This is a genomic window from Streptomyces sp. NPDC005266, from assembly GCF_040607655.1.
Classification (GTDB): Bacteria; Actinomycetota; Actinomycetes; order Streptomycetales; family Streptomycetaceae; genus Streptomyces.
This window is the reverse complement of sequence record NZ_JBEXHC010000033.1, coordinates 1-40,907: the sequence shown is the minus strand read 5'-3', so window position 1 is coordinate 40,907 and position 40,907 is coordinate 1. Positions and strand designations below refer to the sequence as shown.

Sequence of the window (40,907 nt, the reverse complement as noted above, 5' to 3'; positions counted from 1 at the left end):
GTGGAACCCTAGGAAGTCCCATTATCCCAGTTCAGAGGGCATCCGCGTCTTCATGTCCAAGCCATGAACCGGCTGTTGCCCGGTGGATTCAGGCTGAGCCGGTCTTCACCAAGGAGGAGTTCGACAAGAAGAGGGACTCGGCCTTCGACAGGGCTCTGAACATCCTGCGGAACTACGGCCGCACCACGAGCTGACGCAGGAGCGGCAGGACTGGGAGTCAACCCGCTGGAGATCACGGAATGTCACTACCACGCCCAGCACCACCGACGACTCGCGACAGTTGAATACGCGAGCCCACCAGTAACACCCGTGTTCCTCGCGGAGCGCGGGGACGGGGACGAAGCGCGGGGTGTGGTACTTCGCGGCGGTCTCCCCGCTCCGCGTGCGGCAGGCGCTCCCGCAGTGTCGGGGGCGCTGCTTTGGGAGGACTGGTGGCCTTCACCAGCAGTCCACGGCGGCCAAGCCTGTCACGTCATCTTGTAAAGTGACGGCCATGGCATGCCGAATCAGTGAACTGGTCATCGACGCCGCGGACCCCGACCGGCTGGCCGCATTCTGGAGCGATGTCCTCGGCTACGTCGAGCTCGATCGGGAGGGCGACGGAAGCATCGAGATCGGCCCGCCCGACGCCGGTTTCGGCGGCCCGCAGCCCACCCTCGTCTTCAGCCCGACCAGTGACCCCCGGACGGGAAAGCTCCGGCTGCACATCGATGTCAACGCCACCGACCGCGACCAGGATGCTGAGCTGGAACGACTGCTCGCTCTCGGCGCAAGGCCCGTGGACATCGGCCAGACCGGCACCGAAAGCTGGCATGCCCTGGCCGACCCCGAGGGCAACGAGTTCTGCCTCCTGCGCACCCGGCTCAAGCCCCTGTGACAATTGCGTCCTTCGTGCGAGGCCTTGTACGCGGCTTCGGCGGGCACCGCCTGGGGCTGCTCTTCCCTGGGGCCCTCCCAGGCGCGCCCGCTGGGGGACGCGCTTGGCGGGGTGGGGGTGCCCCCGGTCCAAGCGCATGCAGAGGCCGCCCGCTGGGACTGCACACGCCATGAGACAGCCCCACTGTTCCTAACCGCGCAGTATCGGCAAAGGCCGGCCGAGGGCAGGAAACCGCCCCAGATTGAAGCTTCCCCTTGTGACTGGACACCTGAGACTGGGAGATGAGGTTCCATAGGAAGTATTGACAGGTGGGTAGTCAGTACTCGAAGCGGTATTCGGAGGAGTTCAAGCGGGACGCGATCGTGTTGGCCCGGTCCTCCGACAAGACGATCACGTAGGTCGCGCGGGATCTGGGGGTGAGTGCGGAGAGTCTGCGCGGCTGGGTCAAGCGTGACCGGATCGACCGCGGCGGGGGCACGTCGGGGAGCTGACCAGTGCCGAGCGCGAGGAGCTCAAGCGGCTGCGCAGGCAGAACGCCGGGCAGCAGAAGACGATCGAGGTCCTGAAAAAAGCGGCGGTCTCCTTCGCCAAGGACCGCGACCGGTGAGTGAGGTCTACCGGTTCATCGCTGCGGAGAAAGTTGTCTGCCCGGTGACCCTGTTGTGCCGCGTCCTGGGCGTGGCCCGCTCTTCCTTCTACGCCTGGCTGGAGGCCGAGCAAGCCCGGCAGGCACGCGAACGCGCGGATGGGGTCCTGGCCCACGAGATCACCGTGATCCACCTGGCGCCGAAGGGTGCCTACGGTGTCCCACGTGTGCACGCCGGACTGCGGCGGCTGGGACGGGCGGACAACCGCGAGCGGGTGGAGCGGGTGATGCGTGCGCGGGGGATCGTCGGCGTCACACGTCGAAGACGCCGGTCGCTGACCCGCCCGTCGGGTAGCTGGGGACCATTGCCGTCGTCGTAGACGCCACCGCCCGGTAGTAGGCCGCTCACCGCGAACGATCGGGATCAGCCTGCGCAATACGGCCTCGCATTGGACCCATGCAGGGCCTTCACCTCGGTCCGCAGTCGCGCCCGGAGCCTCGCACAGGCCGCAGTACTCGGTTTGATGATCAGCTTTCCGCCCGTGCGGCGGACGGTGAAACAGAGGAAGTCGAACCCCTCATCGAGGTGGACGACCTGGGTCTTCTTGGCCCGAAGTTCAGCCGATCGATACCTCCTTCACGTGGCTGTCCTTATTTACCTGGAGCGACTTCGTGTCGCACGCTGAGCGCCTCAGTTGGCGCATTGGCGCGGCAGTTGGCGAGCGCCGAGGCACCAAGATTCACACGCCCGTCTTATACAAACGTATTGTACGAGCGTATAGATGTCGTTTACGGTGAACCCATGAACGCCGACATCGCCAAGCGCTCCGCGCTCACCATCGACGACCGCGCCCTCTCCTACGTGGACTTCGGCGGCCCGGGTCGCCCGCTGATCGCCCTGCACGGACACATGTCCGAGGGCATGTCGTACGCCGATCTCGCCGGCCGCCTCGCCCCGGACTGGCGGCTCATAGCCCCCGATCAGCGCGGCCACGGCGCCTCCGATCGGGCGGCCGAGTACAGCCGGGAGGGCTACCTCGCCGACCTGAAAGCCCTCATGGGCCACCTGGGCCTGGACCGAGCGGTCCTCCTCGGCCACTCGCTCGGCGCGATCAATGCCTACCAGTTCGCCGCCCGTCACCCCGAGCGCGTGACCGCGCTGATTAACGCCGAGGGTTGCGCCGAGCTCGGCCTGGACGGCAGCAATCCGCTGGCATTCGTCCTCAACCTGCCGGACGGCACAGCTCCCAGCCGGGAGGCGTTCGTGGCGCAGCTCGGCCCGTTCGCCCCGCACTTCGAGTCCGCCGTCCGCGAGCGGCCGGACGGCACCTGGGGCCTGCACTTCCACCCCCAGGACATCTACGACTCCGAGGCCGAGGTGCACGGCGACCACTGGGCCGACTGGACCGGCTCTGCCTGCCCGGCGCTGCTGGTGCGCGGCGCCAAGGGCGGTGTGTTGTCGGCGGAGCAGGCTGAACAGATGGTCGCCCGGCGGCCCGGCACCCGCCTCGTCGAGCTGGAGACGGACCACTTCGTGTACGCCAACGACCCGGCTGGCTTCGCGGCCGCGATCCGCGGCTTCCTCGCCGCGGTCTAACGCTGGCCCGCGGCCGTCCCAGCCGTCCAGGTCACCAGTGTGACTGAGCGCTTCAGTCGGCGAATCCCGCCGACTGAAGCGCTCAGTCACAAAAGGCCGTCGGGGAGGGCCGTGGCAGCAGGGGCTTACGGACCGTGCCACTGGCCGGGGAACTGACCGCGTCACTGATCAGCCGAGGCGCAGCCCGCTACGGTCTGGCGTCCTCCGACGTGCTGCGGCTGTGGATGTGCCGCAACTCCCCACCCCGGAACGCCGGCGGCGGCGTGCGAGCCGCTGCGGAGGTCGCGCTCAACGAAGCCGGGCGAAGTGTGCTCGCCGAGCTGTGCGGGGTTGAAGCTGAGGTGCTGGCGCGCGCTCTGCCGGCCTTCGCCGTGGATGATCCCAAGATCAGCGCCGGCCGGGAGGCTGCCGTGGCGCAGGCCCGGTGGCGGGCGCGGTGGCGGGGCCGGCGGGCGCGGTGGCGGGGCCGGCGGCGTTCGGCTGCCGGTTGTGCGCCGCGCGGCGCACCGGGCAGGCGGTGCGGTACGTGCCGCGATGGCGGCGAGTGTGTGTCGGGCATGGGCGCTGGCTGCTGGACGCGGACGCCGACCAGCCGCTGGAACACCTCGATCTGCTCCGTCTGCCGGAGGTGGTGGCCGCGCGGCGGCGATGGCCTCGGTGGCGCGGCGTGCGGTGCGGGCCGGGGTCGAGCCGGAGCAGGCGTTCACCGTGGCGCAGGCGGTGGCGGCCCGGTAGTGGGAGCAGGCCCTGTACTGGGAGCAGGAGCAGGTACGGCCACAAGGCTTCCGGGGCGGTGGTTTTACCGGTCCCGTTGGGTCCGCGCAGCAGCAGCCGGCCCAATACGGCCGGCAGTTCCAGGTCGCCGTAGCGCCACACGTTCGACAGTCCGGATCAGACGAGGCGCCAGCGGCCGCCGAAGCGGTTGGTGTTGCCCGACGGTGCGGGCGTCGGCGGCAAGGCGAAGTCCAGGTCGAGAACGTCACTCATGCAGGAGGTTCCTCCAGGTTCGTGTGGGCGTTGGCTGCACTGAACAGGCTTTGCTGCGAGGGGGGTTGCGGGGGCTGGCGGTGCCTTCCTCTGCCCAGCGGCCGGTGATGGGGGCGAACCACCACATGACGCCGGGACGAGGGCGACACGGCCTTGCGGAACGCGGCTCGAGGTCTTGGTTGTGCGGCTCCGGTCAGCAGGCGCCGGCCACCAGTTCCTGGTGGACGCCGAGCGAGCAGAGGCTGTGTGTCACTCCGGTGGCTGGTACTGGTCAGCGAGACCCATGCCGCCCACGAGTTCCTGCATGAGCAACTCGAACATAGGCTCCTGGTCGACAAAGAGCGGAGGGAAGCGTGGAAGAGGGTTTTCGCTCGGCCAGGCGGATGCGGGAAGATTGCTTGTGTGAGTCCTGCCCAGCTTGTGATGCCGACCGCCGCTCCGTCATTCAGCAACGTGCGCCTCCGAGCCTTCGAGGAGCGCGATGTGGGTATGCTCATGGACCTGTCGACCGATGCATACGTGCCAAGGACCGGCTCGCTACCTGGCAACGCCAGCCGCCAGGAGGTCCTCGCATACATCGAGCGGCAGATCAGCCATCTCCGAACCGGGACTGGCTACTCCTTCTGCGTGGCGGACAAGGACACCGACGAGGCGCTCGGGACGGCCGGTCTGTACCTCGCACCCATCGCCGCAGGCCGGGCTACAGCGGGGTACTCCGTCGCGCCTCGCTACCGGGGGCGCAAGGTCGCGGGTCACGCGCTCATCGCGCTGACGCGGTTTGCCTGGTCCATACCGGAGCTATATCGAATCGAGCTCTACATAGAGCCATGGAATGTGGCTTCCGTGCACACGGCTGAACTCGCAGGATTTGAGCGCGAGGGGCTGCTTCGAAGCCATCAGGAGATTGGCGGCAAGCGCGTGGACATGCTGGTGTATGCCGCGATCAGACCGACAACCTTGACCGAATGACAGAGCTAGCGCAGGGCTCTCGTTCATGAGCGCGTTTCACGTGTCGAGCCGTGCGCAACGACTCATGAAACATGATCGCCGCGGGTGGAGTGACGGAGGGCTCCGTGTTTCATAAGTGACCACGTATGAAACCGCACCCCGGGCGGCGTTGATGCCGGATGCCGCTACGCGGGGTCAGGAGGTCCGGGTGTGGTGGTCCAGCAAGCGGGTGAGCAACTGCACGAGCTGGTCGCGTTCGGCCGGACTCAGCGGCGCGAGCAGTTCGTCGTGGAGGTCGTCCAGGACCTTGTCGAGGCGGGGTAGGCGACGGCGGCCTCGGGCGGAGATCGTGATGATGTTGCGGCGCCGGTCGTCGGGATCCGGCGCCCGTTCAACGAGGTCGCGCTCGGCCAGTTCGTTGAGCACGCCGACCATGTCGCTGCGGTAGATGCCGGTGCGCCGGCTCAGCGTCGCTTGGCTGCCCGGCCCGTACTCCTGCAGTGAGGCGAGCACGGCGTAGTGCCACTTGCGGGCGTCGACCCGGGCCAGCCCCTCGTTGATCAGCCGGTCCGACCGCGCGGTCAGCTGCGACAGCTGTCGGCTCGCCTGTCGACGCAGCCTGTCGGGCGTCTTGCGCGCGCCGTCGTCGGGCATGTCCGCGGCTTCGGCTCTGGTCATGGCACCCATCCTACTCGTTGCGTTAGTTCGACTAACGATGTACGGTCACTCACACCGAAAACGTTAGTGCAATAAACGTTAATTCGGTGAACTCCGAGGAAGGACGATCCGCTATTCCCACCAAGATGTTGCAGATTCCCACCACGGACGGCCAGGCCGACGCGTTCGCCGCCTTCCCCGACCACGGCGAGCGGCACCCAGGGGTGCTGATGTACACGGACGGCTTCGGCATCCGGCCCGTGCTGCGGGAGATGGCCCGCGAACTGGCCGGGCACGGGTACTACGTGCTCGTTCCCAACCTCTTCTACCGGCACGGCCCGGCTCCAGTGATCGAGCTTCCCGAGCACATTGGAGAAGAGGTCCGGCCCGCGGTCTTCGCCCAGCTGATGCCCTTGATCGAGGCGCACACCCCCGAACGTGTCCTGAGCGACGCCGACGCCTACCTCAAGTTCCTCACCACCCAGCCCGAGGTCGGTGCCGGACCGGTCGCGGTGACCGGCTACTGCATAGGCGGCCTCCTGGCGATGCGCACCGCCGCGGCCCACCCCGGCCAGGTGGCCGCCGTCGCCGGATTCCACGGTCCCGTGAGCGCCGACGGGCCCGACAGCCTGCGCCGCCTCCTCTCCAAGCTCACCGCCCAGGTCCACCTCGGCCACGCCGAAACCGACATGACGCCCGAGGCCCTCGGCGAGCTCAACCAGGCCCTGGACGCCGCGGGTGTCGACTACACCTCCGAGATCTACCCCGGCACCATCCACGGCTTCACCATGTCCGACACCGACGCCTTCAACCCCGCCGCATTGCAGCTTCACTGGGACCGCCTGCTCCCCCTCCTCGGCCGCACCCTGGCCAACGGCTGAGGCTCCGGCCCGGAAACCCAACCCGAAGTGCACGGCTCCGCAGCCCGTGGCTCGCACGCCGGCCGCAACGCGGACGCGGCGGCCGGGACCTGGTGATCGTGGTCATGCGCCGCAATCGCGTGTACCTGGTGACAGCTTCCTTAACGACGAGCCAGCACCGCGCCGGCCGCACCCTGCGCAAGGTCAGTGGCGGCGATGGACCAGCAGTCGAACTGTTTAGCGGGCATGAAGAAGTCTTCCTGTGAGACGGGGTCAGGCGGCCTGGCCGTAGCCGTCCGGCGGACCGTCGCCGCGCAGCGGGGCGTCAGATCGATCCGCGGTGGCGAGCAACGCCCGCCACTGAGTAGGGGTCAGGATAGTTCGAAGGGACCGTTTCCCCGGCCGCGCCAGCGTAGTTTTCGGCACGTGCCGGTCAGCGCCGGGCGGACGGGGGGATCGGTGTTTCCCATGCGCGCGCCGCGCTTCGTCTTCGCCGGTGCGTACCTGCCCGCAGCGCGCGCTCCCATGCTCCCCAGGATCGACCGGAGTGACGCAGCATCTGACGTTCGATCCGCTCGAGGAGGTGCCCTCGCAACTCATCGAAGTTGCGTGATTCGTGCCGACTCTGACGGGAGGCAGGTGCAGGCCAAGTCCCGGCGGGGCGGAGCACTCTGGGTACGGTCGCCGCGCTGACCGTGTGCCCGAGGCGACGCGGCTCGCCGTGGGCGCGCCGGAATCGTGAGCGGGAGTTCTGGGCCGAGTCGGATGATGAGGTCGCGGAGGTCTTCCGGTAGGGCGCGGGCGTCCGCGGGGGCCGCGGCTGCGTCCACTTCCTGGACCAGGCGTCGAGGGGTTTCGTTGCCTCGTCGGCCAACCGCCCTCGCCCCTGTCTGCCACCTCATCGACACCATGATCGAGGCTGAGCACCGTCCCGAAGACATCTGGGCGCGACTCATGGACGAGCGCGAGAGATCGATCTCCTACGGCATTACCAGGCGCTAGATCCAAGACCGCACCCGGCCCCGCCCACACCGAATCGGCTGACACCTCCTCGATCGAGGTGTCCCAGAAACCGGGGACTTGGTGGACTGATGGCATGACGCCACTGCCGCACCGAGTCATCCGAGCTCTCGACCAGTTCAATGCCGCCCACCCCTGGGACCACAACGCCCATTACCACCAGTGGATCCTGCGGCAACTTCCCAAACGCTTCGACAGTGCCCTGGACATCGGCTCCGGCAGCGGCGACCTGGTCCGGCTCTTGGCCACACGCGCCAACGACGTCCAGGGAATCGACCCCGACCCGATGATCATCTCCCGGGCGCAGAGGCTGACTCCTGCGGCAACCCCAGTCACCTTCACGGTCGCAGACGCGCTGACCGGGATCCCTGCCGGTCCCTACAACGTCATCACCTGCGTCGCCGCCATCCACCATCTGCCCTTCACCGAAGCTCTCACCGTCTTCCGCCAGCACCTGGCCCCCGGAGGAACCCTGGTGGTCGTCGGCCTTTCCCGGACACAGACTGCCGGAGACCATCTGCTCGGCGCCGCCGCCAGCCCGCTGAATGCCGCCACGGGCTGGCTCAAGAACAAGGGCCGTAGGGCACCCCGGCCGGCCTCGATGACCGCCCTGACCCAACCAGCGGACATGAGTTTTTCCGGCATCGTCAGTGAGGCCCATGCCGCCCTGCCCGGCGCACGGCTGCGCCGTCGACTGTTCTGGCGCTACACGCTCGTATGGCATCGCCATTGAGCGGGCCCCCAAGATCGCCCTGCCTGCCGAACAGAGCGAGTCGGGTGTCTCGCTCAATCCAGTCCTCGCAGCTCATCGGACATGTCGTCGACTGACTTCATCGGGAAAAGACACAAACCGACGAACAAGCGCTGTCACTGAGCATGAACGAAGCCGGTGGCGGTGACGGTGAAACGGCCGCCGTCCGAGTGCAACGCCAGCCGGAGCACCCCGTCGCGGCCTCCCTGGCAGCGGGTGGGGGTGAACCTTCCAGGAAGCGCAGGCTCGCCGCGAGCGGGAACGGGCCGCGGGGAGTGAGGACGACGGCGCTCACGGTCAGCCTCCGTGCACGGTGAGGCGGTAGCCCTCGGGGCCGGTGAAGGAGAACGTCGGCCCGAACGGACTGTCCTGCAGGGGGCTGACGTCTGGGGTGCCCGCCGTCACCAGCTGCTCGCGCAGCGCGCTGGCGTCCGTCGTGCGCAGCCACAGCGCCACGCCCAGGCCGGGGCGCGCGGCGCCGTCCAGGTCGGTGCCCGGGAGCGGCTCACGGACGGCGAACGGGACCGGGCTGGTGGTGAAGACGACCGCGCCGGGCGGCGAGGCGGGGGCCCGGCGCAGCCCGAGGTGCTCCTCGAAGAAGGCGGCCGCGGCGGGCACGTCTTTCACCTGCAGAGCGATGAAATCGGGTCCTTCGACGGTGGCGGGCATGGTTCCTCCAGGACTTGGGATGCCAAGAGTTCGATGTCAGGACTTTGACATCTGCGACTGTAGGCACCGGTTCTCGCGCATGTCAAAATGCTGACATGGAAGACCGTGCGCCCGTGCCCTCACCCCACCCAGCCAAGGACGTCACCGAGCACGTGGGATACCGCCTCAAACGCGCCTCAGCCGCCCTGCGCAGCGCCATGGACAAGGCCCTGCGCGAGCACGACCTCACCGTCCCGCAGTACTCCTGCCTCGAACTCCTCGACGAGCAGCCCGGCCTGTCAAACGCAGACCTGGCCCGCGGCACCTTCGTCACCCGGCAATCGGCCAACGTCGTCCTGCGCGGCCTCAAAGACGCCGGCCTCATCACCCGGCCGGACACCACCGACCAGGGCCGCGCCCTGCCCGTCCACCTCACCCCCGCCGGAGAGCAACGCCTGCAGGCGGCCCGCAGCGCCGTCTACGCCATCGAAGAACGCATGATCAAAACTGTCCCCTCACGGCGTCTCGCGTCCCTCCTCGCCGACCTCGACACCATGGCCGAGGCACTCGACGAGTGACCGCCGTTTCTGCGGTGGATCAGCAGCTGTGACGTGGCCGGCCGGGAGGCATCCCAGGGCGCTCCCGGAGACCGTCGCGGGCCCGGCGGCGCCCCCTGCGGCTGCTGCTGGGTCCGCAGATCAGTCGACCGGCAGGTCAGCGGGCCCGGGCGGCTGCTTCCGCCTCGGAGTCGGTGATACCGAGGTTGGCGTTGTCCCCGTTGACCTGCAGGAACACCGCGCGGGCGTCCTCGCTGACCGTCCATCCCTTGTCCAGGAACGCGACGGGGTCGAACTCCGCCGCGACTGACTCGATGCGGGCGAGCACGGCGGCGGGGCTGTCGAAGACGTACCAGGGCTCGGGGGCGCCCGCGATCGAGCGCGCGGCGCAGAAGATCCGCCGCCAGGAGCAGGGCCACCAGTACGCCGAAGCACAGTGCATCGCGCTCGGAGCACCGGTGCCGAAGACCGGCTGCAACCCGGCCGTCTGGCTCCGGGACGCCCTGGCCGCGGTCGGCGCCCGCAACGTACGGCACCGCGGAGCCCACCGCTTCTGCGGACAGTTTTTATGTGTTGCCGCCTGCTGGCGACGCTACCAGAGCGACGAGTGCGTGGATGAGAAGCGCGCGTCCAGGAGGCCTGCCGCTCGGGGAAGTTTCGCGGGCACTGAGCCGCAAGTAGGGACGTGGGTACAGAAGCGTGCAGCCGTGGCCGCCAACATGCACGAGTTCGTTAGGCGTCAGCGAGGAGGGGGTCGTACGGGGTGTTCGTGCGCTGGCCTGACATGAAGGAGATGAAGTCGCCCACGAATGCGCTCTGGCCATAGCTGCCGTTGGTGGCGGTGAGGTCGCGGTGGAAGGCGGTGCGGAAGAGGGTTCGGTACTCGTCGGCGTCGATGGTTCCGCTGCCGTCCTTGTCGGTGGCGTCGAAGAGGACCTCCGCGACACGGATGAGCGCGGGTCCGGCGAGGGTGGGGACGGCGGTGGCGTACTCGTCGGCGCTGACGCGGCCGTCGCCGTCGCTGTCGAGGGCGGCCTGGAGCTCACGCCACCAAGCGGCGAAGGCGTCGTAGAGCCGGGTCTCCTCGGGTTCGTCCAGGTCGAGGCGTGTGGAGAGTTCGCGTGCCATGGCGGCGAGGTCTGGCCAGTCGAGGTGGCCATCGCCGGTCTGGTCCAGCACCTGACGGAAGAACTCCTCCGCCGAGCGTCGGCTTTCCCCTGTGCCCGCCGAAGCTGCCGGGTCCGGAGTGGGGTCGGCGTCGCCGCTCAGTGGTGTAAGGAGGCGGAGCAGGGCCGATGCACGCTTCATGCGGGCGAGGAGGGTGGTCACGGTCCGGGCGCGGGGGTCGTCGCTGCCAGGTGAAAGGGAGAGGACTTCGATGACGCTTTCGGCGTTGATCCAGCCCTCGGGCAGGAAGCGGGCGAGTCCGGCGGCGAGGTAGGCGCCCTGCAAGAGGGTGGGAGCGCCGGGCATCTCGGGCAGGCCGGCCCGGCGCCGGTACGGCTCGGGGAGCGAGGCGACGGTGATAGCGCCGAGCAGGGGACCGGCGACAGCCCGGCCGGCCGCCCACAGCGTCGGCGCGCCCTCGAGCAGCGCCGGGGCGGGCAGGTGGTCGAAGAGCCGGTAGAGGATGACACGGGCCGCCTCGGTGTTCTCCAGCTCGTTCTCGACGACCCGGTCGAAGTACCGCCAGAAGTCGTTCAGGTCCTCGGGAAGTTCCCCAGCGTCGCCGTCGAGCGCGGCGAGGAATGTGCGGTACTCGGCGTACATCCGCTCCATCGTGTCCTGGTCGAGCGGCTGGCCGCTCAGCCGACACATGGTGACGGCGCTCTCGAAGAGGGTGGCGACCACCCAGGCCCGGGTTGCCCGGTCCATCGCGTCGTAGGCGCGACCGCGGGAGTCGGAGCCGCTCATGCGGGCGTGCAGCCGGTTGAGTCGCGCGGCCTCCCGTTCGCGTGCCACCGGGTCGGCGCCGAACATGCGCCGCATACTGAGGAAGGTGTTGCGCAGCCGGCGCCAGGGGTGGGCGACGAAGGTGGAGTTGTCGACGAGAGCGGCGCCGATCTGCGGGTGAGCAGCCTCCAGCACGGTGGCGCGGATCATGGCCAGCGCCCAGCGCGGATCGTCGAAGAAGGCGCTGAACTGCGATCCCGGGGCGAACAGGGGCGTCTCGTCGGCCGTTCCCGTGGTTCCTGTGGTCATGATGGGTCTCCGTTCGTCCGGGGCGGCACGCCGCCGAAGCGGCGGTCGCGGCGCCGGTAGGTGTGCAGGCAGGCGAGGAAGTCGGGGGCCCGGAAGTCCGGCCAGAGCACCTCGGGGAAGACCCACTCGGCGTAGGCGACCTGCCAGAGCATGAAGTTGGAGATGCGCTGCTCGCCGGAGGTGCGGATGACGAGGTCAACGTCGGGAGTGTCGGGGAACGGCAGGTGGTCCGCGAAGAGCCGCTCGGTCACCTCGTCGGCGGGCATCCCGCTGCGGATCAGCGACCTGGTGGCCTCGACGATGTCTCGGCGCCCGCCGTGGTCGAAGGCGACGGTCAGCGTCATCCCCCGGTTGTCGGCGGTCAGCGCCGCCAGATCGTCGAAGGTCTGAGCCAGTTCCCGGGGGATGCGCGGGTCTGCGGCCCCGAGGAAGCGGCAGCGGACGCCGCGGGCGAGCAGCAGCGGCGCGTGCTTGCGCACGACCCGGCGGACCAGGCGCATCAGGTAGTCGACCTCGGTGCCGGGACGGTTCCAGTTCTCGGTGGAGAAGGCATACAGGCTGAGCCACTCGACGCCGGCGGCCCGGGCCGCCTCGACGATGTCGATGACGGTGGTCTCCGCGGCCCGATGGCCCGCCGTGCGGGGGAGCGAACGCCGCTGCGCCCAGCGGCCGTTGCCGTCCATTACGCAGGCTACGTGCCGCGGCACCGCACGCGCCGGCCCCTCGTCCTGCCGTTGCTCGTCGCCGTACTGTCGCCCGCCCGGCCGGCCCTCCGTTGCCGCGCGTGGACGCTGGACGCCGTGGTCCGTCACACGCAGCCCCGTCTCGCCTCGAGCGGCACGGTCGGCCCTACCGCGCTCGGTCACGCCCACCCCGTATCGCCCATACCCACGCCCCACCGGAGCTTTCCCTCCCAGGAGTCTGACGGCGTGAAAGGGTCCTGACGGGCCAAACGGGTGGCAGCCACCCTTGGCTCATATGCCCGATTCCCTCGTTTCGGCATCGGTAGCTTTCTCCGGTGACCCCGATCGACAACCTCATCCGCCTCCGCCGCCCCGGCGAGCCACCCTCGCCCCGTGGACTGGGCGTGAGCCGAAGCGCCCTCGGCGTACCGCGATCTGGTTGTCGGTGCGGCTGATGTTCGCGCATGTGGGATGGCAACGGGAGTGGTCCGGGATGCTCCTGCCGCCGTCGCGCGCCCGATCGTGGGCCAGGGTGCACAGCGCGGTGAACGCGTCGTGGTTGCAGGTCAGGAAGGCTTTCGGGTCCTCGTAAGCCGGGAGGCGAGGGTTGGCGACCATCGCGCGCAGCTCGCGTTTGCCGAGGTAGGTCCCGGCGTAGCGGTCGGAGAACTCGGCGGCCGCGGCGCGGTAGTGGTCGGCGGCCGGGCCGCTGGCCGTCTCGCCGGCGGCGATGCGCTCGCCAGCCTCGGTGAGCGTCTCGGCCAGGGCCAGGCCCTTCTCCTGGTCCAAGACTTCGAGCATGTCGGCCTTGGAGCGGCCTAATGGTGGAGTCGGGTATTGGAACTCCCCGAATGCATCGGCCAAGGATACCGCCAGATCCCACAGGTAGCGCGTCCGTCACCATCCGGTCGGCGGTGCTCAGATGAAGGCACAGACTGCCCGACTGCCTGCGCGGCGAACCCGCGCGCAGACCCCCGTCAAGCGGCAGTCGACGCGCGGGTTGGAGCGCGACCGCATACAAGAATCCGCGAACCTGCGCGCTTCCGACCGGGCGGCTCAGAGGATTCGCCGCCAGGAGCAGGGGCATGAGTAGGTCGAGGCCAGCTGATCGCCGTGGGGGCTCCTGTTCCTCGCGCCGACAGCGACCCGAGGATCTGGCTGTGGCAGGCCAGCTGGATCTGGTCCAGCTTTGGGTCTTGGCGTGGATGAACGATGAATCCGGCACGAGTACCGGCACCCCGGTTCGACGGCGTCGGGGGCCGATACAGCGAGGCCCTGGGGGTTAGATGTCGGGTTCGGAGACGTAGGTGAATGATCCGGCGGGGGTGCCGCCGGGGCCGGTGACGGTGACGTCGACGGTGCCTTCGGTGCCGCTGGGCGGGGACGTGGTGGTCAGGGTGGTGTCGGAGATGACGGCGAAGGACGCCTGAATGCCGTTGAAGGTGACGTGGTCGGTGTGGGCCAGGCCGGCGCCGGTGATGGTCACCTCAGTGCCGCCGGTGGTCGGTCCCGTGCTGGGGCTGACGCCGGTGACGGCCGACGGGCTGAGGTAGGTGTAGGCCAGGCCGTCGGTGCTTCCGCCGGGGGTGGTCACGGTGACGGTGACGCCGCCCGGCGCCGGGGACTCGGCGGCCCTGACGGTGACCTGGGTATCGGAGACGGTCTGGATGACGGCCCGGGTGGAGCCGAAGTACACGTCGATGGCTCCGGCGAGGTTGCGGCCGGTGATGACGATCTCCTGGTCGCTGCCCGAGACGGGGCCCGCGGCGGGGCTGATGCCGGTGAGGGCGGGGAACGGGCTGTAGTAGAAGTATCCGAGGGTGCCGGTGCCGCCCGGGGTGGTGACCGTCACGGGGGCGGCACCGGATCCGGCGGGGGTGGTGACGGTCAGCGATGTATCGGTATTGGCGGTGATGATGGCCGGGGCGGCAGCGAAGTGCACGGCGGTGGCGTTGGCCAGGTGGTGACCGGTGAGCGTCACGGTGGTCCGGCCTCCCGTGGAGCCCTGGTCCGGAATCACGGTCGTCGCCACGACACTGACGGTGCCCGCAGCCGCGTCGGTCACGTAGGCGCGTGTCCCGTCGGGGAAGAACGCGATGCAGGTCGGGCCGTCTCCCGCTCCCACGGCGATGTTCTCGACGACGGCGTTGGTGGCGGGGTCGATCACGCTCACTGTGCCCGGACCGGCGTTCGGCACGTACACATGGGAGCCGTCCGGGCTCAGTGCCGGGAAACGCGGCTGGGCACTGACGCCGATGGTGGCAGTGACGGTATTGGTAGCGGTGTCGATCACGCTCACCGTGGAGTCGTTGACGTTCGTGACGTAGACGTGGGCCCCATCGGGAGTGATCGCCAGCAGGATGGGGGTGGTGCCGACGCCGATCGTGGCGGTGACGGTGTTCGAGGCCGTGTCGATCACGCTGACCTGGTTCGAGGCGAGACACGCGACGTAGGCGCGCGTCCCGTCCGGGGTAATGGCTACGCCGGTCGGCCCGTCCCCCACGGTGACGGTGCCGGTGGCGGTGTTCGTGGCGGTGTCGATCACACTCACCGTGTTCGTGGTCTGCCGCGTCACATAGGCGCGGGTGCCATCCGGAGTGAGCGCCACCACCGTCGCTCCCGCCCCCACGGCGATGTCCTCGACGATGGCGTTCGTCGCGGTGTCGATCACACTGACGAGACCGTCGTCGAAGACGGTCAGATACGCCCGGGCGCCGTCCGGGCTGATCGCCACAATGACGGGTCCCGCCCCCGTGGGGATGGCGGCGGTCACGGTGTCGGTGGCGGTGTCGATCACACTCACCGTGTTCGAGCCCCGGTTGGCCACATACGCGCGGGCCCCGCCGGGCGTGAGAGCGATCCCCTGGGGTGTGTCAGCCACGGGAATGACGGCCCCTGCTACAAACGAGGCATGGAACCCGAAGCCACGCGCCTGGACAGGCAGCGGCGGTATCGATGCGAAAGCGAACATGACACCCCTGAGGCGGGCGGGGCGATGTTGCCCCGCACACGGAAATGTCTGTTCTGCCGCATGGGCTGACAGCGAGCAGGCGCCCGGAACAGATGCGGACCGGACCGGCTGAGTACATAACGCCGAATGCGAAATTCCCTACCCGTAGAGGCATTTAACACGTACTCCACATGTCAGATTCTCCGATAGTCGCTTTATTGCGATCGGCTCGGTGCTTGCCGCATCAAAAAGCGGCCCCGGGTGGCTGGGCGCATCCGGGACCACGTGGGGAAGAGCCCTGACGCACGCAGGGGGCGTTCACGCCCCTGCGTGCGCCGGTGGCGGCCGGCAGCGGACCCTCGTTGCGCGCGGATCCACTTCTCATCGATGCCTGCGTCTTCGTTGGGGTAAGTCTGGAGCCAGGCCCTGAGCTGCATACGACCCACGGATGCAGCATCGTCGGGGTTGGGTGCTTCAATCTGGTGACCCACGGGGTCATTCTTGGGAGTGCAACTGACGTGTCGCATATGGGCTGCTTGCGCAGCCGCTTCAGCTCCTCGCGCTCCGCGCTGGTCAGCTCGCCCGACGTGCCCCGCCGCGGTCCATCCGGTCACGCTTCACCCACCCGCGCAGACTCTCCGGGCTCACCCCCAGATCCCGCGCGACCTGTGTGATCGTCTTGTCGGAGGAGCGGGCCAACGCGATCGCGTCCCGCTTGAACTCCTCCGAAGGCCGCTTCGAGTACTGACCACCCACCTGGGACTACTTCCTCTGGAACCTCATGTCCCAGTCACCAGGTGTCCAGTTACCAGGGGAAACTTCAATCTCCCACTCCCCCGGCGGCAGGGGCGCGGCCGCGTCCCACGCGTCCGCCGTCCGGCTCAGTGAGCCGGGCGGCACCTCATCGGGTGAACTCTTTGGCCTCTGAAGGGCAGCCAGTCGACCAGGCCGGCAAAGGGGCTCCTGGACAGCAGCGATAGCGAAGCGCAAATGGGGTACGGGTGATCCCATGCCTGCCACGTTCAGTTCCACGAGAACCCGCGCCGCACTCCGCGCATCGGCGCGTATCTCCATCGAGTTGCTGCTGGTCCTCGGGATGGCTGCGGTGGCCCTGTGGCTTCTGGGCCGGATGTGGTCGGTCGTCTGGCCGCTCATAGTCGGCCTGCTCCTTACCACGCTTACCTGGCCCCTGACCCGTTTTCTGCGTCGGCACGGGTGGCCTCCCGCCTTGGCCGCTTCGGCCGTGACCGTGCTGTTCCTCTTGGTCGCTACGGGCATCGTGGCGCTGATCGCGGTCCCGGTGGCGTCCCAGTCCGGCGAACTGACCGACGGCGTGGACGAAGGCATCCACAAGGTGCGTGAGTGGGCCGCCGGGCCGCCGCTGAACATCGGCGATGACCAGATCGCAGAAGCCTCCGACGCTGCGGTCACCCGCATACAACATAGTGCCGGCAGCATGGTCACCACTGTCGTCACGGGGGTGAACACAGTGGTCGACGGCATGGTCACTACCGTCCTGGCGCTCTTCCTGATGTTCTTCTTCCTCAAAGACGGCCCGCGGTTCTTGCCGTGGCTCGCTCGCCAACTGCCTGGTCGGCTCGCCACCGACATCCCGATCGTGGCCGCGCGCGGTTGGGACACCCTGGGCGCGTTCGTGCGTTCCCAGGCGTTGGTCGGCCTGCTCGACGCCGTCTTCATCGGCCTCGGCTTGTGGGTTTTGGGGGTACCACTGGTTCTCCCGCTGGCGGTGCTGACCTTTGTATCCGCGTTCGTGCCGATCGTGGGTGCCCTGTTCGCTGGTTTGGTCGCGGTGCTCATCGCGTTGGTGTCCAACGGCCTGACGGACGCGCTGATCGTGCTGGCGATCATCGTCGTGGTACAGCAGCTCGAGGGCAACGTGTTCCAGCCCATGATCCAAAGCCGCGGGCTCGGCCTGCACGCGGCAGTAGTCCTGCTGGCGGTGACGTTGGGCGGCAGCCTGGCCGGCATCGTGGGCAGTCTGCTCGCCGTACCGGTTGCCGCGCTGATCGCGGTGGTCTGGAACTACCTGCGCGAGCAGCTCAGCGACCCGCCCCAGGAGCCGGAAACCGACGAGCAGCACACCGGCGCCGCTGCTGCCCCGTCGTAGCAAGGGCGCCCCGGTCACGACGCGGCAGAGCGAAATGCCGTAGCCGTCGTTGATCCCTGAGTGTTTCAGGTCCTGCTTGCCCCGGTCGACCGGTGAGCGTCCGGCCGCTTCGCCGCCGGAGACCTTGCTGACGGCGTCCTGCGCGGCCATCCGGGCAAGGACGAGCCCGACGACGCGGTGTCGGGTGTGCAGCGCGTGTCGGATCACCGGGTGAGCAGCTTTCCCATGAGCCGACCGAGTGCCACCGGGGCCCCTCGCGCCGGGGCATCGCTATCGCCGGATACTTGTGCGGCGCCTCATGAGCGCGCTGCCGGCTGCGACTCCCGCCAGTAGAACAGCGCCGAATTCTTCTCTGGCAGGCCCGAAGCCGGCATCGACCCCGCCCCTGGGATAGCGGCGGCTGACCTTGTACGTATCTGTGATCCTGATACTCGGTGGGCACTTCACAGTGACGGTGTCGCGGTCGGGTCCGGCTCCTTCCGGGATCCGGAAGGAGCCGGTGAGCACACCGGCACGGTCGCCTTCGAAGAGGTGGAATAGCCCTCCCGCTGCGGACTCGCCCTTGCCGTAGGTGACGTCCGGGCCACAGGCGGTGGTACTCACTGTGACCGTGGAACCCGGGGAGACGTGTCCCGGGCGGATGTGGATGTCCGAGTCATCGGCAGCGACAGCGGCCGGGCCCTGCAGCGCGAAGGCACCGAGAACCAGGCCGATGCCTGCACCAGCGTGTAGGTAACGCATGAGATTCCTCCAAGGGAGCAGTGTCCGGCCTGATCGCACGGCACCTGAGGTGCTTCGCTCATGAGACAACCGACAGTTCCTCACCACCGCAACACGACGCGTCCGCACATGTGTCACCCGCACGGCGTAGCCATTGCTCCATATGAGCGTTCCTGGCCCTTCGACACATCCGCGAACAGACCATGCGCCTCCCACCTCGACCACATGGTCGGCGAGGTGTGCTCCACCGAAGGCTGACGGGCCACGCGCCGGATGCGCCGCCGCACGATCGGGTGATCTGGCCAGCGCGCAACGGACGCGGAAGCCGGCCACGGCGCCTGGTTGCCTGGTACCGGCGACGCCGATATGAGCCGATCGGTACGTGGCGGTGGGGCGTCACCAACTACGACAGGGCCGACCTCACAAACCTTTCGCTGTAACGTTCGCCGCCAACGGTGGCTCGCCCGAGTGCGACCAGGACCACGTCGTCGTCGAGGGCGCGAGGCTCGTGACGCATTCGGTGAGTTGCTGGAGCGGACATCATCCATCAGAGCCCCGCCCTGGGCGGCTGAGCCGTTGGTACGGGGTGACGCGGCCGCGACCGTGGGCTGTGGCGGCGTCGTCGCCTTCGTCGGCGAGCCCCTCGTCGCGATGCGCGCCGGATCCGTCTTCGCCCTGGGGTGTGATCGCATCACTCGGCGCCCTGGCGCGCTCCGCCATGTGCCGTGTCGCACTCCTCCGGTGGGCGCTGGCCGTTGACACGAGCGTGTCGAACAGACGCTGCTGTGCCGGGTCCTTGTGTGCGGTGTCTTCGGGATGCCACTGAACGGCCGCGAACCAGCCCGTGCCCCCGGGCCTTTCGAGGGCTTCGGCGGTGCCGTCTGCGGCGGTCGCGGTGATGTGCAGTCCCTCGCCCAGGCGGTCGACGTGCTGGTGGTGGTAGCAGGACGCCTCCAGCTTCTCGATGCGCGTGGTGCACGCGACGAGTGAGTCCGGAGCGAGGGCGATGGGGTGGACGAGGTGCCGGTGTTCGCGGTGCGGGCCGCCCATGTCCTGGTGGAGGGTGCCGCCGAGGGCGACGTTGACGACCTGCAGGCCGCGGCAGATGGCGAGCAGGGGGAGCCCCGATTCCAGTGCCTGGTGGGCGACCTCGAGATCGAAGCCGTCCTGCTCTTCGTCGACGTCGTAGACGCCCTCGTGGATGTTGGTGGCGCCGTAGCGGTGCGGAGCGAGGTCGCCGCCGCCGGGAAGCAGGACGCCGTCGAAGCGGGTGAGCCGGGTGGACACCTCGCCGGGATCGGCGGTGCCGTCAGGGGCGTGGGGGTGGATGGTCACGGGTTCACCGCCGGCCCGCCACACCGCCTCGATCAGGGCGCGGGCGTTGACCTCGGCGGCGTACCGCAGCGCCGAGGTGGTGGCGCAGAAGCGGGCGGGGATGGCGATGAGGGGTCTCACAGCCGGATCCAGACCGTCTTCAGATCGGTGTACTTCTCCAGGGCGTGGGCCGACTTGTCGCGGCCGTTGCCCGACTGCTTCATGCCGCCGAAGGGAACCGTGAGGTCGCCTTCCTCGTAGCAGTTGACCCAGACCGTGCCGGCCTTCAGGGCGCGGGAGATCTGGTGTGCGGTGGAGAGGTCGGAGGTCCACAGGCCGGCGGCGAGGCCGTACTCGGTGGCATTGGCGAGCCGTACCGCCTCGTCGAGGTCGTCGAAGGTGAGCACGGACAGGACTGGGCCGAAGATCTCCTCGCGGGCCAGTCGGGCCGACGGGTCCACCCGGTCGAAGACGGTGGGTTCCAGGTAGCTTCCGCCGTTTCCGGGCAGCGCGCGACCGCCCCCGACGCGCAGCCGGGCGCCCTCGCCGGCGCCCTCGCCGATGTGGTCCAGTACGCGCCCCAGGTGGGCTTCTCCGACGAGAGGGCCCATGTCCGTGGCCGGGTCGAGCGGGTCGCCTACGCGCAGGGCGCGGGCGCGTTCCACCACGGCTTCGGTGATCTGCTCGGCGATGGAGGAGTGGACCAGGAGCCGGGAGGGTGCGGTGCACATCTCGCCCTGGTTGAAGAAGATGCCCCAGGCCGCGGTGGCGGCGGCCTTCTCCAGGTCGGGGGCGTCGGGAAGGATGATGTTGGGTGACTTGCCGCCCAGCTCCAGCCAGACCCGCTTGAGGTTGGAGTCGGCGGCGTAGCGCAGGAAGTGGCGGCCCACGGCGGTGGAGCCGGTGAAGGCGAGCACATCCACGTCCGGGTGGAGGCCGATCGCCCGGCCGGCCACCGGACCGTCGCCGGCGACGACGTTCAGGACGCCCGGCGGCAGCCCCGCCTCGGTCGCCAGCCGTCCCAGCAGCAGGGCGGACAGCGGAGAGGATTCGGACGGCTTGAGGACGACCGTGCAACCGGCGGCGAGCGCCGGGGCGACCTTCCAACTCGCCAGGGTCAGCGGGAAGTTCCAGGGCACGACCGCTCCGACTACGCCCGTCGGCTCCCGGGTGACCAGGGCGAGCGCGTCGGGGGCGGTATGCGGCGACTCGTCGGTGAGCTTGTCGGTCAGTTGCCCGTACCAGCGGAAAGTGGTGATGGCGGCGCGCAGCTCGATGTCGTACGCGTCCGTGATCGGCTTGCCCATCTCCAGGCTGACCGTCAGGGCGAGCCTCTCCCGTTGTTCTTCGAGCAGTCGCGCGATCCGCAGCAGCGCCCGGCCCCGCTGGGCGGGCGCCAGGCGTGGCCAGGGCCCGGAGTCGAAGGCCTGGCGGGCGGCGGCCACCGCGGCGTCGACCTCGGCCTGCTGTGCGTCGGCGACCCGGGTGAGGACCTGGCCGTCGCGGGGTGAGACCACCGCGAACGAGGCGCCGTCGCCGCTCTCGGCGCGGCCGCCGATATGGTGCTGGGTGGGCAGGTCGAGGTGGGCGGCCCGGTTCAGCAGTTCCCCATGGGTGACGTCGAACATGTGCCCCTCCGTGTGCTTCTAGCGGGCCCCTGAGGTGCCGGACTCCAGCAGCCGGCCGCCGTCCCAGACCACGCCGACCTGGCGGTAGTACGCGGCGATCGGCTCGCGGATCTCCAGCCGGGCCAGCTCCTCGGTGGGCGCGTCGAACAGCTCGAGCTCGGCGTCGCCGACCCACGGCTGCCCGCCCTCGAAGGAGGCGGCGCCGGACTCGATCAGCTCGTCGAGGGCGAGGCCCTTGCCGTTCTCGATCGAGGGCAGCCAGCGGTGGTGGGCCATGGGGTGGCCGTTGACGAAGCCGTTGGTCTCGGAGGGCTCGCGCAGGGTGACCACGGCCTGGGCGAGGCGCCGGTCGGCCGCGGCCAGGGTCGCGCCGAATCGGGCGCCGGCCTCGATGCGCGGGGCGGGCCCGTACGGGTGGGGGCGGGTTTGGTGGATGGAGCCGAGCTTCTTCGGATAGCCCTGATGCAGTCCGCGGGCGATAGCGAAGTCCTTGTCGACCCAGATGTGGACGCAGCGGGAGTATGTCCGGCCCCGGTACATGCAGCGGACGACCGCGAAGGCCTCCTTGTACTGGGAGAGCACCGGGTCCAGCAGTTCCCGTCCGCCGGCCGCGCAGGACTGCCAGTCGGCCCAGATCAGCGCGACCGCTCCCGGATCCTCGTCGGCCGGCTCCAGCGGCTCGGGCAGGAGTTCGCGCACGCGCGCCGGGTCGGTGCGGTACTCGATGGTGAGCAGGTCGCCGGAGTAGCGCCACGGCGGGGAGGGGATGAGGGATGAGGCGCCGGTGGCGGTCTTGGGGTGGAAGTAGCCTTGGACGCTGGTCATGTCGTCACGCTCCTGATGCGGATGAGCCAAGGGGGCCAGGGCGACCGTCACGCGCGAGCTGCTCCAGACGCTCATGGAGACGGTCGACGTAGCTTTCGGACTCCGGCTTCATCAGCACGCTGCGCAGGATGCGGGCACCGTCGGTGTCCCGGGTGAGCTTCGGGTGGAGGGCCGTCAGGCGATCGGCGCTGACGCGGAGCGTGCTCAGGAAGACGGGGTCGCTGTCCGTCATTCCCTCTCGCAGGATCCGGTGGCTGGCCGCGTCGATCTGCGACAACGTGGCGGCCTCGGTCACCGGGAAGTAGCTGACGATGTCCAGTTCCGGGGCATGGTACAGCTCCAGGTGGTCCGAACGCTCGATCAGTTCGGCCCAGCGAAGTGCCGCGCGCCGGCCTGCCGCGAGCGACTGTCCCAGCCCCTCAGGTGTGGGCGGGAGCAGTTGGAAGGTGAGCCACAGGGCGGCGGCCGCCGCGCCCGGGCGGGAGCACTCCAGGCTGATCTCGCCGAGGTGCAGTTTTTCGGAGGTGAAGTAGGTGTACGGCGAGTCGTGCAGATAGAACCGGCCGACCGAGGGATCACGGAACAGGACGGCGCCGCAGCCGTAGGGCTGGAGGCCGTGTTTGTGCGGGTCCACGACGATGGAGTCGGCCTGGGCGATGGCCCGCCACGGTTCCTCGGGCAGGCCCTCGGGGCCCTCCGCGCCGGCCAGCAGGGTGAAGAACCCGCCGTAGGCGGCGTCGACGTGAATGCGGACACCGTAGCGCTCGCGCAGTGCCAGCGCCTCGTGGACCGGTTCGACGGCGCCGAGCCCGGTTGTGCCGGCGGTGAGCACGACGGTGCCGACGCGGCCGGTCCGCAGGAGTCTCTCCAGCGCGTCGAGGTCGATTCGGCCGAGGTCGTCGACCGGGACCGGATGGCCTTCCACGCCCAGGACGCCGCACATCCGCCCGTGGGTGTAGTGGGCCTCGGTGCTGTAGGCGATGCCTTTGCCGGGGTGCAGTTCGCGTGCCACGAAGAGCGCCTCGAGATTGGCGATGGTGCCGCTGGTGGTGAGGTGCCCGAGGTGGGTGTCGTAGCCGAACATCGTGGCGAGCTGCTGGACGGCTTCCCGCTCCATCTCTGCGGTGGCCGGGCCGCCGTCCAGAGCGTGGTTGTTGGGGTTGATCAGCATCGCGGTGAGGTAGCCCACGACTGCCGCCGGATGAGGCGGCTTGAGCATCTGGCCCGCGTAACGGGGGTGGAAGAAGGGATAGTTGTCCTTGAGCCGCTCGGTGAAGACCTCGAACGCGGTGGCGAACCGGGCGTCGTCGACTGCCAGCGCCGGATGGGCCTGGTAGGGGCCGAAGGTTTTCGCCCAGTCGGCGTTCGCCGCCACGGCCGTGGCGAGCCAGGCACTCAGATCCATGTGGTCCACTCCTTTGGTCACGACGAAGCTTCGGTTCGGGGCCGCTCGGGCGGGCGTATGCCTCGGAATTCCCAGTCGCCGCCCAGGGCGGTGGACAGGACTTCCTCCGACGCGGTGGGCTGCGCGCCGACGTCGGTGCGGATCGGGGCCGGGCCGGTGACGATGTGGTTGGTGAGCCGGCCCAGGCCCTCGACCTCCACTTCGACGACGTCGCCGGGCTGTACGGGGCGGGAGTTGGCCGGAGTGCCGGAGAGCAGGACGTCGCCGGGACACAGGGTGATGGTGCGGGCGATGTCGGCGACGAGGTAGTGCATGTCCCATTCCATCTCGTCGGTGGAACCGTCCTGTACCACCTGGCCGTTGACGTAGGTGCGCAGATATTTGCCGTGGAAGTCCCAGTCGGTGACCAGTCCCGGGCCCAGCGGGCACAGGGTGTCCGAGCCCTTGACGCGGAGCATCGACCCGGCGTCGGTGTCGCGGAAGTCGTGCAGGCCGTAGTCGTTGGCGACCGTGTAGCCGGCGATGTACTCCCCAGCCTGGTGGGGCGCGATGTTCCGCGTGGTTTTCCCGATGACGATGGCGACCTCGCCCTCGTAGTTGAGCCACTTGCAGCCCTCGGGGCGGACGATGGCGCCCTTGTGGGAGTTGAGGGCCGAGGTCGGCTTGTGGAAGTAGGTGGGGGCCGGGGTGAGCTGGATCTGGAACTCGGCGACGCGGCTGAGGTGGTTGAGGTGGACCGCGATCACCTTGGAAGGGACCACGGGGGGCAGGTGCTGCGCCTCCTCGATCGTGACGCGGCGGCCGTCGCCGGTGACGAGTTCGTCGCCCTCACGGACGGTCTCCACGACGGCGCCGTCGAGGAGGATGCGGCGGTATTCGGGCACGTCGGGTCTCCTCAGACGGGGCTGTGCGGGGTGCGCGCGGTGGTGGGCAAGGGCGAGCCGGTGCCGGTCCAGCCGTCGGCCGGGCGGTCGAACCAGAGGTGGGCTTGGCCGGTGCCGACCGAGTTCTCGTACGCGCCGTACTGGCGGGCCGGGGCGATGCAGGCCCGCTCGCCGAGGGCCCCGGCCATCATCAGGTAGTGGAAGAACTTCGCCTCGGGCTGGTACTTCCAGAACTCGTCCATGGTGTCGAGGACCTTGTCGTGGCGGCCCTCCTTGAACCAGGCGATGCGTTCCTCGTCGGCCGCCCTCGCCTGGGGGGTGAAGATGTGGCGCGGGTCGCTGGACTCGTGGTCGCGGAGCTCTCGCAGCGGCCAGAAGGTGTGCGAGAGGGCGCCGGAGGCGATCAGGAGAACGCGGCGGCCGGGTGTGGCGGCGATGCCGTCGGCGAGCGCCCGGCCCAGCCGGAGGTGGTCCTCCATGTCGCCGGTCTGGCAGACCCCGATCGTCACCCAGCGCTTGTCGGGCAGGCCCTCGCCCAGGAACTTCCACAGGTTGATGGTGGCGTAGTAGATCGGCAGGTAGGCGTCGTCGATCGCGGTGATGTAAGTGCCGTGTTTGTCGGCGAAGTGTGCGATGGCGTGGGCGAGTTCGGGGTCCCCGGGGAAGTCGTACGGCATCCGGCACATGCCTCGCGGCAGCTCCTCGGAGGTGAACAGACCCGCACGCCGCGGCTGGGCCGTCACGACGAATTCGACCGTGGTGGCCCAGTGCGAGTCCAGGATGACGACGGTGTCGTAGCCGTCGTGCTCGAACACATCCTCGCGGAGCTGCCTGAGGCCGGTGACAAGGGTGATCTCCTTGCCGTCGTTCAGCTCGCGCCGGGTCTCCTCCGGGAGCACGATGGTGGGGACATGGGCAAGCAGACCCGCCCCGACGATCTCACCCATGGTCGTTGAACCCCCTCGGGGCGGTCACGCTGTTCTTCAGGTCGCAGTAGAAGTCGAAGCTCCAGGTGCCGCCCTCCCGGCCGACACCGGAGAGGCGGGAGCCGCCGAAGGGCGCCCGCAGGTCGCGTACGAAGAAGCAGTTGACCCAGACCGTGCCCGCCACCAGCTGCGCGGTGACGCGTTCGGCACGCTGGTGGTCGCCGGTGGCGACGGTAGCCGCCAGCCCGAAACGCGTGTCGTTGGCGAGGCGGATCGCCTCCGCCTCGTCTGCGAAGGTCTGCAGGGTCAGGACCGGGCCGAAGACCTCCTCCTGTACGACCTCCGAGTCCTGGGCGACGTCGGTGAGGAGGGTGGGCCGGTAGTACAGACCGCCGAGTTGGGGGTGGGAGCCGCCGCCGAAGACCGCGCGGGCGCCGGCCGCGATCGCCCGCCGCACGAAGCCGTCGATCCTCTCCGTCTGGCGGGGGTGGATGGTGGGCCCGAGGTCGGTGGTCTCCTCGCGCGGATCGCCCTGCTTCAACCGGGATGCCTTCGCCACGAAGCGGTGGGTGAACTCGTCCGCGATCGACTCCTCGACGAGGATGCGGGTGGCGGCCAGACACACCTGCCCGGCGTTGTCGAACTGCTCCACGGCGAGGTCGACGGCCAGCTCCAGATCCGCGTCCGCGAAGACCAACAGCGGCGATTTGCCGCCCAGTTCCAGGCTCAGTGGGGTCAGGTTCTGTGCGGCCGAGGCGGCGATGCGCCGGGCGGTTGGCACCGAGCCGGTGAAACTGATCCGGCGTACGTCCGGGTGTGAGGTGAGGTCGTCGCCGATCTCGGCCCCGTAGCCCTGGACGACGTTGAGGACACCGGCCGGCAGTCCCGCCTCGGCCGCGATGTCCGCGAGCAGCGAGGCGGTCAGCGGGGACCACTCCGCGGGCTTGAGAATCACCGTGTCACCGGCGGCCAGGGCCGGGGCGACCTTCCACGTGGCCAGCATCAGCGGGGCGTTCCACGGGGTGATCAGCACGCAGGGGCCCGCAGGGTCCCAGCTCACGTGGTTGGTGTGGCCGGGGCCCGCGGCGGAGCCGCCGGCATACGTCGTGAAGTCCTCGTGGCCCAGGGTCAGCAGCCAGTCCGCGAAGAAGCGGAAGTTGTGGGCGGCGCGCGGTATCACACCCCGGCGGTGCGAGCGCAAAAGCGCGCCATTGTCGGTGGTCTCGACGATCGCCAGCTCTTCGAGGCGCTTTTCCACGCCGTCGGCGATGGCGTGCAGGATACGGGCGCGCTCGGCCCGGGGGGTGGCGGCCCAGCCGGGGAAGGCGGCCTTCGCGGCGGCCACGGCGGCCTTGGCCTCGGCGGGGCCGCCGCGGGCGATCTGGGCGAGGGTGCGGCCGTCGATCGGCGAGACATCGGGGAAGGTGTAGGTGGACGCCACGCGCCGGCCGCCGATCCAGTGTCGGGTGTCGACGGCGACGTCGGCGATCCGTGCCTCGGTCACAGGTGTGTCCGGCCGTTGGGGCATGTCCCGGTCCTCCATGTTGTTTGACCCCAAACAAGCTAACCGCGCCGCGAGGTCGGGTCAAGGCCGCTGTGGCGGCCGGGAAGTTGTTGTTCGGGTCCGAACGTATCCTCGTTCGGCTGTGCGCGCCAAGCCTGATGCGCCGCGGCAGGCCGGGGGCGGCGGGGCGAGAGGCGCGGCCTCGTGCGTCACCCTCTCGAAGGAGGAAACCTCGCGGGCGCCGCCCCCGGGCGCGGTCACTGGCGGGAGCGGCGGCCCGAACGTCGCGGGGCGAGGTCCCTCCCGTCGAGCAGTTCCCGCCGGCGCTCTTCGCCGTACTCCTCCAACTGGGCGACGATGGCGCGCAGCCCGTCGGCGAGTTGCAGGCACTCCGCGGCGCTGAGCGGGGTGGCGACGAACGCTTCTTCGGCGTTGAACGCGGGGAAGAGGCGCTCCATGAGTTTCTCGCCCTCGGGGGTCAGCGAGAGCAGGACTCGCCGGCCGTCGTCGGGGTGGGGTGAGCGGGCCACGAGGTGGCGTGACTCGAGAGTGCGCGCGATCCCGGTCAGGGTTCCCTTGGAAATACCCGCCTCCTCCGCGACCGACCAGGTCTCGGCCTCGCCCCAGATCCACAGCACCCACAGCACGACGAAGCCGGTCCAGGTCAGGTCGTGCGGCCGCAGCACGGAGTTCTCCAGGTGCTGGCGGACGGCCGCGGCGGCGCGGTGGATGTTGGCGACGGCGGCCATCTGTTCGCGCTGCAACTGGAAGCCGCCGAGTCGTTCCTGGACGGCCTGTTCGGTCTCGGTGATGGATCGGCGGAGCCCGGGCACGGTGGCGTCCTCCTCGGCTTCGGGCGGCATCAGCCGCCGGGTATTCGTTCGCGGTCAAATGTAGCCGCGGGCGCCCCGGGGGGCGGGCGACGCCCGCGCCGAGGCAGTATCGCGACAGCCCCTTGTGGACGTCCCGGCCACCTCGTATCGTTTGGCATCAAATTATTCTAACCTCCGGTGGCTTCCCCGTCTCAGACGCCATGGGCATCCCGGGGGTCGATGCAGGACAGAGCAGAAACTCCGGCCCACTTCCAGGGAGCGACCATTGAGCGCCGAGACAGCCGACCGGGTCCGCGAGAAGATCGAGGCGCTCGGCGCCGAGGGCATCGACGTCGTACGGGTCGCCTATCCCGACATGATGGGCTCCGACCGCAGCCGGGACATCCTGCTGCACCACTTGCCCCACGCGGCCGGCCACGGACTCGCCTTCAGCCGGGCTGTGTATCACACGGGCGCACTGGGCGATCACTCGCACATCTCGGGCGGTCTCGAAGCCGGTATGCCGGACATCCTCGTACGTCCCGATCTGGCTACTCTCGTCACGCTGCCCTGGGAACCGGGCGTGGCCTGGTGCATCGGCGATGTCCGGGACCCGGCCACCGGAGCGCCCGTGCCCGAATCGCCACGGGACCTGCTGCGTCAGATCACCGGCCGGCTGCACGACGGAGACCTGACCGCGGTCGTGGGCCCGGAGCTGGAGTACGTCCTGCTCGACCCGGACCCGGCCTCGCCCGTCGGCTGGCGACGCTACGCCCCGGCCCCGGGCCACGTCTATACGACCGGCCGCAAGGGCGACCCGGACGGCCACCTCCTGCGGACCGTGCGAGCGCTGCACGCCCTCGGGCTCGACGTCAGCGGGGGCAACCGGGAGTTCGACAGCGGCCAGTTCGAGATCAACCTCAGCCACTCCGAGGCACTGGATGCCGCGGACCGCGCCTTTCGCTTCAAGGCCGCGATCAAGGAACTCGCCCGCGCGGAGGGCAGGCTGGCGACGTTCATGGCCAAACCGTTCAACGACGGAGGAGGCTCGGGGTTCCACATCCATCTGTCCCTCATCGACGCGGACGGCCGCAACATCTTCGACGCGCCCCAGGACGCCCACGGACTGTCCGCCTCGGCACGCCACGCCCTGGCGGGAGTGCTCGCCCACGCCCCCGCGCTCTCCGCGCTCCTCAACCCCACCGTCAACTCGTACAAGCGCTTCGGCCCGGACACGACGGCTCCCTGGCTGATCAACTGGGGCCTGGACAATCGCAACGCCTTGGTGCGCATCCCCCCCGAGCGCGGCGGCGCCTCCCGGCTGGAAGCGCGCCTCGGGGATGCCACCGCCAACCCCTACCTCGCCATCGCCGGTCTGCTCGCCGCCGCCCACCTGGGCATCGCCGCCGCCGACGAGCCCCCGGCGCCGATGACCGGTCAAGGCGACGACATGGGCACCGCCGCCAAGCTGCCGACCGACCTCGGCCAGGCACTCGACGCCCTTGAAGCCGACGACCAGCTCACCGATGTGCTCGGCAAGCCCTTCGTCGACGCCTTCCTCACCTTCAAGCGCGACGAGCTGGCCAGGTTCCAGCGGTACGTCACCGACTGGGAGTTCCGCGAGTACGCCCAGCTCATCTGAGATCGGGCCGTACACCATCCCAGCGATTTCGAAGGAGTCCCGCGCGTGGCCCTTCCTACGTCGACCGACAGCGGCGGTACCGACGTGCCGGGCGGCGCGCGGTGAGCGGTGAGGGATCCGCCCCCGCCCGGCGGAGGAGCGTCCCCGACCGAGGGGCCGACTCCAGCAGGGTCAGTTCACCGTGTAGGGGGCGTCCGCGAGCTCGGCCGCGTGAAGCAGCGCGGTCCTGAGGTTCGGCCAGTAGTCCGTGTCCATGCACGAGTGCACGGGCAGGAAGCCGTTGCAGGTTGTGTTGGTCATGGAGCCCACCTCTATGGTGAAGCTGGGGATGCCCAGCTCACCGTACGACCAGTCGTCGAGGCCGCCCGATGCCGCGTACATGAGCTCGCTGACCTTGCCGTACCGATAACCGGTGTCGTCCGCGAGATGCTTGGCGACGGCGCGCAACGCGGCGTCGTTCGGCGCCAGGTCCTTGGTGTATGCCCAGGGGAAGAGCACCGTGCGCACGTCGCTGTGCAGACCGATGAACATGCCGCGTGAGTCCGGGGACGCGACGTCGGTCAGCTCCGGGCCACGCGTGTCCGGGTAGAGCTTGCGGAGCAGGTTGTGTATCGCGACGGTCTCCGGCTCGGAATCGGCGGAGGGGCCCATGTAGGCGGGGCTGCACGGATCGCTGGAGGAGCCGCCGCTGTTCCAGGCGACACCGTTGTTACGGTTGAGGTCGACACCGCTCTGACCCTCGTCGGTCGGCGGGGTGGGGCAGGCGGTCGCCTCGTGGGAGCTGTCGGCGTTCTTGCGCTGCAGCTGTGGCGCGTCGCCACCGGACTGCACGATGTCGACACCGTCCGGATTCGCCACCGGGATCACCCAGAACTCGGTGTTCTTCATCAGCTTGGTGACGGTCTTGTCGCTGCCGTAGTTGTCGACCAGCTCGTCGATCCAGCGGTAGGCGATATCACCGGTGGCGATCTCGCGGGCGTGCAGCTGGCCCATCAGCAAGAACCGCTTCTTCGGCGCCTTCGGGGAAAGCGAACAGTCCTTCTTGCTGGTGATGGCGGTGATGCAGATAGCCTTGAGGTCGTAGCCGTTGGCGACCCCGTTGAGCTTGCGCCACGACCTGCCGTAGTTGATCACCTTGGCCAGCCGGGGATTCTTGTGGGCGACCTGGCGCATGTGCGTGTACTGGCCGGAGATGGTGGGGTAGCCGCCGTAGTAGGTGTCGCCGGAGGCGGTGGGGGTCTTCCACGTGACCTCAGGCAATGCGCGAGCGACCTTCGGCTTGAAGCCCAGATGTGTGAGCCGGCTGCGCTCGTTGTCGCTGGCGAGGACCTTCACGGATGTGGTGCTGCCGCCGTGCAGCACATCGAACCCCTGGTTCTCGAGGAGTTCGGCGTCATGGGCGGCGCTGGTCCTGGCCGGGACGTCCAGTTCGTAGAGGTGCGTCGTCGTGGTGGTGTCGGCCACCGAGGCGGTGAAGTCGGCCGAGTTGAGCGAGGCGATGACGAGGACGCCGGCGAGTGCGGCCGCGGCGGTCGCGCCGTGGACGGCCGTGCGTGATCGGATGCGCAAGGTGCCTCCTGGGGGCGTTGGGGCATACGCCATGGCTCTGAAGCCAGGGAAAGACGTGACACCCCGGACCTCAGAATGTTTGGTGCCAAACGTTATGAAGGGTGCGTCGCGGGGTCAATGAAGTCGCCTTATGGGCTTCCTGTGAATTGCCGTACGAGGGCTACTGGACCGGCCTGCGCCTGTGAATCCCCCGGTTCGCCTTGCCGTGCGCCAAGGGCCATGGAACGTTGGACGGACCAGCGGGCCGGCGAGCAGCTGGCACGGCACGGTTACCCGGTCCAGCACATCGCGGCCCAGGTCGGTGCCGAGCATCTGGACGCCGATCTGTTCCTGGCGATGGACCGCGGCCACGAGAAGGCGCTGCGCCGGCTGGTCGACGATCCGTCCCGGGTCCGGCTGCTGCGGTCCTTCGACCCGGAAGCGACCGGTGACCTGGAGGTGCCCGACCCGTACTACGGCGGCCCGGAGGGATTCGACGAGGTGCTGGCCATGATCGAAGCCGCGGTGCCCGGCCTGCTCGCCTGGGTGAGCGAGCGCCAAGGGGCCGCATGACCGCCCGTCCGGCCGCCGGAGGCGGCGAGGGCCCCGGTGCCGCTGCGGCGCGCCTCACCGGCCGCCCGGTGAGCGGTGAGCGTCCGCGGTCGGGAACGCTTGCCGAAGTCGTCCTCGACGGCGGGCAGGTGGTGATGGTCAAGCGTGGGGATGACCCCGGCGCGGTGCGGGCCGAGGCGGCTGGGCTGCGCTGGCTGGCCGGCACCGGCACGGTCCGCGTCCCCGCGGTGCATGGCCACGACCGGCACTGGCTGGTGACCGACCAGGTCCCGGCCGGCCGGCCGAGCGCCCGGGCGGCGGTCCGCTTCGGCCGCCAGTTGGCCGCTCTCCACGCCGTCGGCGCGCCCGCGTTCGGCGCCCCGCCGCCAGGCGGCCCCGAGGAGGCGTACATCGGGCTCGCGCCCATGCGCAATGCCCCCGGCACCGACTGGCCCAGCTGGTACGCCGAGCACCGGGTCCTGCCCTATCTGCGCCGCGCGGTCGACGACGGCACGGTACGGTCCGCCGAGGCGAGCGTGATCGTACGCGTCTGCGAGCGGCTGCCCGAACTGGCAGGCCCTGCCGAGGGGCCCGCCCGGCTGCACGGCGACCTGTGGAACGGCAACCTGCTCTGGGGCGCCGACGGGCAGGCCTGGCTGATCGACCCGGCCGCGCACGGCGGACACCGGGAGACCGACCTGGCGATGCTCCACCTGTTCGGTTGCCCCCACCTGGACCGGGTACTGGAGGGCTATCAGGACGCGGCGCCGCTCGCCGAAGGCTGGACGGACCGCATCGGGCTGCATCAGTTGTTCCCGCTGCTGGTACACGCGGTGCTCTTCGGACGCGGCTACGCCGAGCAGGCACTCGACGCCGCCCGCGCGGCCCTGACCAGGTGACCGTTCCCCGGGGACGCCGATTCAGCCGCCGAGCCGCACCGTCGTCGTGCCCCTTACCAGGGCCGGCCTGCGGGGAGTCGAGCCGAACCCGAACCGGACGGGGGGCTCGACCGGCGCGATTCCCCCGAGATCCGCCCCGAACGCGTACGCCTTGCCGGCGCGGACCCGGCGGGGCCGGGTCCAAGGTCGCCCAGGGCCTCTGATCACCCGGCCCGACCCTCCATGTACACGACCCGGTCGTCCGAATAAGGCCTGTCCGCCATTCCGGCACCGCACTACCTTGCCGATGTGGATCTCTTCTCACGCTCTTGGACGGCGTTGCGCACGGCGGTCGCCGAACTCCCGGACAAGGAATTCGAGCAGCCGTCCGGCTGCACCGGCTGGCTCGTGCGGGACCTCGTGTGCCACCTGATCATCGACGCGCAGGACGTCCTGATCACCCTCGTCACCCCCGCCGAGGCGGAACCGACCGTCAACGCGGTGACCTACTGGAACGTCGAGGACCAACCGCCGACCGGCGAGGACCCGCTCGACGCGCTGATCGTCCGGCTGGCCGCCGCGTACGAGGAACCGCGCCTGCTCAAGTTCCACTTCGGCGACATCGGCTCCGCCGCCGGACGCGCCGCCGAACTCGCCGACCCCGGCCTCCGGGTGAGCACCCGCGAGGAGGTCCTCACCGTGGGCGACTACCTCACCGCATACGTCCTGGAATGGACGCTGCACCACCTCGATCTGATCGCGCACCTTCCGGACGCGACGGAACCGCCCACGGAGGGCCTGGCCCGGTCCCGCGCGACACTGGAAAAGATCGCCGACGCCGCGTTCCCCGCGTCGTTCACCGACAAGGACGCACTTCTGGTCGGCACCGGCCGCCGGGCACCCACCGACGCGGAGACGGCCGAACTCGGCGAGCTGGCCGCGAAACTGCCGCTCGTCCTCGGCTGACACGTCCACTGTGGACAGACCGGGTGGGTGAGGCAGGGCACCCTGCCTCACCCTGTCAGCGGTTCACACCAGGTCGCCCGGGGCCGAGTCGGGCGGCCTTGACGGCGGCGCGTGCGCGCATCCGGCGAGCGGCGGGGTCACAGGAACCGGCGGATGGGGAGGACGGCGGCCTCGCGGGCCCGCTGTATGAGCGAGCGTCTCTTCCAGCGGCCGCCCCGGATCAGTTCGCTGGCCGCTACATCGGCCTCGAAGTGCTCGTCGAGCGTTGCCGTGAAGGCTTCGTCCAGGACGGCGAGCATGACCTCTTCGTCGTGGTCGAGGGAGCGGCGGTTGAAGTTGGTCGAGCCGACCAGTGCGGCGACGTGGTCGACGGTGATGACCTTCGCGTGCATCATCGTCGGCTGATACTGGAAGATCTTTACGCCGCAGGCGGTGAGGTCCTGGTAGAAATGCTGGCCGGCCAGCTGGGAGACCCGCTTGTCGGTATGGGGGCCGGGCAGCAGAATCTCCACCTCGACTCCGCGCCTCGCGGCGGCGCACAGCAGCTCGATGAAGTAGGCGTCCGGTGAGAAGTAGGCCGTCGCCACACGGAAGCGTTCTTCGGCCGACTCCAGCATGACCCGGATGAGTGTCTGCATGTCCTGCCAGCCGAAGCTGGCCGAGCCACGCACCACCTGTACCACCGCGTCGCCCTGCGGGCGGTGGTCGACGAACCGGTCGCGGTGGTCGAAGAGTTCGTCGTGGCACTCGGCCCAGTTCTGGGCGAACGCGGCGGCGATCCCGTCGACCGCGGGGCCCCGGACCTCGACATGAGTGTCACGCCACTCGCTCGGGTTGCGCGCATTGCCGCACCACTCCTCGGCGATCCCCACGCCGCCGGTGAAAGCGGTCTGCTCATCGACGACCAGGACCTTACGGTGGCAGCGGTGGTTCTGCTTGAAAGGCGAGAGATACTGCGGCTTGCGGAACCACGCCACGTGCACCCCGGCTCGCTCCATTGCCCGCAGCTGGTCCTCCTCGATGAGGCGGCTGCCGAAGCCGTCCAGCAGCAGCCGCACCCGTACACCCTTGAGTGCGCGCTCGGCCAGCGCCTGGGCGAATTGGTGGGCGATGTCACCCTTCCAGTACACGAAGGTCATCATGTCCACCGTGTGCTCGGCAGAGCGGATCGCCGCCAGCATCGCGGCGAAGATCTCATCCCCGTTACGCAAGGGGGTGAGCACGTTGCCCTCGGTTGCCGCGATTCCTATCAGCCGCTCCAGGCGCCGTCGTATCCGGGCGGCGCGATCATCGAACGAGGCGGAAGCCTGCGCATCAGCGTTGTGCGGGTTCGGCTGCGGGGGAGCCTGTGTACTGGTCATGTCGTCACCTGGCCGGCACACATAAGAGGACAAGCGGCCACCGCCCCCGGTCCGGCGCGGGTGACGCGGCGAGCAGACTGTACCCGCGCGACCAGTAAGTACTCGGAGCCGACCGGTGCGGCGGGCGCGGCAGACACGGGTCACGGTGCGAACCCATCACATGACAGGCATGCGGTCGGGCCGGCGGGGCAGACGGCGTGTACGTCTCGATTCAGGGAGCTTCGATGATTATCGGCATCATTGCCCTATGTGTTGTCCTGGCCGTGCTGGGATTCCTCGTACCCCGCCTGTCCCGCCATCCCGAACGCGGCACGCAGCGCACTCTGGGAGCCGGATCACGCGCCGGCGGCAAGGCTCCCGGCTTCCTGGGCCGGATCTTCAGCAAGCCCTTCCGCAGCAGCTCCAAGGCCGTGAGCCGCAGCGGCTCCGCGGGCCGGCGCGCCCGCGGCCGCATGCCGTTCTAGCCAGCCGCCGTGAGGCGTCCCCGAGCGGCAGCCGCCAACTGCCGGCGCGGGCCCGAGCAGGTCGGCGATGCTCGGGCTCTGCCGGCCCCTGATGCGGCTGCGGCCGCGCCCCCGGCTGACGAAGCGTTCCCTCAGCCGGCAGGGGCCGTGCGGATGGCGGCGATGTCGAACTGAAGGCGGACCTTCTCACTCACCATGGCGCCGCCCTGGGCCAGTCTGGCGTTGTATGTCAGGCCCCAGTCGGAGCGGTTGATGGTGGTGGTGCCGTCGAAGCCTACGCGCTCGTAGCCGAAGGGGTCGGTGACGTGTCCGATGTAGGTGAGTTCCAGGACGACGGGGCGGGTGGTGTCTCTGATGGTGAGGTCGCCGGTCATGCGGTAGACGTCCCTGCTGGCGAGTTGTACGGCGGTGCTCCTGAAGCTCATGGACGGGTAGGTCGCGGCGTCCAGGAAGTCGCGCCCGACCAAGTGGGCGTCGCGTTGCTCCGCACCGGTCTGGACGCTGGCGCTGGAGATGACGATCTCGGCCCGGGAGCGAGCCGGGTTGTAGCCGTCGAAATAGAGGCGGCTTTCGTACTCCGTGAAGGCTCCCCGCACCGTGGTCACCATGGCGTGCCGGACGGAGAACCCGATCCTGCTGTGCGCGGAGTCGACGATCCACTCCCCGGTCAGAGCCGCGAGGGCGGGATCCGGCAGGACGGCGGTATCGGGAAGGACCGCGGGATCGGGGGCCATAGGGGCGGCGGGGGCCGCCGCGCGGCGAGGTGAGGGGTTGCGGCTGAAAAGATTCATGAAGCCTGTACTAACTGCAAGGTGTGGATAGCCGCAAGCCCCGATCAGGAGCCGGGGGCCGGTGCACCAGATCCTGGGGGCTTCAGCGGCGCCCACCCTACGCCGGTGCGCCGGGGCCACTCCGTACTGGGTCGCCCGCCGACCGCCGTGCGGTCGGCCTGCTGTTACAGACTCGGATCCGGGTGGTGTGTGTGCGTCGGGCGGAGCGGGGATTGCATGCCGATGTCCGTAAGGGGTTGTTGAGGCTTGTTCAAGGGGTCGATGTAGGGGTCAGCGAATGGCAGGGCCACGTCGGACGCGGGTGTGTGCCATGCGCGGCAGACAGTTACGGAAATATCCGCTTTCGGTAACACGAAGCGACAGTCCTTGGTGCGGGCGCAGCGATACTCCACAGTGATGGTCCTCGGCCCGCTGAGGCCGGGAACCCGCACCGCACGGCCGATTCCCCAACGGGGACGGCCTGCATGTCTTGAGGGAGCATCACATGTCTGCTTGTGCCATCACCCGTCGTGTGACGGCTGCCGCGCTCGCGGCCGGCGCCCTGGTCGGCGCTGTCAGCGTTCCCGCCTCGGCCGACGACTACCGCGGCCGTCGCGACCGCTGGCACCACGACCCCGCGGTCGTGATCAGTGACGTGCAGGCCGACAGCCCCGGATGGGACGACGGCACCAACCGCTCGCTGAACGCCGAGTGGGTCGAGCTCACCAACACCTCCCGCCGCGGCATCAGCCTGGAAGACTGGACTCTGTACAACGCCGACGGCGACCGCTACCGCTTCGACGACCTGGTCCTGGCAGGCCGCTCCACCGTCCGCGTCCATACCGGCGTCGGCCGTGACACCCGCCAGGACGTCTACCAGGACCGCCACCACTACATCTGGGACAACTACTCCGACCGCGCCGCCCTCCGCGACGACGACGACAGGCTCATCGACACCACCGCCTGGGGCCGGAACCACCGCTGATCCCCAGAGGCAGGCCCGGGTACGCCGGAGCAAGGCCCGCATCCCCCTTGGGGTGCGGGCCTTGGCCTGTGCACGGGCCCGTGCACAGGGGGTGGTGGGCGTTCGCTAGCCTCGGCCCTCGCACTGGTGGTCGCGCGTGAGTCGGGGATGGTAGATGTCCGGGAAGAGGGCCGAGGTCGAGGACCGGGTTCTGCGGGAGTGGGGCTTTGAGCTGCCGGAGTCGATTTTCCGGTTCTGGGCCTTCGTGGAGTCTCTTGGTCCGGTCGAACGCCGGGCGCTCACGGACATGGAGGTGTCCGTAGCCGGTGTTTCGGACGTGTTCGCCGAGCCGGGGGTGCGGCCTCGGGATGGGGTGGATGACCGGACGGCGGGGGCGCGCTTGGGCGGGCCGCACCGTTGTGAAGCGGCCCGCGCGCCATGGGGCTGACGAGTATCGGTTCGCGCAGTGCATGTACGGCTTGTTCGAGGACGCCGAGTCCGTGGCGGAGAGTGTGGCGGAAGCCCGTCGGCGATGTACGGCGGGCGATCCCGCGGAGGCGCTGATCCTGGGGCGCGATCTGCACTGGGCCTCGGGTAGCGATGCCGTAAGGGAAGCATGGGCGAACGAGCTTCTCGTGATGGCGTATCGGGCGCTGGACCGTTGGTCGCTCGCGGGCATCGCCCAGGCGCATCATCGGCACCGTGCGTTGCCGGCTGTGGATGTTCTGATGTCCCGCGGCTAGCGCGGGCGGACGGCCCAGCCGGTAGCGGCAACCACCTCCTGCGCGATGTCCACGACAAGTCGGCCATCGGTCGCCACGCGCAGGGTGTCCGCGGGCGCCCGCTCGTCCAGGAGCCGCGCCTTGCGTGCGCTGCTCGTGAGCTCCGCTTCCAGCTCGGAGCCGAGTTCACGGCCCGTCAGCCGTTCCCCGGCCGTGGCGTCGGTGGCCGTGAGCAGGACCCGTATGGTCCGGACATCCGGCCCGGTGGCGCGCTCGATCATGCTGATGGCCTCGGGGAATAGGCTCCTGGCGTTCGTGTAGACGAGGCGACGGCAGCCCAGAGCGGCTTAATTGGCCCACACCGCCGCCATGTTCAGCTCGGCGATCCGCCAGCGGTGTGGGTCCTCCCGCGGCGCGGGATGGATCTGGGCCATGAAGTCGCCTTCGATAACGGCATGGTGTACCGCCGCGGCACGGAGCTGGGCCGAAATCTCCCATCCCACCGTCGTCTTGCCGACCCCGGCGCGCCCGGCTATCAGCAGTACTTCTGCGCGGTCCATGGGAAGTAAGCATGCCAGCTCCGTGGCGGCCGGCAGAGCCGGGGAACGTGGCGAGGAGTGCGCGCCGGGCCGTCCGCCGGGGTCAGGAGTTCCGGGGGCGCTGGGCAGGCCGGTGCAGGAAGTCCGACAGGGCCTCCAGCAACCGGTCGACGTCCTCGGCGCTGTTGTAGGGGGCCAGGCCGACGCGGAGTCCTCCGGTGTCCCCGAGGCCCAATCGGCGGGATGCCTCGATCGCGTAGAAGGAGCCCGACGGTGCGTCGACGCCACGGGCCGCCAGGTGGCGGTAGGCGTCGGTGGTGTCGTGTCCGTCGAGGGTGAGCAGCAGGGTCGGCGTGCGGTGCGCCGCTCGGGAGTGGATGATGACCGGCTCGAGGGAGGCCAGACCCTCTTCGATGCGCCGCCGCAACGCGTCCTCGCGCTGTTCGAGCGCCGCGTACGCCGATGCCAGCCGCTCCCGGCGGCCACCCCGCGCCTCGGGCGCGAGGTCCGCGAGGAAGTCGACGGCGGCGCGGGTGCCGGCGAGGAGCTCGTAGGGGAGGGTGCCGAATTCGAAGCGCTCGGGGACCGCGTTGGTCGAGGGGAGCAGCTTGTCCGGGGTCAGGGTCTCCAGGAGGTCGGGGCGGCCGGCCAGGACGCCGAGGTGGGGGCCGAGGAACTTGTACGGGGAGCAGGTGAAGAAGTCCACTCCGAGCTGTGCGATGTCGACGTGGGCGTGGGCGGTGTAGTGCACGCCGTCGGCGTAGAGCAGGGCGCCGCGTTGGTGGACCAGCCGGGAGATCTCCGGGATGGCCGGGCGTGTGCCGATCAGGTTGGAGGCGGCAGTGAGCGCGACCAGCCGGGTGCGGTCGCTGAGGACCGCACCGATGTCGTCGGGGGTCAGCTCGCCCGTGGCGGGGTCGAATTCGGCCCATCGCACGGTGACGCCGGCGTGTGCCGCGGCTTGGATCCATGGGCGGATGTTGGAGTCGTGGTCCAGGCGGGACACCACGATCTCGTCGCCCGGAACCCAGGTCTTGGCGAGGGTGCGGGAGAAATCGTAGGTGAGCTGAGTGGCGCTGCGTCCGAAGACGATCGCGGTCGGGTCGGCGCCGAGGAGGTCCGCCAGGGCCTGCCGGGTCCGCGTCACGATCGCCTCGGCGTTGCGCTCTCCCGCGGTGTCGTGGCCCCGGTTGGAAAGGGGGTTGGCCAGCGCGTCGGCGATCGCCTCGATCACGGGGAGGGGTGTCTGCGTGCCGCCCGGGCCGTCGAAGTGTGCCGAACCGGCCTTCAGCGCGGGGAACTGCGCGCGGAGGGCGGTGATGTCGTACGTCACGGGCAACTCCTTGCAGAGGCGGGGCTCTCACGGTGCCCCGCCTGGCGGTGGGGGCGGTGGGAGAGCACTGCGGGGTCGAACATATGGACTGGTGACCAGGGAGATCCTACGCAGGTGCCGTGACGCATGGGCCGAGCGCGCGATGGCTGGTGCGGGTCTGCTTCCTTCTCGGGTGGCCGGCTCTTCGGCCTGTCCCCTGTCCCCCGCCGCTCCCTGCTTCCTCGGGTACCACCGCGCCGCGCCCGGAGAGAGGTGTTCCCGCGCCCGGGCAGCCGTCCTGATTCAATCAGCATATTGACGGATGGATCATCATCCGTCTCCGCTGCGCAGGACCCGGACGCGGAAGGCGGTGGCGCCGACGTGAGCAGCGAGTCTCTCCCCCCGCCCGAGAGACCCAAGGGGCCCGCACGCCTGCGGCGTGGCGCGCTCGGCGGCCGTCCGCCGCGGGGGGCCCGGGCGGTGGCACTGGCTCGCCGTTCCAGTTCCGCCGTCCTCGCAGCGGCGGGGCGCGCGGCGGAGGGGGAGGGGCGGCTTGTCCATCCCGGGTTGCGGCTGGCAGCGGCGTACGCGTGGCGGCTGCTGGTGGTCGGTGCGGCGGTCTATGCGGCGTTCAGGCTCCTGGGGCGCTTCGAGCTCGTGGCGATCGCGGTGTTTCTCGCGCTGGTGGGCACCGCCTTGCTGCGTCCCCTTGCCGACCTGCTGGCGCGGGTGCTTCCCCGGCCGCTCGCGGTGGCGCTGGCGGTGTTCGGCAGTCTGTTCGTGGTGCTGGGGCTGCTGGCGCTGGTGGGGAATGCGGCGGCCGGGGAGGCGGGGCGGCTGGTGGGTGAGTTCCGCGGCGGGATCGGGAGGATCGAACGCTGGCTGGAGGGGTCTCCGTTCCATGTCCGGCGCGGCACGCTGTCGGAGCTGCACGACAAGGTCAGCTCGTTTGTGTCACAGCATCGCTCGGCCCTGATCAGCAAGGCGCTCAGCAGTGCGGGGCGGGTCGTGGAGGCGATCACGGCGCTGATTCTGGCGCTGTTCTGCTCCCTCTTCTTCATCCACTCCGGCGATCGGATGTGGCGGTGGTTCCGTGGCCAGCTCCCGGCCGGCGTCCAGTCCCCGTGGGAACGGGCGGCGCGGGCGGCCTGGCGGACCTTCGCGGGCTACACCCGGGGCATCATCGTCGTGGCGGCCTCCAACGCGGCGCTCGTGGGACTCGCCATGTTGGTGCTCCGGGTGCCGCTGGCCCTGCCGCTGACCCTGCTGGTCTTCTTCTCGACCTTCATTCCGCTGATCGGGGCGCCGATCGCGCTGGCGGTGGCGACCGTGGTGGCCCTGGCCGGGCGGGGTCCGGTCATCGCCGCCGTGGTGCTGGTGCTCATTGTGGTGGTCGGGCAGTTCGAGGGCCATGTGCTGCATCCGCTCGTGATGAGCTGGGCGGTGCAGCTCCATCCGGTGGTGGTCGCGATCTCTGTCATCGCTGGATCCATCGTCGCGGGGGTGATCGGGGCGGTCGTGGCCGTGCCCATGGTGTCCGTCGCCTGGTCGGTGACGCGTGCGCTGCGCGAACATCGGCTGCCCGGCGGCCCCTGAGCGGGACGCGGGCGGGTGGGATGCCCGCTTAGTACTCCAGTGCGGTTTCGTGATCTATCCAGCAGGTTCGTCGGCGGATCGTCGTTGGTAGTGGCTGTGTCGGGCTGTCGCCTGGTGGCGTCTG

36 protein-coding genes and 4 pseudogenes are annotated in these 40,907 nt (G+C 69.5%); 18 read left to right on the top strand and 22 right to left on the bottom strand.

The window, feature by feature from the left end; all coding sequences use genetic code 11:
* From ABZU99_RS33835 to ABZU99_RS33815, 5 genes are all read left to right on the top strand, one after another.
* On the top strand, positions 1-194 hold a 194-nt coding region (locus tag ABZU99_RS33835), incomplete at its 5' end, for a hypothetical protein (protein WP_356050115.1).
* A gap of 299 nt (positions 195-493) precedes the next feature.
* Positions 494-877 carry a VOC family protein gene (locus ABZU99_RS33830; protein ID WP_355953847.1) on the top strand — a complete coding sequence of 128 codons (384 nt, stop codon included), beginning with the start codon at positions 494-496 and terminating at the stop codon, positions 875-877.
* Between the two features lie 603 nt (positions 878-1,480).
* Positions 1,481-1,843 (top strand): IS3 family transposase, encoded by a 363-nt coding sequence (locus tag ABZU99_RS33825; protein ID WP_356050117.1) that lies wholly within the window; start codon positions 1,481-1,483, stop codon positions 1,841-1,843.
* Positions 1,844-2,265: 422 nt separating this feature from the next.
* Positions 2,266-3,060 carry an alpha/beta hydrolase gene (locus tag ABZU99_RS33820; protein ID WP_355953841.1) on the top strand — a complete coding sequence of 265 codons (795 nt, stop codon included), beginning with the start codon at positions 2,266-2,268 and terminating at the stop codon, positions 3,058-3,060.
* A gap of 1,389 nt (positions 3,061-4,449) precedes the next feature.
* Complete coding sequence (locus ABZU99_RS33815; protein ID WP_356050119.1) at positions 4,450-5,016, top strand: GNAT family protein; 567 nt, start codon at positions 4,450-4,452, stop codon at positions 5,014-5,016.
* A gap of 174 nt (positions 5,017-5,190) precedes the next feature.
* Here the strand turns inward: ABZU99_RS33815 and ABZU99_RS33810 are convergent, their stop codons facing one another.
* On the bottom strand, positions 5,191-5,673 hold the full coding sequence (locus tag ABZU99_RS33810; protein ID WP_355953838.1) for a MarR family transcriptional regulator: 483 nt from the start codon (positions 5,671-5,673) through the stop codon (positions 5,191-5,193).
* A gap of 113 nt (positions 5,674-5,786) precedes the next feature.
* Between ABZU99_RS33810 and ABZU99_RS33805 the strand changes: the two genes are divergently transcribed.
* The 3 genes from ABZU99_RS33805 (at position 5,787) to ABZU99_RS33795 (ending at position 8,265) form a co-directional block, all read left to right on the top strand.
* Complete coding sequence (locus ABZU99_RS33805; RefSeq protein ID WP_355953871.1) at positions 5,787-6,533, top strand: dienelactone hydrolase family protein; 747 nt, start codon at positions 5,787-5,789, stop codon at positions 6,531-6,533.
* Between the two features lie 92 nt (positions 6,534-6,625).
* A complete protein-coding gene (locus ABZU99_RS33800; protein ID WP_356050120.1) occupies positions 6,626-6,778 on the top strand; it encodes a hypothetical protein in 153 nt (50 codons plus the stop codon).
* A gap of 830 nt (positions 6,779-7,608) precedes the next feature.
* A complete protein-coding gene (locus tag ABZU99_RS33795) occupies positions 7,609-8,265 on the top strand; it encodes a class I SAM-dependent methyltransferase (protein WP_356050121.1) in 657 nt (218 codons plus the stop codon).
* Positions 8,266-8,580: 315 nt separating this feature from the next.
* Here the strand turns inward: ABZU99_RS33795 and ABZU99_RS33790 are convergent, their stop codons facing one another.
* Positions 8,581-8,952, bottom strand: coding sequence for a VOC family protein (locus ABZU99_RS33790; RefSeq protein ID WP_355953829.1), 372 nt, complete (start codon positions 8,950-8,952; stop codon positions 8,581-8,583).
* Positions 8,953-9,047: 95 nt separating this feature from the next.
* Here ABZU99_RS33790 and ABZU99_RS33785 point away from each other — a divergent pair, with 95 nt between their 5' ends.
* Positions 9,048-9,509 carry a MarR family transcriptional regulator gene (locus tag ABZU99_RS33785; protein ID WP_356050122.1) on the top strand — a complete coding sequence of 154 codons (462 nt, stop codon included), beginning with the start codon at positions 9,048-9,050 and terminating at the stop codon, positions 9,507-9,509.
* A gap of 136 nt (positions 9,510-9,645) precedes the next feature.
* Here the strand turns inward: ABZU99_RS33785 and ABZU99_RS33780 are convergent, their stop codons facing one another.
* The 6 genes from ABZU99_RS33780 to ABZU99_RS33755 form a co-directional block, all read right to left on the bottom strand.
* On the bottom strand, positions 9,646-9,930 hold the full coding sequence (locus tag ABZU99_RS33780; RefSeq protein ID WP_356050123.1) for a hypothetical protein: 285 nt from the start codon (positions 9,928-9,930) through the stop codon (positions 9,646-9,648).
* A 290-nt stretch (positions 9,931-10,220) separates the two neighbouring features.
* Positions 10,221-11,690: an oxygenase MpaB family protein gene (locus ABZU99_RS33775; protein WP_356050124.1), complete on the bottom strand. Its 1,470-nt coding sequence runs from the start codon at positions 11,688-11,690 to the stop codon at positions 10,221-10,223.
* Complete coding sequence (gene uppS, locus ABZU99_RS33770; RefSeq protein WP_355953818.1) at positions 11,687-12,397, bottom strand: polyprenyl diphosphate synthase; 711 nt, start codon at positions 12,395-12,397, stop codon at positions 11,687-11,689. The genes ABZU99_RS33775 and uppS overlap by 4 nt, the downstream gene beginning before the upstream one ends.
* A gap of 330 nt (positions 12,398-12,727) precedes the next feature.
* Complete coding sequence (locus ABZU99_RS33765) at positions 12,728-13,174, bottom strand: hypothetical protein (protein ID WP_355953815.1); 447 nt, start codon at positions 13,172-13,174, stop codon at positions 12,728-12,730.
* 481 nt (positions 13,175-13,655) lie between these two features.
* On the bottom strand, positions 13,656-15,254 hold the full coding sequence (locus ABZU99_RS33760) for an IPT/TIG domain-containing protein (protein WP_356050126.1): 1,599 nt from the start codon (positions 15,252-15,254) through the stop codon (positions 13,656-13,658).
* A 642-nt stretch (positions 15,255-15,896) separates the two neighbouring features.
* Positions 15,897-16,079 (bottom strand): transposase, encoded by a 183-nt coding sequence (locus tag ABZU99_RS33755; RefSeq protein WP_356050127.1) that lies wholly within the window; start codon positions 16,077-16,079, stop codon positions 15,897-15,899.
* A 253-nt stretch (positions 16,080-16,332) separates the two neighbouring features.
* Between ABZU99_RS33755 and ABZU99_RS33750 the strand changes: the two genes are divergently transcribed.
* The gene (locus ABZU99_RS33750; protein ID WP_355953806.1) at positions 16,333-17,451 is read left to right on the top strand and encodes an AI-2E family transporter; all 1,119 of its coding nucleotides are present in this window, start codon (positions 16,333-16,335) and stop codon (positions 17,449-17,451) included.
* 6 nt (positions 17,452-17,457) lie between these two features.
* Here the strand turns inward: ABZU99_RS33750 and ABZU99_RS33745 are convergent.
* The 9 genes and pseudogenes from ABZU99_RS33745 to ABZU99_RS33705 all read right to left on the bottom strand — a co-directional run.
* Positions 17,458-17,568, bottom strand: a pseudogene (locus ABZU99_RS33745) (IS5/IS1182 family transposase); the annotation flags it as partial.
* Positions 17,569-18,930: 1,362 nt separating this feature from the next.
* Positions 18,931-19,638: pseudogene (locus ABZU99_RS33740) on the bottom strand (type 1 glutamine amidotransferase); the annotation flags it as partial.
* Complete coding sequence (locus ABZU99_RS33735; protein WP_355953804.1) at positions 19,623-21,113, bottom strand: aldehyde dehydrogenase; 1,491 nt, start codon at positions 21,111-21,113, stop codon at positions 19,623-19,625. The gene ABZU99_RS33735 and the pseudogene ABZU99_RS33740, both read right to left, overlap by 16 nt.
* Positions 21,114-21,131: 18 nt before the next feature.
* Positions 21,132-21,938: an acetoacetate decarboxylase family protein gene (locus ABZU99_RS33730; RefSeq protein WP_355953801.1), complete on the bottom strand. Its 807-nt coding sequence runs from the start codon at positions 21,936-21,938 to the stop codon at positions 21,132-21,134.
* 4 nt (positions 21,939-21,942) lie between these two features.
* Complete coding sequence (locus ABZU99_RS33725; RefSeq protein ID WP_356050128.1) at positions 21,943-23,343, bottom strand: aminotransferase class V-fold PLP-dependent enzyme; 1,401 nt, start codon at positions 23,341-23,343, stop codon at positions 21,943-21,945.
* A gap of 17 nt (positions 23,344-23,360) precedes the next feature.
* On the bottom strand, positions 23,361-24,227 hold the full coding sequence (locus ABZU99_RS33720; RefSeq protein WP_356050129.1) for a fumarylacetoacetate hydrolase family protein: 867 nt from the start codon (positions 24,225-24,227) through the stop codon (positions 23,361-23,363).
* Positions 24,228-24,238: 11 nt separating this feature from the next.
* A complete protein-coding gene (locus tag ABZU99_RS33715) occupies positions 24,239-25,174 on the bottom strand; it encodes a 3,4-dihydroxyphenylacetate 2,3-dioxygenase (protein WP_356050130.1) in 936 nt (311 codons plus the stop codon).
* The gene (locus ABZU99_RS33710; protein WP_356050131.1) at positions 25,167-26,681 is read right to left on the bottom strand and encodes an aldehyde dehydrogenase; all 1,515 of its coding nucleotides are present in this window, start codon (positions 26,679-26,681) and stop codon (positions 25,167-25,169) included. Before ABZU99_RS33710 ends, ABZU99_RS33715 begins: the two co-directional genes overlap by 8 nt.
* 233 nt (positions 26,682-26,914) lie before the next feature.
* A complete protein-coding gene (locus ABZU99_RS33705; RefSeq protein WP_355953868.1) occupies positions 26,915-27,490 on the bottom strand; it encodes a MarR family transcriptional regulator in 576 nt (191 codons plus the stop codon).
* A 265-nt stretch (positions 27,491-27,755) separates the two neighbouring features.
* Here ABZU99_RS33705 and ABZU99_RS33700 point away from each other — a divergent pair, with 265 nt between their 5' ends.
* On the top strand, positions 27,756-29,111 hold the full coding sequence (locus ABZU99_RS33700) for a glutamine synthetase family protein (protein ID WP_356050132.1): 1,356 nt from the start codon (positions 27,756-27,758) through the stop codon (positions 29,109-29,111).
* Positions 29,112-29,282: 171 nt separating this feature from the next.
* Here ABZU99_RS33700 and ABZU99_RS33695 read toward each other — a convergent pair whose 3' ends face one another.
* Complete coding sequence (locus ABZU99_RS33695; protein WP_356050133.1) at positions 29,283-30,680, bottom strand: M14 family zinc carboxypeptidase; 1,398 nt, start codon at positions 30,678-30,680, stop codon at positions 29,283-29,285.
* Positions 30,681-30,914: 234 nt separating this feature from the next.
* Between ABZU99_RS33695 and ABZU99_RS33690 the strand changes: the two are divergent.
* The 3 genes and pseudogenes from ABZU99_RS33690 to ABZU99_RS33680 all read left to right on the top strand — a co-directional run.
* A pseudogene (locus ABZU99_RS33690) lies at positions 30,915-31,232 on the top strand (protein tyrosine phosphatase); the annotation flags it as partial.
* Complete coding sequence (locus ABZU99_RS33685; RefSeq protein ID WP_356050134.1) at positions 31,229-32,110, top strand: fructosamine kinase family protein; 882 nt, start codon at positions 31,229-31,231, stop codon at positions 32,108-32,110. The pseudogene ABZU99_RS33690 and the gene ABZU99_RS33685, both read left to right, overlap by 4 nt.
* A gap of 288 nt (positions 32,111-32,398) precedes the next feature.
* The gene (locus tag ABZU99_RS33680; protein WP_355953780.1) at positions 32,399-33,055 is read left to right on the top strand and encodes a maleylpyruvate isomerase N-terminal domain-containing protein; all 657 of its coding nucleotides are present in this window, start codon (positions 32,399-32,401) and stop codon (positions 33,053-33,055) included.
* A gap of 137 nt (positions 33,056-33,192) precedes the next feature.
* Here the strand turns inward: ABZU99_RS33680 and ABZU99_RS33675 are convergent, their stop codons facing one another.
* Positions 33,193-34,416 carry a phospholipase D-like domain-containing protein gene (locus ABZU99_RS33675; RefSeq protein ID WP_356050135.1) on the bottom strand — a complete coding sequence of 408 codons (1,224 nt, stop codon included), beginning with the start codon at positions 34,414-34,416 and terminating at the stop codon, positions 33,193-33,195.
* Positions 34,417-34,640: 224 nt separating this feature from the next.
* Here ABZU99_RS33675 and ABZU99_RS33670 point away from each other — a divergent pair, with 224 nt between their 5' ends.
* Positions 34,641-34,880 carry a DUF6411 family protein gene (locus ABZU99_RS33670; protein WP_355953774.1) on the top strand — a complete coding sequence of 80 codons (240 nt, stop codon included), beginning with the start codon at positions 34,641-34,643 and terminating at the stop codon, positions 34,878-34,880.
* 131 nt (positions 34,881-35,011) lie between these two features.
* On the opposite strand, the gene ABZU99_RS33665 is transcribed toward ABZU99_RS33670, so the two are convergent.
* Entirely contained in the window at positions 35,012-35,671 is a 660-nt protein-coding gene (locus tag ABZU99_RS33665) for a YceI family protein (protein ID WP_355953771.1), read from the bottom strand.
* A 484-nt stretch (positions 35,672-36,155) separates the two neighbouring features.
* On the opposite strand from ABZU99_RS33665, the gene ABZU99_RS33660 reads away from it, so the two are divergent.
* Positions 36,156-36,635, top strand: coding sequence for a lamin tail domain-containing protein (locus ABZU99_RS33660; protein WP_356050136.1), 480 nt, complete (start codon positions 36,156-36,158; stop codon positions 36,633-36,635).
* A gap of 356 nt (positions 36,636-36,991) precedes the next feature.
* Positions 36,992-37,357: a hypothetical protein gene (locus ABZU99_RS33655; RefSeq protein WP_356228131.1), complete on the top strand. Its 366-nt coding sequence runs from the start codon at positions 36,992-36,994 to the stop codon at positions 37,355-37,357.
* Here the strand turns inward: ABZU99_RS33655 and ABZU99_RS33650 are convergent.
* Positions 37,354-37,896: pseudogene (locus ABZU99_RS33650) on the bottom strand (hypothetical protein). The gene ABZU99_RS33655 and the pseudogene ABZU99_RS33650 overlap by 4 nt on opposite strands.
* Positions 37,897-37,978: 82 nt before the next feature.
* Complete coding sequence (locus tag ABZU99_RS33645; protein WP_356050138.1) at positions 37,979-39,208, bottom strand: cysteine desulfurase-like protein; 1,230 nt, start codon at positions 39,206-39,208, stop codon at positions 37,979-37,981.
* A 459-nt stretch (positions 39,209-39,667) separates the two neighbouring features.
* Here ABZU99_RS33645 and ABZU99_RS33640 point away from each other — a divergent pair, with 459 nt between their 5' ends.
* On the top strand, positions 39,668-40,783 hold the full coding sequence (locus ABZU99_RS33640; protein ID WP_355953761.1) for an AI-2E family transporter: 1,116 nt from the start codon (positions 39,668-39,670) through the stop codon (positions 40,781-40,783).
* Positions 40,784-40,907 lie beyond the last annotated feature (124 nt).

What these genes read in the sequence shown, in the direction of transcription:
- ABZU99_RS33780 (WP_356050123.1), bottom strand. Translation starts at nt 9,930, where the DNA reads ATGCACTGTGCTTCGGCGTACTGGTGGCCCTGCTCCTGGCGGCGGATC.
- ABZU99_RS33725 (WP_356050128.1), bottom strand. Translation starts at nt 23,343, where the DNA reads ATGGATCTGAGTGCCTGGCTCGCCACGGCCGTGGCGGCGAACGCCGAC.
- ABZU99_RS33730 (WP_355953801.1), bottom strand. Translation starts at nt 21,938, where the DNA reads ATGACCAGCGTCCAAGGCTACTTCCACCCCAAGACCGCCACCGGCGCC.
- ABZU99_RS33660 (WP_356050136.1), top strand. Translation starts at nt 36,156, where the DNA reads ATGTCTGCTTGTGCCATCACCCGTCGTGTGACGGCTGCCGCGCTCGCG.
- ABZU99_RS33765 (WP_355953815.1), bottom strand. Translation starts at nt 13,174, where the DNA reads ATGCTCGAAGTCTTGGACCAGGAGAAGGGCCTGGCCCTGGCCGAGACG.
- ABZU99_RS33785 (WP_356050122.1), top strand. Translation starts at nt 9,048, where the DNA reads ATGGAAGACCGTGCGCCCGTGCCCTCACCCCACCCAGCCAAGGACGTC.
- ABZU99_RS33790 (WP_355953829.1), bottom strand. Translation starts at nt 8,952, where the DNA reads ATGCCCGCCACCGTCGAAGGACCCGATTTCATCGCTCTGCAGGTGAAA.
- ABZU99_RS33665 (WP_355953771.1), bottom strand. Translation starts at nt 35,671, where the DNA reads ATGAATCTTTTCAGCCGCAACCCCTCACCTCGCCGCGCGGCGGCCCCC.
- ABZU99_RS33715 (WP_356050130.1), bottom strand. Translation starts at nt 25,174, where the DNA reads ATGGGTGAGATCGTCGGGGCGGGTCTGCTTGCCCATGTCCCCACCATC.
- ABZU99_RS33820 (WP_355953841.1), top strand. Translation starts at nt 2,266, where the DNA reads ATGAACGCCGACATCGCCAAGCGCTCCGCGCTCACCATCGACGACCGC.
- ABZU99_RS33750 (WP_355953806.1), top strand. Translation starts at nt 16,333, where the DNA reads ATGCCTGCCACGTTCAGTTCCACGAGAACCCGCGCCGCACTCCGCGCA.
- ABZU99_RS33830 (WP_355953847.1), top strand. Translation starts at nt 494, where the DNA reads ATGGCATGCCGAATCAGTGAACTGGTCATCGACGCCGCGGACCCCGAC.
- ABZU99_RS33655 (WP_356228131.1), top strand. Translation starts at nt 36,992, where the DNA reads ATGACCGGACGGCGGGGGCGCGCTTGGGCGGGCCGCACCGTTGTGAAG.
- ABZU99_RS33670 (WP_355953774.1), top strand. Translation starts at nt 34,641, where the DNA reads ATGATTATCGGCATCATTGCCCTATGTGTTGTCCTGGCCGTGCTGGGA.
- ABZU99_RS33795 (WP_356050121.1), top strand. Translation starts at nt 7,609, where the DNA reads ATGACGCCACTGCCGCACCGAGTCATCCGAGCTCTCGACCAGTTCAAT.
- ABZU99_RS33775 (WP_356050124.1), bottom strand. Translation starts at nt 11,690, where the DNA reads ATGACCACAGGAACCACGGGAACGGCCGACGAGACGCCCCTGTTCGCC.
- ABZU99_RS33735 (WP_355953804.1), bottom strand. Translation starts at nt 21,113, where the DNA reads ATGTTCGACGTCACCCATGGGGAACTGCTGAACCGGGCCGCCCACCTC.
- ABZU99_RS33675 (WP_356050135.1), bottom strand. Translation starts at nt 34,416, where the DNA reads ATGACCAGTACACAGGCTCCCCCGCAGCCGAACCCGCACAACGCTGAT.
- ABZU99_RS33810 (WP_355953838.1), bottom strand. Translation starts at nt 5,673, where the DNA reads ATGACCAGAGCCGAAGCCGCGGACATGCCCGACGACGGCGCGCGCAAG.
- ABZU99_RS33710 (WP_356050131.1), bottom strand. Translation starts at nt 26,681, where the DNA reads ATGCCCCAACGGCCGGACACACCTGTGACCGAGGCACGGATCGCCGAC.
- ABZU99_RS33685 (WP_356050134.1), top strand. Translation starts at nt 31,229, where the DNA reads ATGACCGCCCGTCCGGCCGCCGGAGGCGGCGAGGGCCCCGGTGCCGCT.